Below are 56,362 nucleotides of genomic sequence, written 5' to 3'. Positions count from 1 at the left end.
CCCTCCATGCTGATCACGCCGTGGAACTTCCCCATGGCCATGGGCACGCGCAAGATCGGCCCGGCCATCGCCGCGGGCTGCACCATGGTCCTCAAGCCCGCACAGCAGACCCCGCTGTCCGCGCTCGCGCTGGCCGACATCCTGCGCGAGGCCGGGCTGCCCGAGGGCGTGCTCAGCGTGCTGCCCACCTCCGACGCGGGCGGGGTCACCGAGCCGCTGCTGCGCGACGGGCGCATCCGCAAGGTCTCCTTCACCGGCTCCACGGGCGTCGGCCGCAAGCTGCTGGAGCAGAGCGCCGACCAGGTATTGCGCACGTCCATGGAGCTCGGCGGCAACGCCCCGTTCCTGGTCTTCGACGACGCCGACCTCGACGCCGCCGTCGAGGGCGCCATGCAGGCCAAGATGCGCAACATCGGCGAGGCGTGCACCGCGGCCAACCGCCTCTACGTGCAGTCCGGCGTCGCCACCGAGTTCGCCCGCAAGCTCAGCGAGCGCATGGGCGCCCTCAAGCTCGGCCGCGGCACCGAAGACGGCGTCCAGGTCGGCCCGCTGATCGACGCCAAGGCCCGGGAGAAGGTGCAGAGCCTCGTCGACGACGCCGTGGGCCGCGGTGCCCGCGTGCTCGTGGGGGGCTCCGCCGGCGACGGCGACGGCTACTTCTACCGCCCCACGGTGCTGGCCGACGTACCGCAGTCGAGTGAGCTCTCCACCACGGAGATCTTCGGCCCGGTGGCCCCGATCATCTCGTTCGACACCGAGGACGAGGCGCTGGCCGCCGCCAACGACACCGAGTACGGCCTGGTCAGCTACCTGTACACGCGCGACCTCAACCGCGCCCTGCGGGTATCGGAGGCCCTGGAGACCGGCATGGTGGGGCTGAACCAGGGCATCGTCTCCAACCCTGCCGCGCCCTTCGGCGGCGTCAAGCACTCCGGCCTCGGCCGCGAGGGCGGCACCGTGGGCATCGAGGAGTTCCTGGAGACCAAGTACATCGGGGTCGGCGGCGTGTAGCCGCCGAGCCGGAGCGGTCCGGAGCCGGAGACAGAGCCGGAGACGGCGAGGGGGCGTCCGCAGCGTCGGGCGCCCTTTTCACTGCTCCTCGGCCGCCAGGCGGTCGAGTTCGGCGTGCAGCTCGCGGGCGAGCCGGCGCGCCCGCACCAGGCGCGCGGGGCGCCCGGTGTGCTCCGGTTCCTCCGCGCTCTGCGGCGGGTCCGGCGCGCTGTCGTGGGCCGCGCTGTCGGCACCCGCGGCGCCTGCGGTCCCGACGAAGGCGCTGTCCGGCGCGCTTTCGGCGAAGGCGGTGCCCGGATGCAGCCGCAGCTGCTCGGCCGACTCGTCGGCCTCGATATCGAACACCACTCGGTCCGAGCGGTGCCAGCTCTCGAACCACTCCAGCGGCGCGCCCTCGCGGTCGAAGGTGCTGCCTTCCAGCAGCAGCAGCGGCGCATCGGCGTGCACGCGCAGCGCGTCGGCGATGGCGGGGTCGGCCGGTACCGCGCGGACCTGGCGCCGCCCGGTGACGGGCCGTGCGCCGAAGCGGGACTCCAGCAGTCGGTGCAGCGACGCGTCGGTCAGCATGTCCGCGTCCAGCCCCGGCACCCGATCGGTCGGCAGCCACGTGCGCACGTACGACAGCGGGTCGCCCTCGACCGAGCGGACGCGCTCCAGCCGCAGCACCGCCCGCGTGCCCAGGTGGCGCGCGACGTGGGCGGGCGGGATGGCCGCCTCCTCCAGCCGGACGACCCGGGTGGCCAGGTCCAGTCCGCTGCGGGAGAACTGGTCGAACATCCCGGTGACGCGCTGCACCAGGCGCCGGTGCTCCACCTGGCCCATGGCCACCGCCGCGCGACCGGGGTCGCGGCGGATGGAGCCCTCCTCCTCCAGCGTGCCCAGCGCCTGGCGGACGACGCTGCGCGAGACGCCGAAGCGCTCCTGCAGGGCGGCCTCGCTGGGCAGGGTGTCGCCGGGCGAGATCGCCCGGTCGCGGATCTCGGCGCGCAGCTCCGCCGCGATCTGCGCGTACAGCGGGCGGGGATCGGACCGGTCGACGGACATGGTCGGCATTGTAGGGCTCAGGCGGCGGCCTGGGCGGTCTGCCAGATGTGGCCCCATCCCGGCGCCAGCTCCGCTGCGCGGCCGATGGCCAGCACCAGGCTGGACTCGCGGGCGATGCCCCGGCCGGCGATGTCGAAGGCGGTGCCGTGGTCGACCGAGACCCGCACCACCGGGAGGCCGACGGTGATGTTCACGCCGTCGTCCCCGTAGACCGCCTTGAACGGGGCGTGCCCCTGGTCGTGGTAGCAGACGGTGACCAGCTTCCACCTGCCCTGCACCGCCTGCGGGATGAGCGCGTCGGCCGGCAGGGGCCCGGACGCGTTGATTCCCGCCTCACGCGCCCGCTGGACCGCCGGCGCCAGCACATCGGCGTCCTCATCGCCGAACAGCCGGTTCTCTCCGGCGTGCGGGTTGAGCCCGGCCAGTCCGATGGGCTCGTCGGGGCGGCCCAGCGCCGCCGCGAACGCGCCCGCCAGGCGCAGCACCGCGTCGGTGCGCGCGGGGGTGACGAGCCGGATCGCCTCGGCCAGCGACACGTGGGTGGTCAGGTGGAAGAAGTACAGGTCTCCGGCCGACAGCACGAGGCTGAAGTTCTCGACACCGAACTCGTGGGCCAGCAGTTCGGTGTGGCCCGGCCAGGCGTGCCCGCCCAGGTGCATGGCCGCCTTGTTCAGCGGCGGGGTGACGATGCCGTCGACCTCCCCGCGCCGGGCGAGGTCGCAGGCCGCCATCACGTAGCGCGCGGCCCCGTCGCCGGCCTCGCCGCTCAGCTCGCCGTAGGGCAGGTGCCCCAGAGAGGGGCCGACCTGGACGACGTCGATGCGCTCGGGGTCGGCGCCGGCCCGCTCCGCAGACGCGACCGCGCGGACCCGCTCCGGGTCGCCGCCGGCCAGTCGGACGCCGGTCCGCAGCGAGTCGGCGTCGCCCACGACGACCGGGCGGCAGACCTCGCGGACCTCCGGATGGTTCAGCAGCGACTTCGCGGTGATCTCCGGACCGATCCCGGCGACGTCGCCGAGGGTGATCGCCAGGGTGGGTCGGGTCATGACCGGTACCTCCTGTGTCGGACCGCCGTGACGGCGGTGAGCAGTGCGTCGGGGGCGCCGAACCCCCCGGCCTTGGTGACGATGGGGCGGCCGTGCAGCCTCCCGCCGGAGAGGGTCCCGGCGGGAACGCCCGGGGCCACCTCTCCGGTGAGGGCGATGGCGGTGGCGCCGAGCGCTTCGGCGAGGGCGCGCGCGCCGTCGCCGCCGGTGACCACGAACCCCGACACCGGGTTCCGTACGGCGAGGCCGGCGGCCAGCGCGCCGAACCGGCGGGCGACCTCTGCGGGATCGAGCCCGCCGCCGCGCTCGTCGGGTGCGACGATCGCGAGCGCTTCGCCGGAGTCGGCCAGCAGTTCTTCGGTGGAGGCGCTCCACGCCGTCCACGCGGCGTCTCCGGCCAGGTCCGCGGCGGTACAGTGCCGGACGGGCAGGCTTTCGGAGAGCCGGGCGACCTGCTCGCGCGTCGCCGCGTGCAGGGACGTCACGACGACCAGCACCGGCGCCGGCGTCTCGGCCCTGGCCCAGGCCCGGCCCATCGGCCCGGCGAGGCCGGCCGAGCCGACCGGCACCGCGCGGCGGCCCAGGAGGGCGATCGCGGCGGCGAGGCACTCCAGGTCCGCTTGAGTACCGGCGTCGGCGACCACGATCGGCCCCGCCGCGCCGAGGCGTTCGGCGTCCGCCGCAGGGTCGGCGCCCTCCAGCCGCACGTGCGCGGCGCCGAGCAGGGTGGGGATGTGGCTTTCGCGGACGGGCGTGACGGGGTCGTCGCCGACCGGGGTGCGGGCCGCGGGGGTGCCCTCGACCAGCAGGACGCCGTCGGCGACGGTGCGCCCGGCTTCGGGGAAGGCGGGGCAGACCACGGCGACCGCGTCGGGCGACCACGCGCTGCGCGCGGCCTCCACTTCGGCGGCGAGCTGCCCGCGCAGGGTGGAGTCGACCTTCTTGTAGAGGCGGCGGGCGCCGCTGTGCCGGCGTACCCGCTCCCGGACGGCTGCAGCGGCGTCCTGGGCGGCCATCGCGCGCGAGTCGGTGCTGGCCGCGACCACGTCGGCGCTGCCGGCGCCGGGGCCTCCGCTGAGCAGCAGCTCGGTGGACCAGCCCGCGTGCAGGAAGCGCACGGCCGTGTCGCCGGCGCCGGTCAGGTCGTCGGCGACCATCGCGATGGCGTGGCCCGCATCCTTCTCGTACGTCACGGCTTCAAGGACTCCTTCCCGGCGGTCGCGCCCGGGGCGTCCGCGCTGCCGGCTTCGGCCGCGGCCTCCTCGGCACGGGCGCCGTTCGCTCCGCTGCGCTTGAGTGCCCATGAGGTCAGCATCGGCGCGAACACCGCGGTGACCAGAACGCACCCGGCGACCTGGGAGGCTGCGGCGCCGACGTAGTCCTGGAAGGCGGGGTCGGCCGCGGCGACGATCGCCGGTGTCGCGATGGAGTTGCCCGAGGTGGTCGCGGCAGCGAAACCGATGCCGCTCTCGCCGCCGCGGCGCAGCAGCAGCCGGTAGCCCAGGTAGACCAGCACGCCGGTGACGGGCGTGATCAGCAGGCCCAGGACGACGCCGCTGAGGCCGCCGGAGGCGACCTCGGCGAGGTCGATGCCGGTACCCAGCGCGAAGGAGAAGAACGGGATGACGATCGCGGGCACGGGCTCCAGCGTCCGGCGCCACCCGCCGTCGATGTTGCCGACGACCACGCCCAGGACGAAGGGGACCACGGCGGCGAGCAGGGACGTGAAGGGGATCTCGCCGAGCCCGGATGCGCCGATGAACAGCAGTGCGAAGAACGGGCCGTCGTTGATGGCGCCCGCGATGTAGGCGCCTCGGTCGCGGGCGCGCCCGTACTGGCCGGTCAGCGCCAGCCACAGGCCGCCGTTGGAGTTGGTCGTGGCGGCGAGCAGGGCGAGGATCGACACGCCGAACAGCCCGTCGGGGCCGGTCGCCAAACCCAGCGCGACGATGAGCAGCCCGGGGACGATGCTCTTGCCCAGCAGGACCACACCGATGGTGGCGAGGACGGGCCCGCCGGTGCGCATCGTGACCTGCGTGCCGGTGGCGAAGATGAGGAGCGCGATGAGTGGAAGCGCGCTGTCCTTGAAGAGCGCCGTGGTGAACCCGCCGATCTCCAGGGCGCCGGGGGCGAAGGTGCCCAGCAGCGAGCCCAGGATCAGCGGGATGAGCATGAGCCCTCCGGGCAGCCGGTTCATGGTCCCGAACAGCGGAACAAGCGTGCCATGGCCTTCGCGCACGACCGCTCCTCTCCGGGGCTGGGATGTGGTTGAAGCCCCGATGCTTGCTTCGCGAACGTATTGTACGGACAGATTGTACGTACAATTCTCTGCCGCTGCGACGCGAGGGTCGCGCGGGACGACACCACCGCGCTCCGGCTCCGGGCGTGGCTGTCGGCCGCGGGAGACCCGTGTCCAACCGGCCGGGCCGGGCGCGCCGCCGGGTGCCTCGCGGCGGGTGTGCGCGCGGTGCGGACCGGGGGTGCCTGCATCACGCGTCCGAACGCACGGTCGCGGCGGCCGCGCCCGCCCTGTGCACGGCGAGGCCCCGCGCCGCCCGTTCGGGGAGGGGCGCCGCGGGGCCGCGGGAAGGCACGCGCGGTCGGGGAGCCGGAACCCTACGGCGAGCAAAGCGTGGTGTCCCGCCGGGACCGGGTACCGCAGGGCGCCGACGGGGGCGCCGGAACGATGCCTAGCAAGAGACTTGCGGGGCGCCGGGCTCGGTGCTTCCTGCCAGGCGAGCGAGTGGCGCAGGCGCGGAGTGCCATCGGGTGGCGCTCGGCCGACCGGCGGACGGCTCGCGCGACGCGTCGTCGGCGGCTGCGGTGCGGCGGGCGGGCGCGGCGCCACGTCTCACGCGGTGCGGCGGGCGGGCGTCTGGCGCCCGCCCGCCGCCGGGGAGCGGGCCCCGTCGGCGGTCGGCGGGCCAGGCCGCTCAGCCCCGACTCGCGAGCCGGCGGCTGACCGGTCAGTCGCCGGCCGCCGGGGCACCGCCGATCGCCGATCGGCTGGTCGTCGCGTTGATGCGCTCGACGGTGTCGAGCATGTGCGACTCGATGAGGGAGAGCAGCCGCTTCTCGTCGCCCTCCGTTATGGCGTTCAGCAGCTTCTGGTGCTCGTCGACGAGTTCGGCGGCTTCGGGATAGACGTCCTGCATCACCGTCAGGCACATGCGGGTCTCCACGAGCAGCGTCTGCCCCATGCGCTCCAGCCGCCGGTTGCCCGAGCAGCTCACCAGGGTCTGGTGGAAGGCCTGGTCGGCGTCGCTCATCTCGGTGCGGTCGCCGGTCTCGGCGGCCTCGGCCAGGCGGTCCAGCGAGCCGGTCAGGCGCGCCAGCGCCTCGCCCCGGTTGCCGCGCATGATCAGCTCGCAGGAGGCGCGCTCCACCGCGAGGCGCGCCACGTAGATGTCGCGGACGTCTTCGGCTTCGAGCTCGCGGACGAACAGGCCGCGGTGGCGCTCGCTGCGCAGCAGCCCCTCCTGCACCAGCCGCTGCATCGCTTCGCGGAGGGGGCCCCGGCTCACCCCCAGCTGCGCCGCGAGGTCCGTCTCGCCCAGCTGGTCGCCGGGCGCCAGGTGGCCGTACATGATCGCCGAGCGGAGCTGGTCGGCGATCAGCGCGGCGGTGGACCTCCGCGGCACGGGTTCGAGCCCGCTGTGGGAGTTCATGGCATCCGTACTCCTCTCGTCCTCACGTTCCGTCGTTCGCCGGGTGCCCGCCGCAGCGCCGCGGCGGGCACCCGGGGGTCAGCGTTCGGCCGCGGCGGCTGCACCGGCCCCTGCGCGGAACAGCGTGCCGAGCCCGTCGCGGGGCGCGGCGGCGCCCGCAAGGCGCAGCCCTTCCCACACGCTGACCTGGTTGGCGGTCAGCACGGTCTTGCCCAGCCGCTCCTCCAGGGCGTCCAGGATCGCCGCGCTGTGCAGCGCGGTGTCGGGCACCAGGACGGCCTCGGCCTCGGGGTGGTCGCCCGCCGCGACCCACTCCAGCACGTCGTCGGCCTCCAGAGTGCCGACCTCGGCGGCGGTGACGATACCCCGACCCGCCCACGCGACGACGTCGATCCCGGCGGTGCCGAGGAACTCCACGAAGCGCTCGGCGACGTCCTCCGGGTAGCTGGCGGCGATCGCGACGCGGCCGATCCCCAGCGTCTTCAGCGCGTTGACGAACGCGAACGACGTGCTGGAGGCCGGTGCGCCCGCCTCGTCGCCCACAGCCTCGGCCTGGGCGCGGGCGCCCTCCCGGCCGAAGACGAAGCTCCCGCTGGTGCAGGCCCACACGGCGGCGTCGACCCCGCGCGCCCGCAGCTCGCGGGCGCCCTCGCCGAGGACGTCGGAGCCGCCCACGTCCAGCAGCGCGTCGACCCGGTGGGCGTCCTCGCGCATCAGGGTGTGCACGAGGTGCAGTCGGACGTCGCCGCCCAGCAGCTCCTCGAACACCGGGTAGTCGTCTTCGGCGCTGTAGCCGGGGTAGAGGAACCCGATACTGGCCATCTGCGTACACCTCCCCTTCCAGGGCTCGCTGTCGTTGGGTCCGGCCTTCATGCGGCGTTGCTGCGGGCGGTGGCGTCGACGAGGTGCTGGCCGTGGGCCACCGGCTGCCGGCCCACGGCCTGCAGCGCGGCCCACATGGTCACCTGGTTGGCGGCGATCACCGGCTTGCCGAGCATGCGCTCCAGCGGCGCGATGATGTCGTAGGTGAGCACGTTCGTGCAGCTGATGAACACGGCTTCGGCGTCGGGCCGGTCGGCGTCGCGCACCGCCTGCACGACTTCGGAGTAGGTGGTCTTCCAGATGTGGCCCAGCAGGCCCAGGCCGACGCTGGAGGTGGACTCGATCCCGTGCTCGGACAGGTAGTTGAGCAGCCGCTCGGTGACGCTGTCGACGTAGGGCGTCACTACCGCGATGCGGTGCACGTCCAGTGCCTCCAGCGCTTGGATCGTCGCCCCGGAGGTGGTGACCGCGGCGGGCGCGCCCGCGTCCAGGATGCTCTGGCGCAGGCGCTGCTGCCCCTCGGCGCCGTGCACGAAGCTGCCCGACGCGCACGCGTAGCCGACCACCAGCGGTTCGGGGGCCAGCAGGTTGCGGGTCGCCCGCGACACGTCGTCGCCGTCGCACAGCGCCGAGGCCTGGTCGACGGTCACCGGCACCGGGACGAACGGCAGCCGCGTGACGTAGAGCGAGACGTCGTCGGGCGCCCAGCGCCACAGTTCGCGGTCCAGCGCGAAGTCGTAGGGGGCGACGATGCCCACGCCCGACTGCCACGGGGTCTCGGCCAGGGCGGAGAGCTCCACCACGTCGGCGGAGCCCGCAGGCGTGGACCCGTTCGCGTCCGTGCCGGGGTCGGGGGCGGTCTCAGGGTGCTTGAGGAGGACCCGCTCTTCCTGTTCGCCGCCGTTCACCGGGTCTCCGGCGGTCCGATCGGTCCGCATTGGTCACTCACCTCCTTCTCTGCGTGTTATCGGTTTCGGGGCCGCGGGTGCGCGGCCCCCGGGGGAGGCGCCGGAGCGCTGTCAGCTAGTCCTCCAAACGCCGGTAGGTGAGGCGTTCTCCGATCGCGCCGGAGCGCCAGACGTCGTGGCAGGCCTCGGCCATGGGGCCCAGGCCCTCGACGATGCTGGCGTAGACGTTGCCCGGCACCCAGCCGACGTCGCCGTTGAGCAGCAGGTTGTTGCGGCCGTAGAAGATGGCGAGGTCGATGACGCCCGGCAGGTGGTCGATGCCCTTCTCCTCCTTGAAGCGGCGGTCGAGCATGCCGCCGGGGAAGGAGAAGTAGACGACGTCGCCGGGGATGGGGGTGACCGTGGGGTTCTCCTGGCCGGGCTCCTCGGGGGCGAACCGGGGGACCATGGCGTAGACCTCGTTGCGGGCGTACTTGGCGTGGTAGATGTCGCTGCCCTGGGGGAGCGCCTCCCACACCGCGTCGCAGGTGCGCGGGGCGTCCTTCTCGAGCAGTTCGGCCACGCAGGAGACGCCGCGCTTCTCCAGGCTGATGGTCATGTACCTGGGCATCGTCGGTTGGGCCTTTCTAACTGGGCACCGTGACGCACCGCCGAGGACACGGGTCGGGCGTTCCCGGGCGGGAGGTGGGACGGGGCTGGGGCCGGCCGGCTCGGGAGGTCGGGTGCGGATCCGCCGCGGCGGGGCGCGGCGGGCGGTCGGCCGATCATAGGACTTATCGTGGTTCTCAAGCGGTGAGGCTCTGTCCCGCAGCCGCCCGTGGCGGGCGCCGCCGGTTTGTCGAGTCGTGTCAACTTGTCAACGCGCAGTCCCCGATCCCCGGCGACGCGACGCGATGCGGGGCATCAGGTTCGACGGTGCTGATTGTCGACAATCATACGATCGTAAAGCCCGACAGGGCAACGTTCGGGCGGGTTGGCGTGTTACGTCGCCGCGCCTTCGCGGTGCCGCGCCGGTGCCGCTCCCTGTGGCAGCGGGGCGGCGTCCCGGAGCTTTCCGTCGGGCCGGCGAGGGTGCGCGGCGCCCGCAGATCGACCCTGCTCACCACCGCCCCGTCAACTTCCCGCATATTGTTGACAATCCTACGGGCTCTGCCTAGCGTTTCAACCGCATCGCGGTCCCCGGCCATTGGACGGCGGTGATCGCGGGTAGGCAGAGCAGCGAAACCGCTTGGCCGACCACGTCTGTTGAACCCGGAGCCGCTCGCAGTGACACCCCTCAACAAGCCGCAGACCCACCTCGCCGTCCTGCACGGCGGTGAGCTGCCCCCAGGCAGCGCGCGCCTCGACGACCACCCCGGGCTCGCGTCCGTGCGCTACGCCACCGCCGACCACCTCGGCGAGGTCCTGCCCGGCGCCGACGCCCTGTTCGTCTGGGACCTGTTCTCCGAGGCGCTGGAAGCCGCCTGGCCCAAGGCCGACAGCCTGCGCTGGGTGCACGCCGCCACCGCCGGAGTCGACAACCTGATGTTCGACGGCCTCGTCGGAAGCGACGTGGTCGTGACGAACTCCCGCGGCGTCTTCGACGAGCCGATGGCCGAATACGTTCTCGGCCTGGTGATCGCCTTCGCCAAGGACCTGCCCGCCACGCTCGGCCACCAGAGCCGCCGCGAGTGGCGCCACCGCGAGACGGAACGCGTCGGCGGCAAGCACGCCCTGGTGATCGGTACCGGGCCCATCGGCCGCGCCATCGCCCGCCGGCTGCGCGCCGTCGGCATGACCGTCGAGGGCGCCGGCCGCACCGCGCGGCCCGAGGATCCCGACTTCGGTACCGTCGTCGAAGCCTCCCTGGACACCGCCGCCCCCGGACTGGCCGAGGCGCTGCCGCGCGCCGACTACGTCGTACTGGCCGCGCCGCTCACCGACGCCACCCGCGACCTCGCCGGCGCCGCCTTCCTCGCGCGCATGCGGTCCGGCGCCCGGCTGATCAACGTCGGCCGCGGCCAGCTGGTCGACGAGGACGCGCTCGTGCGCGCCCTGCACGCCGGCTCGATCGCCGGGGCCGCGCTCGACGTCGCACGCACCGAGCCGCTGCCCGCGGCATCCCCGCTGTGGGACGCCCCTGGCGCCCTTGTGTCACCGCACATGTCCGGCGACGTCGTGGGCTGGCTGGACGAGCTTGTCGGCCTCTTCACCGACAACCTGGACCGCTTCCTCGGCGGAAGCCCGCTACGCAACGTCGTCGACAAGCGGCGCGGGTACGTCTCCGGTCCCTGACACCGCCCTGGACCCGCCGGGGTCCGCGCTCCGCCCACCACGTGCCGACGTCAGGAAGGACTGAGATTGAGTACCAAGTTCGAGGGGCTGGACCAGGGCGACGCTGAGGCGCCGCGCGACGAGGAGGGCGCCGCCTCCGCGCAGGCCGACTCGCCCGCCTGGATGCCGGCCACCGAGCTGCTCGGGGCCTACGCCCGCGGCGAGCTGTCACCGGTGGAGGCCACCGAGGCCGTTCTGGAGGCCGTCGAGCGCGGCAACCCCGCGCTGAACGCCTTCTGCCTGGTCGACGCCGAGGCCGCGCGCGAGGCCGCGCGCGGGTCCGAGGAGCGCTGGCGCAGCGGCGAGCCGCTCGGCCGCCTCGACGGCGTGCCGACGTCGATCAAGGACATCATGCTGACCCGCGGTTGGCCCACCCTGCGCGGATCGCTCAACACCGACCCGGACCAGACCTGGGCGGAGGACTCCCCGGTGGTGGCGCGGCTGCGTGAGGAAGGCGCGGTCTTCGTCGGCAAGACCACCACACCCGAGATCGCCTGGAAGGGCGTCACCGACAGCCCGCTGTACGGCGTGACCCGCAACCCCTGGGACCTCGACAAGACCCCCGGCGGCTCCAGCGGCGGCGCTGCGGCCGCCGTGGCCGCGGGCATGGGCCCCCTGGCGACGGGCACCGACGGCGGCGGGTCGGTGCGCATCCCGGCCAGCTTCTCCGGCATCTTCGCGATCAAGCCCACCTGGGGCCTGGTTCCGCACTACCCGGCCAGCGCCTTCGGCAGCCTTGCCCACTCCGGACCGATGACCCGCACCGTCGCCGACGCGGCGCTCATGCTCGACGTCATCGCCCGGCCCGACTACCGCGACTGGGCCCGGCTGCCCTCGCCCGCCTACTCCTTCGCCGAGTCGCTGGAGACCCCCGTGCGCGGGCTGCGCATCGCCTACAGCCCGGCGCTGGGCCACCTGTCGGTCGACCCGGAGGTCGCCCGCATCGTCGCCGACGCGGCCGCGGCGTTCGAGGAGCTCGGTGCGGTGGTCGAGCAGGCGGATCCCCCGATCCCCGAGTCGCTCGAACACTTCCAGATCCTCTGGTACACCGGCGCCGCCAAGGCCACCGAGGCCCTCGGCGACGCCCAGCGGGAGCGGCTCGACCCCGGCCTGCGGGAGATCGTCGAGGAGGGCCTGACCTACTCCGCGCAGGACTACCTGACCGCCATGGCCACGCGGATGTCCATGGGCGAGGCGATGGGGCGGTTCCACCGGGAGTACGACCTGCTGCTGACCCCTGCCATGCCCGTCCCCGCCTTCGAAGCGGGCCTGGAGGCGCCCTCCGGCTGGGGCGAGCGCCGCTGGACCTCCTGGGCCGGCTTCAGCTACCCGTTCAACATGACCCAGCAGCCGGCAGCGAGCGTGCCGTGCGGCTTCACCGGGTCCGGCCTGCCGGTGGGCCTGCAGGTCGTCGGCCCGCGCCACGGCGATCCGCTGGTCATGGCGGCCTGCCGCGCGTTCGAGACCGCGCGGCCCTGGGCGCACCTGCGTCCCTGACCTGGGCGCACCTGCGCCCCTGAGGGGGAGGAGTTCAGCGCCCGGTGCGCCCGCCCGCGCACCGGGACTTTCGTCCCGGACGTTTCATGGCTTTCGGCGGTGCTTGTCCTTCGGTCGGCGGCTACCGTCGTACACGGGCAGGAACAGCGAGCGAAACGAGGCGTCGATGACGACCGCAGGTGCGCGGGGCGCGGAATCCGGGCCCGACTCCATCCGCGTCTTCCTGGTCGACGACCACGAGGTGGTCCGGCGCGGAGTGGCCGCCATGCTGGAGAGCGAGCCGGACATGGAGGTCGTCGGCGAGGCGGGCACCGCCGAGCAGGCGCTCGCCCGCATTCCGCTCGCCGCACCCGACGTCGCGATCCTGGACGTGCGGCTGCCCGGCGGGTCCGGTGTCGGCGTCTGCCGCGAGGTCCGCTCCGACCACCCCGCCATCGCCTGCCTGATGCTGACGTCCTTCGCCGACGACGACGCGCTCTACGACGCGGTGATGGCCGGCGCCGCGGGCTACGTCCTCAAGCAGATCCACGGCGCCGACCTCGTCGGCGCCGTGCGCACCGTCGCCGCCGGAGGGTCGCTGCTGGACCCGGCCAGCGCCGGGCGCATGCTGGACCGGCTGCGCGAAGGGCCGCCCGAGCCCGACCCGCTGGCCGAGCTCAGCCCGCAGGAGCGCCAGATCCTCGACCTGATCGGCGAGGGGATGACCAACCGGCAGATCGGTGAGCGGCTGTACCTGGCGGAGAAGACGGTCAAGAACTACGTGTCCAGCCTGCTGTCCAAGCTGGACCTCAAGCGCCGTACGCAGGCGGCGATCCTCGTCGCGGAGCTGCGCAGCAAGCGCCGCTGAGGCCGGCCGCTCGCGACCAGCGTTGATCTTGTAGCTATCGCAAATGGCAATCGCTTTCCTTAACGATAGCTACAAGATCAACGGGGTTCGGTGCGCTTGCTCAGGCGGGCACTCGGGCGCTGCCTTGGCGGCGGCTGTGCAACGGGACGCTCCAGCGCAGCGTGGTCCCCTTGCCGGGCAGCGGATCGACGGTGAACTCACCGCCCAGCGACAGCGCCCGCTCGGCCAGGTTGCGGAGCCCGCTGCGCCGGCCGTCCTCGGGGATGCCGCGCCCGTCGTCGTCGACCTGCAGGGTCAACCGCTCATCGGCCTGGACCGACACGTGCACCTCGGAGGCGCCGGCGTGCCGCGCGACGTTGGACAGCGCCTCGCCCAGCACGGCCAGCAGTTGCTCGCCGACCTCCTCGGGCACCGACGTGTCGATCGATCCCTCCAGCCGCACGCCGGGTTGGCAGCCCAGCGAGCGCGCGCTGCCCTCGGCGGCGGTCAGGATCCGGTCGCGCAGCGACGTGTGCTGGGGCTGCGACGGCAGCTGCAGCGCGAAGACGGTCGAGCGGATCTCGCGGATGGTCTCGTCCAGATCGTCGATGGTGCGCTGAACGCGGTCCCCGGCCTCGGCGTCGCCGATCAGCCGGACCGTGCTCATCAGCGTCATCGCCGAGGCGAACAGCCGCTGGATCACCACGTCGTGCAGGTCCTTGGCGATGCGGTCGCGCTCCTCCAGCACCACCAGCCGCTCGGCGTCGCGGCGGGCCTCCGCCAACTCGAGCGCCACCGCCGCCTGCGCGGAGAAGGCGTCGATCATCCGCTGCGTGGCTTCGTTGAAGGGGGAGCGGGCGCTCATCTTGCCCAGCAGCAGCACGCCGCGGGTGTGCTCGGGGGTGCCGATCGGCACCAGCAGACCGGGGCCGAAGCCGCGGTGGGTCAGCATGGGGCACTTGGCCTGGCGCAGGTCGGAGATGGTGGCCGGCGCGCCGTTGCGGTAGACCCAGCCGCACTTGGTGTCCTCCATCGTGACCGGGCTGCCGATGACCTGCTCGGCGACCGGGCCGTCGGCGATCTCGGCCACGAGGTCGCGCTCGCGCGAGTCGGGCAGTAGCACGATCGCGACGTCGGCGTCGGACATCTCGCGCGACTGCTGTGCGAGGTAGCCGAGCACCTCGTCGCTGTCGGCGCCGGAGAGCAGCCGCGTGGTGACCTCGGTCGACGAGGCCAGCCAGCGCTCGCGCAGCCGGGTCTCCTCGTACAGCCGGGCGTTCTCGATCGCCACGCCGGCCGCGGTGGCCAGCGCGGTCACGATGGCCTCGTCCTCCTCGTCGAACTCCCCGCCGTTGCGCTTCTCAGTGAGGTAGAGGTTGCCGAACACCTCCTCGCGCACCTGGACGGGGACGCCGAGGAAGGACCGCATCTCCGGGTGGCCCTCGGGCATGCCGCGGTACTCGGGGTGGTCGGTGAGGTCGCGCAGGCGCAAGGCGGAGCGGTCCCGGGTGGGTACGGAGAGGATGCCCATCCCCAAGGGGAAGACGTGCATGCCGTCGGTCTGGTCGGTGCTCAGGCCGACGGGGATGAACTCGGCGAAGTTGCCGGCCTCGTCCAGCACGCCCAGCCCCGCGTAGCGGGCGTCGACCAGGGTGGCGGCGGCCTCGGTCAGCCGGCGCAGCACGGTCGCGAGGTCGAGGTCGCTGCCGATGGACAGGACGGCTTCCAGCAGGGAGTGGACGCGGTCGCGCGTGGACAGCGCCGATTCCAGTCGGACGTGGAGTTCGGAGATGAGCTCGTCCAGACGCATCTTGGGAAGCAGCGAGCGTTCCGGGATGTCAGACATCGGATGCACACCTCCGGGTGCATACGTTATCGCGGAGTGCGATCGTCGTCGCCGGAAACGGCGGATTCCAGGGACGCGCCAGCGGGAGGCGGCTGAGGCGGCAACCGGCGAACAGACGTGACTAGGAGTCGGGGGTCGCAGGACAACGCGTGGACGGCGCGGAGGACGACGGGCCGAGGGCCCCGTCCCCGTCACGCATCCGGGCGACGCTCGAGCGGGGGCCTCGGCGTGCCGAAGATCCGGACGCCCGGTAGTCGGCAGGATACGGCACGCGCCGCGGAGAATCATTCGCAAACGGTCGGCAGCCGCGGCCCGGGATGCGTACGGGCGGCGGCCGGGCCCGGTGCCGCGGCCGGTGCCGACGCGGTACCGCCCGCCTCTCGGTGCGCTGCGCGGTCGGTCCGCTGTTCAGGAGCCCGTCCTCGCGGGTGTTCCGGCGCCCGCCGGCTCGGTCGGGGACTTGATCGGCCAGGGGTACAGATCCGGGAATGACGACGGGCGACGGGCGAGAAAATTCCTCGGTTCGACGGTTGCTTCCTGTAGTGATCATGCTACGGTCGCGTTCAGTTGAGGCCGAGCCCACGTTTCGGGCTATCGGCCGGTCCGGGTTGCCGTGGCCGAATTCGCGGGATAGCCACTATGCTTTCCGCGCCCCACGTTCCGCGACGACGACAGCTACCGAAGGGGAACCCCTATGCCGCGCACAGGCCGCTCGCGACGCGGAGCACGCGTCGCCGCGGAGGTGCGCGCAGCGCGGGTTGCCTCGGGGTTGTGGCCGTCGGCGCGCCGGTGGCTGGTCGTCGCCGGGCTGCTTTCGGGCGCCTGGCTCGCCGGTGCCGCGTGCGCGGCGGCCGACGAGTCGCCCGTCGCCGGGCTGGCCGGCTCCGCGGCCTCCAAGCAGGCTTCCCAGCAGGGAGAGTCGGCGGTGGAGGCCGTGCAGGACCTCGACCCGGCCGCCTCTGACCGGGCTGCCGACGTCGACTCCGGCAGCAGCGACGCCGGTGCCGGGGAAGAGGCCGCTTCGGACGGCGGGGGTACCCAGGAGGTCGCAGACGGCGTGGACACGCTGCCGTCGGCCTCCGTCGGCGACGCCGAAGGCGCGTCCGGCTCCGATGCCTCCTCCGACTCCGACCCCGGTACCCGTGCCGACCGCAGCGGCCCGCAGTCCGGCTCCGGGGACGCCGCCCAGAGCGGCTCCGCGACCGGGCGGCTCACCGGAGCGGTGGCCGGCGTCGGCGAGGTCGGCCGCGACGCCGGGCACACGGTGCCCGCCTCCGTCGCCGCCACCAGCGGCTCCGGCCCGACCGCGGCGGTTTCCGCGGCCGCGGCGGGCGACGCCGCGGCTGCCCCCCACGGGCTGCCGGGCATCGGCGTGGCGGACCTCCGTCCCGCCGGGTTCGACAAGGCCGGCGTCATCCCCGGTCTCGGGCTCGGTGGAAGCTCCGGCCCCGGCGCCGGCTCCGCCGCCGAGCGCACTCCCGACTCCGGTCCCCGACTGGCGGCCGACGGCACCGGGCCGGCCCCCGCCGACCAGGGGAGCGTCCCCGCAGGCACAGGGTCCGCGGCGACCGTCGCCGACTACGCCGATGCCGCCGTGTACGGCGGCTCCGCCGCCGACGACGGTTCTGAGCAGCACGACGGCGGTGCCGACCACCGGTCCGAGCTGGCCGCCGCGGTCGGCTCCAGCGTGAACACCTCCCAGCCCGGCGGCGGCATGTGCGCGGGGTACCTCCCGGCCGCGGACTCCGCCGTCCCCGCTGCGGGCGCTATCCAGCGCGCCCGCCAGGCGCTCGCCGACGTCCCGCAGGACCTCGGCGAGCAGCCGACTTTCTCTCCCGACTAGGACCTCCCGCCCCGGGACGCGGCGAAGCGCCGCACAATGCGGTGCGCAGTCGCACACCCCTGTCTGGCGCCCGGCTACCGGTCCAGCGGCTTTCGCCCTCTGGGGGCTGACGTGAGCCCCGTGCCCGTGATCGCGAGCGACACTTCTCGCCTCCGCCACGAGGTTCACGTCAGCCCGAGGTCCGCCAGATCCTCAGGTTGATCCCGGCATCCACCGTCCCTGCCAGCCACGCAAGGACGCGGAGCGCCGGGAAGTCCCCGAAGTCATCCCAGAACCGCAGAGCTTGCCCCCGGCCAGGGCAACTGAGCGGAATTACGGACGCGTCATCGTCCATCCCCATAGCAACCGAAATTCCAAAGATCCGGAAGGACGTTCCATGTTCCAGTTCGCTCGCCAGTCCGCCAAGGCCGTTCTCGTGGCGGCCAGTGCCGCAGGTGTCGCCGCTCTCGGCGCGGGTTCCGCCGGAGCCGACGACCTCGGCGCGCTGAGCGCAACTGACTCCCTGCCGCAGACGACCCCGGCCACCGCGGGCCTGCCGGCCGGCCTTGGCGGCGGCACCGAGTCGCTCGTCTCCAAGGTGCAGCAGGCCGACCAGCGCACGGTGCAGCCCGTTCCGAGCACCCCCAACCTGGGCACGCCGGCGGGCGACGTCTCGCACGTCGCACCGCAAGAGCAGGATCAGCTCAACTCCGTCCACGACACCGTCAACGAGGTGCAGCACCAGGCCGGCGCGGTCGACGGCACCGCCACCACGCTGCCCGCCTACGACGCCGTGCCCCAGCAGGGCGACCCGCTGGGCATGCTGCCCACCGGCGACCTGACCGGCCTGCTCGGCGAGGACGCCTTCTCCGTGGTGCCCGGCGGCGCGCCCGAGACCCTGCCGCTGAGCAACGAGCTGCCCGCCCCGACCTCCGTCCAGGGCCAGCCCGCCGAGATCGCGGGCGAGGCCGTCGGCTCGGCGGGCGAGCAGACTGCCGGCACGGTCCTGCCCAACACCACCGACGAGGTCGACAACCTCGCTGCCGAGCTGCCCGAGCCCTCCACCGGGAGCGTCGAGGACCGGCTGTCCGAGACCCCGGACTCCGTGGAGGGGGCCGACACGGAGGCCGTCGAGTCCACTGTTCCCGCCACCGAGCAGGTGCAGGACGCCGCTGACACCGTCACCGAGGAAGCCCCGTCGGTCGGCGAGGCGACCGAGCAGGTCGACACCAGCGAGGCTGCGGGCGACGTCGTCGAGGGCGTCGGCACGCCGGCGCTGTAACCCCTGGGGCGCTCCGAACCGGAGCGCTCCGCACCGGTCCATATGACCGTGCACCGCGGCCGATTCCGTCGGGGCCGCGGTGCACGCCGGCCCCGGGTGACGGGACTGCCGGCCGGACGCACCGCCCTGGGAACTGTGGGGGTTCCCAGGCCGGATTCCCGGCCAGGCACCGTCGCCCGGGGCCTCTTCACGTTTCGTCGCCGCACCAGCCCCGGCCGATACCGCGACCCGGTCGCGAACCGCCCGGGACGCGGGCGGCCGCGGGGTCGCGGTTCGCCCGGCGGGCGATCCCACTCGCCGCATCAATCGGCGACCATCGGACGCGCCGCCCCGCCCCCGTCCATCGGGCCGCCGTGCACGGCCCTAGATGTGATGTCCCGGCACGTTGGTAACAGCCGACACCGGCACGGCCGCGGGTTCGTGTCACCGGGGCGCCGGACATCCGGCGGTGCCTTCGGTGCCGGGCCCCGCCCCGCGCGGGCCCTCCGCCGCCGCTGGGCCTCGCCGCCGGTCCATACGAGGACCGGCGGGCCGTCGGTGTCGACGGCCCGCCGGTCGCGGGGTGCGGTATGCCTCTGTACCGCCGGGGAGCATCGCCCGCAGGGGACGCGGAATCCGCAGCCGTCCCCCCGGCGCGAGCGTGCCCGGGCGACGGCGCCCGGGCACGCTCGCCGCCTTACGCCTCGCGGTGCGGGGAGCCGGGCGTGCCGGCCTCGGAGGTGTCGTCGGCCTCGCCCGTCGCACTCTGGGAGATCCACTCGTCGGCGGAGCGCTGCCAGTAGCCCCAGCCGTTGTCGACCTCAAGCTCGCGGTCGGTGCCGGTGACGTCGACCGGGTCGCCGCGCAGGCTCTCCTCGTAGAACCACTGGGAGTCCGAGACGCTCATGTTGACGCAGCCGTGGCTGGTGTTGGCCTCGCCGAGCTGGTAGTTCCAGTCGGCCGTGTGCAGGAACTCGCCGGAGTTGGAGATGCGGACGGCGTAGGCGACGAACTCCTCGTAGTAGGAGGGGTCGTCCTTGGAGACGCCGAGCGTGTCGTTGCTCATCCGGTAGTCGGTGTGGAAGGCCATGGTCAGGTGAGTGCCGGAGGTGGTGGTGTACTTGCGCTGGGTGGCCATGCCCAGGCTGACCGGGAACTCCTTGATCGTCTCGCCATCGCGCTCGACGACCATCTGGTGGGAGTCCTCGTCGATCGACGAAATCTGCGAGCGGCCGACCTCGAACTCCAACTGGCGGTTCTCGACGCCGAGTACGCCTTCGGACGCCGAAACACCGGCGAGGTTCAGGTTCACCGTGACCTTCTGGTGCGGCTCCCAGTACTCCTTGGGGCGGAAGACCGCCTGCTTGTCGCCGAACCAGTTCCAGGCGCCCTCGGCGGGCTTCTCGGAGCGGACCTCCATGGCTGCCTCGACTTGGGCCTTGTTCTCGACCGGCATGTCGAAGCCGACGATGACCGGCATCCCCACGCCGACGGTGCTGCCGGGCTCGACGTTGATGCTCTTGACCTCGAGCCGCTGCCCCTCGACCGCTTCCGTTGTGGAGAACTCGCTGATGAACTCGGTGCTCTCGCCCTCGCTGTTCTCCGCGACGGCGGTGACGACGACGTCACTTCCGGGGTGCATCGTCCAGTCGCTGACCCACTCGGTCTTGCCCTCGTTGTAGGCGCCGGTCATGCTGTCGTCGCTCTCCTCCCCGGAGAGCTTCTGCTCGACCTGCACGTCGGTGATCTTGCCCTTGTCGGCGCTCACCACGATGGGGGAGTCGGTGCGGACCTCGGAGCCGCCGTCCTCGGGGGTGATCGCCACGTCGGCCGCGGCGGCCGTGGGCTCTTCGTTGGCCAGGTCGCCCTCGCCGGTGCTGCAGGCCGACGCCGCCATCAGGACGGCGGCGGCAGCGGCGCACAGCGCGGCGGTGGTCCGGCGTGGAAAGCGGGTTGTCACTTCGAGGGTCCTCCAGGTCGTCGGTTGGCGGGCACGGTCCCGAACGTGGCAGGGAGGGAGGTAGTGCCACCGCGACTCGGCGGTGCGGCGTATCCGCCACTGTGCGGTGCGGGGACGGTGGTACCCGGTTGTTCTGACGCGCGAACCCCGGTGTCTGGTTCGCACAAATCACAGATTTCCTCGCAAAACCTGTGGCCGAGAGCCCGGCCCGCCCCGGCCGCGGGTGCCGGATCGGCGCAGCATACGGCCGATCCGATCACAGTTGCGGCTCCGTTGACTCCTCGGCGCTCTCCGTGCCCTGCCCCAATCCGTTCGAGCAGGGGTCGGAGGTCGCGTCGCGGCCCTCGATGGGCGCGGACGAAGCGTCCGCGCCGGGGGACGCGCTCGCCCCGGCGCCCTCGTTGTGAGGCTCCTGCCGGCCCCCCGGCTTGTCCGCGTCCTCCGCGCCGGCGTCTCCGGTGGCCTGCTCGCCGGTGACGAGCCGGCGGTCCTCGACCGGGCGGTCGTGCCGGACGGCGGAGAACAGGCGTGCGGCGGCGTCCTCGTCCCAGACCACGCGGTTGGGATCGTGGGGGGCGCGCGACCACGGCACCGTGTAGAAGGCGATGTCGGACAGGTCGGTGCCGGCGAGTGTGGAGGCGATGGACACCATCGTCGGCAGCGTGAAGTCGTCGTCGGTGCCGGTGTGCTCCGACAGCGCCTGGAGCATCCCGGTGGCCCGGCTCGGCTGTGTGAGCAGGTGGGTGCCGTCGACTTCGTCCGCCAGAGCGCCCAGGAACATCTGCTGGCGGTCGATGCGTCCGATGTCGCCGCCGTTGCCGATCTCGTAGCGGGCGCGGACGAAGGACAGCGCCTCCTCACCGTTCAGCAGCTGCTCTCCGGCGTCCAGGTCGAGCTGGGCGCGCTCGTCGTGCATGGGCTCGGGGATGCACATGTGCACACCGCCGATCGAGTCGATCATCTCGCGGAAGCCGACGAAGCTGACGTGCGCGAAGTGGTCGATCCGGATACCGCTGAGCGACTCGATCGTCTTGACGACGCACGGCGGGCCGCCGTGGAAAAGCGCCGCGTTGATCATGCCGTGGTAGCCGGCGGTGCCTTCGGTCTCGCCGTAGGCGTCGCACTCGGGAATCCGGACCAGCGAGTCGCGCGGGAAATTTACCACGGTGACCCGGCCGTCCGTGGAGACGTGGGCGAGCATCAGCGCGTCGGAGCGCTCGCCGACGAAGTCCCGCCCGCCGTAGGCGGCGTTGCCGCCCTCGCGGCCGTCGGAGCCGATGAACAGGATGTTCAGGTCGTCGCCGATCCTTTCCGGGCGGTCCTCCTCGTTCAGTGCCGTATCGAGGTCGTGGCGGACGATGTTCCCCTGTAGCGACCGGAAGTACCCGTAGGCGGTGCCGGCGCCGCCTACCAGCACGATCACGACGGCCGCCGCTATCAGGGCCGCGAGGCGCGACGGCCTGCGGCGCCGCGCGGCGGCGGCGGGGGTCTGCTCAGCTGAGGAGGCGGCGGAAGCGCCGCTCCGCGCGCTGTCCCCGGTGCCGCCGGAGTCCGGGGCCGCGCCGGGTTCCGCGCCCGCGCGGTCTCCCTCTTCCCCGGCGGCCTCTGCCGCTGCGGGATCGCCGGAGGCGCCGGTGCCGCGGGGTTCTCCGGTCGGCCCGGCTTTGTCGGGTCGTCCGGCCTCGCCGGCTTCGCCGGTCTTCTCGGAGGGGCGGTCCCGCTCCGCGTCGCCGGCGGGCGCGGGGGAGGACCCCTCATCGTCGGAATCGCGCGGGCCGGAGTCCTGGGGGCGGTCGGATCCGGCGCCGGAGTCGGCGTCGGGAGCGTCGTCGGGCATGCGAATCTCTTCGTGGGCAGGGGGCGGTGGTGCGCCGGGAGACCGGGCACGCAGTTTCGGACCCGCTGGGCCGGAGACCGACGAGGGCGGTGAGAGTGGGGGGTCCGGCCGCGGTGCACAGGACGGCCGCAGCAGTGCAAGGAGATCCTACGAGATGCCTTGGGCGACCGCGTCGGCGGATTGCGGATGTTCGTCACCTATGCCGGGATCGCGGGGATAATTTCTCCCACACCGATTTCCCGTGAACGCCGGGTCCGAATCCCAGACGCACGATCCGAGGGGCCTCCTGCCTTCGCCCTGCCGGCGCCATTCGGGCTCGGTCCTGGCGGGCAAGGCGTGCGGACACGTGCGGTTGCGCGTAGGGCAGGGCGGGAGCGTACGGGGCCGAGGCGCGCGTCCCCGGCCCGCCGGCCCGCGATTCGCCCGCACCGCTCGCTTCGGCGGCGGTCGCCGCTGCGTCCGCGGACGGCCGCGTGGTCCGGGCGCCCCGCGGGTTGTAGGTCAGCTGCCCTTGCGGCTGCGCATGCTCGAGACGAGGCCCACGCCGACGACCGCCAGGACCAGCTGGGTGATCAGCTCCCACCAGTCGATGCCGGGGGTGTGCGCGTATCCGGCGAAGGCGGCGACGCCGGTGCCGATGAGAGCGGCCGCGATGCCCACCACGACTGTCAGCCACACCTGGATGTTCTGCCTGCCGGGCAGGATGACCCGCGCGAGTACGCCGATGATGAGGCCGATGATGATCGCGGTGAAGATGCCGGTGATCTCCATGACGGTCCCCCTTTGCGATTCGGTAGTCCGTCACTGTGGTTCTTTCCCGAACGGGCCGTCGGATGCGTACCGAGCGTGGTCGCGGCGTCGGAGCCGGGGGGCCGGGTGCGGCGGTCGGCGGACGGTGCCGCGCTCGGCGCCCGAGAAGCCCGGCGACCTGCTTTCCCTCGCACACCCCGGATCCGAGGCGGAGTTCGGCCGGCCGTGAGCGGAACCCCGTTTGTCCGGCGCACCCCCCGGTTCCGAGCCGGGGCGTCTCGCCCGGAGTCGCAGCCGTTCTCTTCCGTCTCGATAGCCGGGCAAATTTTGGCCGAATCCGGCCAAGATCGTCCCTTGTGTCCGCGATAGTGAGTGTTCTGGCAGTCATTTCGTATTTGTGAAATCCGACGTCAGGCGAGCCGCAGGGGGCGGCCGGTCTGTTCCCCGGCCCGCCGGGACCGCGCGGCGGGGTGGGTCTGCCGTTCCGTATCGGGGCTGTCGCGCGCCGTGAACTTCACTTATCGTTTCGTCTCATTCACCGAACGTCGGTGGATACGGCGGATGGGCTCACGAGGTCCAGCCCGCCGGGGATTCGCGTCCGGTCCCGAGCCGGGCGCAGTTGCCCTTTTCTCATCCCCGCTCAAGGAGTAAGGCACGTGCGAAAATCCCCCCACTTCATGGCACTCGGCGGCATCGCCCTGTCCGCAGGGCTGATCGCGGCGGCCACCACCGCCGCGGCGGCGGAACCCGCTCCGACGCTGGCGCCGGAACAGCTCCAGGCGATGCAGCGCGACCTCGGGCTCACCCCCTCGGAGGCCGAGCAGCTGATCGAGGACGAAAACCGGGCCCGCTCCCTGGAGAAGGAGCTCCGCGGCGACCTCGGCGGCAAGTTCGGCGGTGCCGTCTTCGACAGCGACACCGGCGAGCTGACCGTTTCGGTCACCGACTCCGACGCGGTCGAGACCGTTGAGGACGCCGGAGCCGAGGCGGAGGTCGTGACCTACGGTCAGGACAACCTCGACGAGATCGTCGACGACCTCAACTCCAGCGCCGAGGAGGCCGGCTCCGGCGTGACCGGCTGGTACTCCGACGTCGAGGCCGACACCGTGGTCATGACCGTCGAGAAGGGCGCTGCCGCGACCGGCAAGGAGTTCCTCGCCGACGCCGGCGTCGACAAGGACGCCGTCAAGGTCCGGCAGAGCGCCGAGAACCCGAAGACCTACGCCGACATCGTGGGCGGCAACGCCTACTACATCAACGGCAGCTCCCGGTGCTCCGTCGGCTTCGCCGTCACGACCGGGTTCGTAACCGCCGGCCACTGCGGCAGCCCGGGTGACTCGGTCCAGGGCGCCGACGGCGGCAGCGGCAGCTTCTCCGGCTCCGTGTTCCCCAGCCGGGACATGGGCTATGTCAGTACCAGCGGGTGGACCCCCACCTCGCAGGTCAACGACTACTCCGGCGGCACCGTCACCGTGAACGGCTCCAGCCAGGCCGCGGTGGGCTCGTCCATCTGCCGCTCCGGCTCGACCACGGGCTGGCACTGCGGCACCATCCAGGCCCGCAACCAGACGGTCCGCTACCCCCAGGGTGTGGTCTACGGGCTGACGCGCACGAACGTCTGCGCCGAGCCCGGCGACTCCGGCGGCTCGTGGGTCAGCGGCGACCAGGCGCAGGGCGTCACCTCCGGCGGGTCGGGCAACTGCTCGTCCGGCGGCACCACCTACTACCAGGAGGTCAACCCGATCCTGAACCAGTGGGGCCTGACGCTGGCCTGACCCGGCCGCGGAGCCGCTCCCGCTGAGGGAGCCTCCCTGCCCCGGCTTCCGACAGACGAATGAGGGCGGCCCCGGTGCACCTGCCTGCGCCGGGACCGCCCGTTCGTGTGCCGGGGGGGAGGAGGCCGAGTGTCAGGCCTCGTCGTTCCAGAAGGCGCTGTGCGAGTCGTCGTCGGCGCCCTGGCCGGCCTTGGAGCGGCGCGACTGCTTGGCGGGCTCCTCGTCCGCGGACTGCTTGCGGCGGATGCGGCCGCGCGGTGCCGGGGCCTCCGCGTCGGAGGCCGCCGGCGAAGAGCCCTTGGCGGCCTGTGCGGATCCCTTGGCGGTGGACGACGAGCCCTTGCCCGAGCCGCCGCCGGAGGAGGCGGTCGAGCCGGAGGAACCCGGGCCCGCGGTCTTGTCCGCGGTCTTGACGGCGGACGCGACGCTGCGCGGGGCTCCGCCGGCATGGATGCTCAGCGCTTCGTCCTCGACGTCGAGCATCTTCTGCACGTTCTGCGGCACGGCGGGCAGCCGTTCGTTGCGGAAGTGCGCGCCCAGCACCTCCAAGGCGTGGTCGCACAGCAGCGGGCGCATGACCGCCGGCTTGGCGCCGCTGAGCTCCTGAAGCTCGGGGAGCCACAGCTCGCGCAGCAACCGGATGATCGCACGCATCCGTTCGCGCGTGCGGCGGTCGGAGATCGCCACCGACATCATCTCCGCTTCTGCCAGAGCCGGTGTCGGTTCGGCGCCGTCCGATTCGGCGGCGCCTTGGCGTTCGGCGATGAACAGGCCGGTCAGCTGGCGCGTCGACTCGCGGGCGGCGACGCGGTTCTCGCCCTTGCGGACCTGCCGGCCCTGCGCCCAGGTCACAACGACGCTGGTCACCAGGCTTATGGCCGCGCCCGTCAGGACGAGCAGCATGTCGTACACGGAAGACCTCCGAGGGGGAATGCGGGGCGGGCCGTTCTTCACGGCCTCGCGTGATTCGTGAGGATTCGCGAACGCGGTACGGATTGTCAAGTTCGCGTGGATGCGTCGAGGAGCCGCCCGGGTTCGGACTCGGAGGTGGCGGCGGTTCTGCTTCGATACGGAATCGCGGCCCCGACCAGCCTTGACACATCGACGGCCGCGAATATGAACTTGCAGCGGCGTGCCTCCGGAGAACACCCGTGATCGGCCGGAGGGGACGACCGGCCGGGGCGGCCGCCGATGAGGGGAGGGCGTGCCGCGCTCCGGTCGCGTGGCCGGTCCCGGGCCTCCTCGGTCCGGGACCGGTACCCGGGCGCCGCGCGAACCCCGCCGCGCTGGGGTGCCGCGCGTGAGCGGCGGAGCGGCGCCGGGCTACCGCAGTTCGCGCTTGAGGATCTTGCCCGTGGCGTTCATCGGCAGCGACTCGCGGAGCTCCACCGAGCGCGGGTACTTGAACGCGGCCAGCCGGTCGCGGCACCACGCGACCAGCTCCTCCTCGGTCGGCTCGGTGCCGGCCTCGGGCACGACGAACGCCGTGACCTCCTCGCCGTGGGTGTCGTGGGGCGCGCCCACCACCGCTGCCAGCGAGACCGCCTCGTGGGCGATCAGCACCTCCTCCACCTCCCGCGGATAGACGTTGAAGCCGCCGCGGATGATCATGTCTTTGGCGCGGTCGACGATGAAGTAGTAGCCGTCCTCGTCGCGCCGCGCGATGTCGCCGGTGCGGAACCACCCGTCGCGCATCGCTTCGGCCGTGGCCTCCGGGCGCTTGTAGTAGCCCTTCATGACGTTGTGGCCGCGGATGGCGACCTCGCCGGGGCCCTCGCCCTCCACGGTCTTCCCGTCGCCGTCGACCAGCTTCATCTGCACGCCCCACACCGGGAAGCCGATCGAACCGGGCTTGGTGGGCCGGGACAGCTGGTTGAAGCTGGCGGTGGGCGCGGTCTCGGAGAGTCCGTAGCCCTCCAGGATCTGCACGCCGAAGACTTCGCGGAAGTCCTTGAGGACCTCCAGCGGCAGCGCCGCCCCGCCCGAGACCGCCGACTCCAGGGCGGGAACCTCCAAGCCGCCCGCGCGCACCGCCGACAGCAGCGCCCAGTACATGGTGGGTACGCCCGCGAAAAGGGTGACCCGCTCCTCGCGCATCAGCGACAGCGCCTCGACCGGATCGAACCGGGGCATCAGCACCAGCTTCGCGCCGCGGCGCAGTCCGGCGTTCATGATCGAGGACTGGCCGAAGGAGTGGAACAGCGGCAGCACCGCCAGCGTGGAGTCCTCGCCCGGTCGGCCGGTCACCAGCTCGTCATTGATCATCGCGTTCATCAGCATGTTCTGGTGGGTGAGCTCGGCGCCCTTGGGATGGCCGGTGGTGCCGCTGGTGTAGAGGATGACGGCGGTGTCGTCGGCGGAGGTCTGCACCGACTCGAAGCGGTCGCAGGCCCCCTGCAGCGCGCCCCACAGTGTCTCCGCACCCTCGATCGAGGACTCGGTGGCCGGCGCCGCGGCCGGGAGGACGATGAAGTGCTCGGTGCCGGGGACGGCGTCGAAGGCCTCCTTGCCGCGCTGTCCCAGCGGCAGGTCGGGCGTGCCCTCGAAGCAGAAGAGCGCCTTGGCGTCGGAGTCCTCCAGGAAATAGGAGAGCTCGCGCGCCTGGGAGAGCACGTTGAGCGGGACGACGACCGCGCCCGCCTTCAGGGCGCCGAAGTAGACCAGCGGGAAGTAGGGGAGGTTGGGGCAGGCGAGCGCCACCTTGTCCCCGGGCCCGATCCCGCGCGCGACCAGCAGGTCGGCCACCTGGTTGGCGAGCGCGTCGACCATGGAGTAGGGCATGCGCACGTCCCCCTGGACCAGGGCGGTGCGATCGGGGTGCTTCTGGGCGCTGTCCTCCAGCACGATCGCCAGGTTGAGCATGGGTCCTCCTTGCGAGCGGGGCACCGGTGTGTCCTGTGCCATAGTCGCAGAGGAGAATACCGACTGGTAGGTATGAAGCGGTCGGACCCTCCCCGGAAACGGTCGATCGGCCGGCGGACCCGGCGGGCGGTGCGACCGGGCGGCTCGCCGTCCGGGACGTCGATGAGCCCGGTCGGCACCGGACTGCGCGGGTAGGTAGGGGCCATGACCGATCGCGATGTTCCCGGCGTCGAGTTCCACTGGCGTCCGGGGTGCCCCTTCTGCTTCATGCTTCGCCTGAGATTGCGCCGGCGCGGGATACCGCTCGCCGAGACCGACATCTGGAAGGACCCGGCCGCCGCGGCCCGCGTGCGCGCGGCGACCGGCGGCGACGAGACCGTGCCGACCGTCTTCGTCGGTCCGGCGGCCATGGTCAACCCGCATCCCGACGAGGTCGTCCGAGCGGTACGCGCCCATGCGCCGCACCTGCTCCGACCTGACGGCGTGGACCCGGGCTGAACCGGCCCCGCCGAGGTGTCCGGCGCGGCCGAAGCCGCTTGACCTCGATTGCGCTTGAGGTAGCAGAGTAGGGCGTACGCCGGAGGAGCGAGGGGGGCGCGACTGGACGGCGGTCCCCCTGGCGGGCCGCGCGAGCCCGGCGCGGTCGGCCCTTCGCGTCCTCCGATCCCTTCGAGCCCGTCAGAGGAGCAGGCCATGGCGACGACGTCGGCGTCCCTTTTCGATTCCGCGTATGAGAGCGATTCCGCACCCTGGGTGATCGGCGAGCCGCAGCCGGAGGTGCTGGCGCTGGAGCGGGACGGCCGGATCGGCGGCGCGGTGCTCGACCCCGGCTGCGGCACCGGCGAGCACACCATCCACCTCGCGCGCCTGGGCTACGACGTGCGGGGGATCGACTTCTCGCCGCGCGCCGTCGAGAAGGCGCGCACCAACGCCGCCGAGCAGGGCGTCGACGCGGAGTTCGAGGTCGCCGACGCGTTCGCGCTCGGCGAGGCGGAGCGCCGCTACGACACGGTCCTCGACAGCGCCCTGTTCCACGTCTTCGAGGGGGAGCACCGCGCCGCCTACGTCGCGTCGCTGCACGCCGCCTGCCGCCCCGGCGGTGTGGTGCACGTCCTCGCCCTCTCCGATGCCGAGCCCGGATTCGGGCCGCGGATCGGCGACAGCGAGATCCGCGAGGCCTTCGGCGCCGGCTGGGAGCTGGAGGAGCTGAGGCCCGCGCGCTACCGCTGCGTCGTGGTCGGCGACGACACGGCCGCACACCTGGGCGTCGAACCGGACACCAGGGTCGACCAGGCCGCCTGGCTCGCCCGCGTGCGCCGCCTCTGACGGTCGGGCCGAGTACGGCGTGGACGCCGCGCCGCAGGCGCCGGGGCGGCGGTTGGCAGGGGAGCCCCGCCGGCCGCGCGGGACGGGCGCGGTTCCGGTCGTCGAACCCGCTTGGCGCAGTCGGCGGCCCCGGTCGCGTTCAGGCCCGCGCACCGGTCGGCGCCCGCCCGCGCCGGGCGGCCTCTCCTGCCGCCGGCTCCGAGCCGGGCGGCGCCGCGGCCGCACGGCGTGGCCGGGGCCGCTTCAGCGGTACCAGGGCGATTACCCCCGGCACGCTCGCGACCAGTGCCAGGACCCCGTAGACCACCGCCGCGCGCAAGCCGAGCTCTGCGCCGAGGCCGACGGCGGCGAAGCCCAGCGCGGCGGCGGACTCCCGTGGTCCCCAGCCGCCCACCCCGATCGGCAGACTCATCGCCAGCAGGGCGAGCAGCAGGGGCGGAAGCAGCTCGGCGACCGGCGCGTCCGTGCCGGCGATCCGCGCGGCGACGACGAACAAAGACAGGTGCCCGGCGAGCGCGGCCGCAGACAGTCCCGCGACCGCCGGCCACTGACCGCGGTGGAGCAGCGCCGCGCGCGCCTCGGCCGCCCACGCCCGCGCGCGGCGCAGCAGGCGCCGACCGCGTTCGGACCGCAGCAGCCAGACCGCGCATGCACCGCCCGCCGCCAGGACGAGCCCGGCGGAGGCGACCGCCGACGGAGCCGAGGGCAGCGTCCGGGCGGCGGCGGCTAGCAGATCCGGCCGCAGGACCAGCACGGCCGCCGCGACCGATATCAGCACCGCCTGCCCGGCGGCGCGCTCCAGCACCACCGCGCGCACCGCCCGGCCGGCGCCGCCCGCGCGCTCGGCGGCCGAGGTGCGGCCGTGCTCGTAGGCGCGGTGCACGTCGCCGAGGACGCCTGCCGGGAGGACCGCGTTGAGCACCAGCGCCCGGTAGTAGTCGGCGACGGCGCGCACCGCATCGAGCCGCAGCCCCATCCCGCGCGCCACGACCATCCAGCGCCCGGCCGCGGCCAGGGTCGTGACTGCGCCGATCCCCAGCGCGGCGGCCAGAGCGGGCGCGCCGATCATCCCGACCGCGCGCACGAACGGCTCGGCGCCCAGGGTCCGCACCAGCAGCGCGAGCACGGCGGCGCCCAGCAGCACCCGCAGCCAGGGCCAGAACGCGCGCATCGCCACCCCCCCGGTCGAGAACCCGGACCGCTGCGCGGCCCGCGACCGCGGCCGCCGCAAGCGGATCCACTGTCCGTCCTACCCCCTCCTTCTGCCCGCCGCCCCCGGGCCCGTCCGAAAGCGCGACCGCACGGCGTCCGTTAGTCGGCCGCAGCCGGACCGGAGGCGGGCCGCGGCACACCACCGCCGATCTTGTAGCCATCGTGAAGGAAAGCGATTTCCCTTTGCGATGGCTACGAGATCGGCGGGGTTCGGCCTCCGGGGGAGGCATGCGTCAGGGCGCGGGGCGCGGCAGCGCGAGCAGGTCGCGGTGGCCGACCAAGGCGCGCAGGCGGCCGGCGGCGCACTGCTCCAGGCGCTGGTCGAGATAGCCGGCCGCCGCGGAGGACAGGGCGGGGCGCTGTTCTACGGCGGCGGCGACCCGGCCGCGCAGCCATTCGGCGGCCAGAGCGCTGTCGTCGGCACCCAGGCGCCACGGGCTGGGTCGCTCGCGCACGCGTGCGCCGAGGCCGTCGAACGCGGCGGCCGCCGCGGCCGGAGCGCCCGGGCCGAGCAGCCGCCGGCCGGCCACCGGGCGGCGCTGGTGGGCGTTGAAGGCGTCGGCGAACGGCCGGTCGAGCGGGTGCGGGGGGTCCAGCTCCACTCGCCCGTCGACGGAGAGGGTCAACAGCGCGGGGCGGTCGGCCGCCGCGCAGGCGCGCGCCAACCGGGCGCACTCCTCGGCCGTCAGCAGGTCGAGCAGCGCCGAAGCGGTGACCAGCGCCGCGCCGGACAGATCCGCGCCCTCCAGCCGGGTCAACTCGGCCGGCCGGGTCTCCGCGGTGACGGGCTTGCCGTCGGCCGACCGCGCGGGCAGCCCGTCGCGGGCGCGGGCGAGCAGTCCGGGGTCGCGGTCGAAGAGGACCCAGTGCTGGGCGCCGCTCAGCAGCGGCGCGAGCCAGCGCCCCATCGACCCCGTGCCGCAGCCGAGGTCGGCGACGACCAGCGCGCCGTCCGCGGTCCGCGGAGGGAGAGCGGCGCGCAGCGGTTCGAGGAGCTCGGTGGAGCGGGACGCCGCGTCGGCTCCCTCCCGCAGTTCCAGCCAGTCGGGCGTGAACTCGCCGTCCCCCGGCGCGGCGCTCACCGCGGCTCCCCTTCCACCTGCCGCAGGACGGCCTCCATGCGCGCGGCGACCGCTGTCCACGGTGTGAGCGTCGCGCGGCGGCGCTGCGCCAATCCGCGCAGCCTCGCGCGGAGCGTCTCCGACCCCAGCCACTCCCGCAGCGCGGCCGCCAGCGCGGACGCGTCGCCCGCGGGAACCACCATGCCGGGCGCGGTGCCGTCCGGAATGGTGCCGAGCGTGTGCGGAAGTGCGCCGCCGTCGGTTGTCAGCACCGGGACGCCGCGTGCCAGGGACTCGGTGACGGCCATGCCGTAGGTCTCCCAGTGCGACGGCAGCACCGCCAGGTCGGCGGAGGCGTAGGCACGCTCCAGCTCCGCGCCGCCGAGCGGCCCTGCCAGGCGGACCCGGTCGGCGATGCCGCGGCGGTCGAGCGAGCGACGCAGCGCGGCGGCATGCTCGGGGTCGCGGTCGGCGGACCCGGCGCACACGCAGGTCCATTCCAGATCGGCGACGGCGGCCAGTGCCTCGGCCAGCACGTCGTGGCCCTTGCGCGGTGTCAGGGAGGCGACGCAGAGCAGCCGGGTCGCACCGTCGGTGCCGTCCGCGAGGGGAGCGGGGTCGACTCCCGGCTCCACCGCGTGGGTGCGCCCGCCGGCCAGGCCGTGGTGGTCGGCCAGCCACCGTGCCGCCCACGCGCTGGTGGCGACGACAGCGGCGCAGGCTCGCAGGGTCGCGCGCTCCCGTGCGTCGAGGTCCGCGGCGAGCCCGGAGGGCAGGCCCGTTTCGGCCGCCAGGGGCAGGTGGACGAGGGCGGCGAGACGCAGGCGGCGGGCGTGTTCGGCGGCGATCTCGGGAACTCCGCAGCACACCAGGCCGTCGGCGAGCACGAGGGAGCCGTCCGGCAGCGCGGCCAGGGCGTCGGCCAGCCGCGCGCGGGCGGCGGCGCCGGGCCGCGGCCAGGAGCCCGGTACGGCGATCTCGGCCACCGGCCTGCCCGTGTCCGCGAGTGCGCGGCACAGGCGCCGGTCGTAGACGTTGCCTCCGCTGGGGGAGGCGGGGTCGTCGATTCCGCCGGGCAGGAGGGCGTGCACCGTGGCCGGGCGCCGGGCGCCCGCACCGCCCGGCGCGGCACGGCTCACAGCGGGCGCTCGTAGGAGGCCGCGGCGATGTGCGACTCGTGCAGCGTCACCGCGATCCGCTCCAGGCCGCGGGCGCCTTCGCCGAGGCGCCCGCCTGCTACGCGTTCGCCGAGCCGGTCGGCGACCACCTTGGCGAGGTACTCGGTGGTGGTGTTGACCCCGGCGAATGCGGGCTCGTCGTCGAGGTTGCGATAGTTCAGCTCCCCGAGGACCGCCCCCAGCTCCTGCGATGCCAGACCGATGTCGACGACGACGTTGTCCGCGTCCAGCTCCGACCTGAGGAACGAGGCGTCGACGGTGAACGTGGCGCCGTGCAGGGCTTGCGCGGGCCCGAACACCTCGCCGCGGAAACTGTGGGCGACCATGAAGTGGTCGCGGACGGTCACACTGAACACGGCTGCTCTCCTCCCCGCCCAAGCCCTCCGGTATGCGCCCGGAGAGGCGCCTCGCATGTTCGGATCGCGCCGCCGACCGCCTCAGTCGCCGACTGCGGGGTAGGCGATGCGGTGGCACAGGGGCGGCAGGTCGCCGCCGGCCAGGCGGGCGAGCACCCCCGGGAGGTCGGCGAAGGGGCTCTCGCCGGTGATCAGCGCGTCGAACCGGGCGTCGGCGAGCAGGCGCAACGCCAGGTCCATCCGCTCGGCGTAGCCCCGGCCGCCGCGTGCGGCGGCGGGAGAGACGGTGCCGACCTGACTGGAGCGGATGGTCAGCCGGCGGGGGTGGAAGTGCTCGCCGAGCGGCAGGCCGACCCGGCGGTCGCCGTACCAGCTGAGTTCCACCACGGTGCCCTCCGGCGCCAGCAGCTCCAGCGAGCGGGACAGTCCTTCCTCGCTCGCGCTGGCGTGCACCACCACGTCGCAGCCCTCCGCCGCCTCCTCCGGAGCGGCGAAGTCCACTCCGAGCGCCTCCGCGGTGCCGGCGCGGGCGGGGTCGGTGTCCACCAGTTGCACGCGCGCGCCGGGCAGGTCCGCCAGCACACCGGCCGCCGCGCAGCCGACCATTCCGCCGCCCACCACCGCGATCCTGTCGCCGACCAGCGGCGCGGCGTCCCAGACGGCGTTGACAGCGGTCTCCACGGTGCCCGCCAGCACCGCTCGGCGTGCCGGAACGCCGTCCGGCAGGGGGGTGACCGCACCGGCGGGGACGACGTAGCGCGTCTGGTGCGGGTACAGGCAGAAGACGGTGCGCCCCAGTAGGCGCGGAGGTCCGGCCTCCACGCGGCCGACGTTGAGGTACCCGTACTTCACGGGCCCCGGGAAGTCGCCGTCCTGGAAGGGGGCCCGCATCGCCGCCGACTGGCTCTCGGGCACGCCGCCGCGGAAGACCAGCTCCTCGGTGCCGCGGCTGACCGCCGAGTAGAGCGTGCGCACCTCGACGTCGCCGGGTCCGCGCTCGGGCAGTTCGGCCCGGCGGAGCTCCCCCCGGCCGGGCCGGCTGATCCAGAACGCCGATGCGGAGCGCGTCACGGTTCCTCCCGGCGGGTGGCGGGCGACGCTGGGTACGATACCCGGTACGCGAGTGCACGACCCGGCGATGAAGCGCGGGCGTCCGGCGGGGAGGCTGCGCTGATGCGGGCTGCGAATGCAGAGCCGAAAGCCGAACGGCGACGACACCGCCGGTGCGGCCGCGCAGCCTCCCGGACGGCCGTGGCGCCGACCGGCCGCGCACGCGGCGGACGCGCGGCCCCGCCTTTGCTGCGGGCCCAGACCGTCGCCGCGCTGGCGGCGTTCCTCCTCTTGGCCGGACTCTCCTGGGCGACGGGACTGGGCGCGGCGGGCTGGACCGCGGGGTCGCTGTGCATCGTCGGCACGTGGACCGCCTACACCGCGGCCCAGCGGCGCCGGCGCGCGGGCCCCGCCGGACCAGCGGACGCGGTGACCCTCGCGCGGGTCGGACTGATCGCAGGCGTGGCCGCACTCGTCGGCGACGGGCTGTTCGGCGGCGATGTTCCGAACGTCCTGCTGGCCGGCCTCGCCGCGGTGGCGCTGGTGCTGGACGCCGTGGACGGCGCGGTGGCCCGGCGCACGCGGACGGCGTCGGCCCTGGGCGCGCGGTTCGACATGGAGGCAGACGCGCTCCTGCTGCTGGTGCTCAGCGTGCACGCGGCCCTGTCGGTGCTGGGCGCGTGGGTGCTGGCGATCGGCGCGATGCGCTACGCGTTCGCCGCGGCGGGCCGCCTGGTCCCGCGTCTGCGCGAGCCCCTTCCGCCGTCCGACGCCCGCCGGGCCGTCGCCGCGCTGCAGGGGATCGCGCTGGTGGCTGCGGCGCCGGATCTGCTGCCGGTGCCGGCGGTCACGGCCGCGACGGGGGGCGCGCTGGCGCTGCTGGTGTGGTCCTTCGGCCGGGACACCCTCCGCCTGCTGCGCACCGGTCGGTCGGAGGCCCCGGTCGGCCAGGCCGGCCGAGCCGGCGAGGTGCACGACGCGGAACCGTCGAAGGCGCCGACGTCGGGTGCCGCGGGCGCGCGCAGCCGCGGGGTCGGCGCACGGCTCGACCGGACGCTTGGCCACCCCGAGCGCCCGTGTCGGCTCAGTCCGGGCCGCCGCCGGGGCTGAGCTCTTTGCCGTCCGCGTCCCGGTAGGTCACCTCGGCGGCGATGGATGCCGGCCGTGGTCACCGGCCGCAGGGATCCCTCCGCCGCCGGGGGCCTCGTCGGGATCGCGCACGCGCCCTCCGGCCCGCGCGCGTTCCCGCGCGCGCTCCGGGCGGTGCGGACGCCGGCCTGCCGCAGGCCCGAGCGCGGCGCCGGCGGCGGCCACCAGCGCGGCGGACGCGAATGCGGCGCCGGGGCCGAAGGCGTCGCTGAGCGCGCCGACCGCGGGCGAGGCGGCGGCCTGGCCCGCCGCGATCGCCAGGAACGCCGCGCCGACGCCGTACGCGGGCGATTCGGTGTAGACGCGCGTGCCCCATAGCAGCAGCACGGCGGTCAGCGCGATGTAGACGGCCCCGAAGAGGCCGCCCGCGATCTGGATGCCCGGCGTGCTGCCCGCCGCGAGCACGAGCCCCGCCGTCGCGGCGGCGAGCGCGACCATCCCGCCGAACCATGCGCGGCGCAGCCCGGCGCGGGCGGCGATGTCCCCGGTCAGCGCTCCGAAGAGGCCGGCCGCGCCCAGAACGATCCACATGCCTGTGGAGGCGGGCTCGCTCGCCCCCTGCGCGACGGCCACGTCGCGGCCGAAGGTCCACACGGCGGAGCTGGCGGCGCCCATCACACCCGCCGCGGCGAGCAGCCGCGGCGCACCGGCGGGCAGCCCCCGCGCGGCGGGCGTGCGCGCCGGCCGGCCCCGGTGCCCGGGCGCGGAGGAGCCCGCTCCAATGCCCCTGCCGCCGCCCGATCGGGCGGCGGACGCGAGTCGCCCTCGGTGGGGCGGGACCACGGCGGCAGTCCACAGCGTCGCCGCCGTCGCGGCGCACGCGAACACCGCCCAGGGCAGCCGCCACTCCTCGGCGAACAGCAGGGCGACGGGTCCCGAGACCATGACGCCGAGCCCGGTTCCGGCGTTCACGACGCTCTGCACGCGGTCCGCGTGCCGGGGCCGCACCCACCTCGCCACCGCGCCGGCCAGCGGCGGGGAGACCGCTCCGCTGCTGGCACCGGTGAGCACCACTCCGGCGGCGAGCACCGCGGCGCCGGGCGCGGCCGCGATCAGCCCGGTCCCCGACGCCGCCGCGGCACCCGCCGCGACGGCTACCGCGCGCGGCCCCCATCGGGGAGTCGCGGCCGAGGCCGCGACGACGGCGGCGCAGTAGCCCGCGTAGCTCGCCGAGGCGATGGCGCCGGCTGCCGCGGCGCTGAGGCCGAATTCGGCGCTGAGCACCGGAACGAACAGCCCGTACGCGAAGCGCGCGAGCCCGTAGCAGGCCGCGATGAGCGTGATCCCCGCCGCGGCGAGCCGCAGCGCGGGCACGGCCCCGGGCGCGCTCTCCTGCGCCGGTGCGGTGGAGCCGCCGCCGTCTGCACCTTGCCCCGTCATGCCTCACCCTCCCGTTGAATATACCGATCGGTATACATTCCAGGGTGGGCGGTGTGCAGGGTTGAGTCAACCCACCGGTGGGTATAGTTAGCGGCATGGCGACACCAGCGGACACGACACCGGCCGGACAGCGCATCCTCGACGCTGCGGGCGGCCTGTTCTACCGCGACGGCATCAACGCGGTCGGGGTGGCGCTGGTGGCCGACACCGCCGGTGTGACGAAGAAGACCCTCTACGACCGCTTCGGCTCGAAGGACGAGCTGGTGGTGCGCTATCTGCGTCGGCGCCATGAGGACTGGTGGGCCTACCTGGAGGAGGGCCTGGCCGCCGCCGCGTCCCCGCGCACCCTGGCGCTGGTCGACGCATACATCTGGCACCCCCGGCTGGACGTCGAGCGCGGCTGCGCCTTCATCAACGCCGCCGCCGAGCTTCCCCCCGGCCACGCGGGCCGGGCCGTCATCAGGGAGCACAAGCGCTCCGTGCGCGCACGCCTCGCCGACCTCATCGCCGAGGACGCGCCGGGCGCCGACGCCGACGACCTCGCCGAGCACGTGTTCCTCCTCCTGGAAGGCGCCATCGCGCACTGCGGCATCGACGGCGGCGAGGCCAGGATGCGGACGGTCCGCGACCTCACGGCCCGCCTCCTCCACCCGTCCGCCGACGGCGCAGCCGAGTAGGCCCCGCTGCTCAGCCACGGCATGCCGCGACGGGATCGCGCAGGTCGGCCGCGACGCCCGGGCAGGCCGCGGCCCTCGGCGCGGAGCGGCCGCCGGGGCGGTTATCGGGTTCGCGGCCCTTCGGCGCGGGGTGACCGGTTATCGTCGTTGCACGGTGGAACGTGTCCGGGCGGACGACCGCACCGAGTACGGGTCATGGCGCGATCCTCGAAGGAGTGACCAGTGACGCACCTGGCAGTGGGCGAGCACGCCGCCCGCGTCATGCAGCGCGAAGCCGACCGGCGCGGGATCGCGCTGGAGCCGGAGACGGACGGCGGTCTGCCCGAGGAGATGCCCGCCGAACTGGCCCCTTGGGCGTGCAAGGTCGCCGGAAAGGGCTGGTGCGTCTTCGCGGCGCTCGATCCCGTTAGCGAGATCACCACCCCGGCGGAGCGCGATTTCCTGCCGCTCGCCCGGGTGCTCGCGAACTCTTGGCAGATCATCGACGGCACCGGTTCCGTCCGGGTCACCAAGGTCCCCGGGTAAGCCGATCGGCACACCGCATCGGTCGGCCCGATCGCCTCGCCGGTTCCCGGCAGGTCGCCCGCCTTCGCGGGACATCGGCCCCGTCCCGGTCGTACCCGGTATGGACTTCGGTGTCGACACGTTGGCGGCGGTCGGCGACCCGGTGTTCCGGCCTCTCGGGATCGGACGGGCCGGGAAGCCGCTTGAGGCTGAAGTGATCCCCGCATGCCGGTAGGCGTAGGGCTGTGCTTGGGTGGGCGAGGCTTGCACGACGGCGACAGGAACCCCCATGAGTGACACACCTTCCACCTTGGCCCCCATCGGGGAGTACATCAGCACCCGCTACTGGCATGTGGCCACGATCGCCGTGCTGGCATGGGGGGCGGCTGCCTGCCTGCTCCTCGGACCGGTGCCCGTGTTCGGGGAAGGCTACGGTGACTGCGGCTTCCTCTGGGAGGCCGGGACCCGCTTTCCCGAAGGGCGGTGCGCCGAGACCGAAACCGATCAGGTGGTGTACGCGGGCATCGCGATCCTCGTCGCCGGCCCGACGACGGCCTCGTGGCTTTGGAGGGCGGTGCTCCAGGAGATCAGAAGCCGCCTCACGCGGGACTGAACCGCTTGACGCTCAGTCGACGGGGCGCTTGAGGACCGCGCGGATCTTCGGCCCTCGCCGCTCGTCGGGCGGCGCGCCGATCAGGGCGGGGGAAACAGGAGTGTCCGCCGGGTCATGAACGGGTAAAAGCACCCCGTGATCATCATCGGTCCGACCGCGGCCGTCCTCCTGTTGATCGTCCTCGGGTGGCTCTTCCGCGAAAGCGGCTGCCTGGAGTTCCTCGGCTGCTACGCCCTCGTCCTCCTGCTGATCGGAGCGGCCTACCTCGGCGAACACCTCGGCTGGTGGGGTCCCGTCTTCTGACCGGGGATGCGACCCGCAACACGGCGAAGGGGTCTGCCGCTGTGCGACAGACCCCTTCTGACCTGCGGAGGCTCGGGGATTTGAACCCCGGAAGGGCGTGAACCCTAACCGCATTAGCAGTGCGGCGCCATAGACCGGACTAGGCGAAGCCTCCTGGCCGGAACAACACTACCGAGCGCCCGGTGCTCGGCGCAAAACGAATGACCGGGAGCGCGGCCGCCGAGCCCCGATCAGGTCGTCGCACGGTCGATGGTGAGGTCCGCGTCCTGGCGGAGCTTGTTCACCGCGCGGGAGAGGGTGCTCTTGACGGTGCCGAGGGTGACGCCCAGCCGGTCGGCGATCTGGACCTCGGTCATGTCCTGGTAGTAGCGCAGTACGACCATGGTCCGCTGCCGGTCGGGTAGCCGGCTGATGGCGCGGTGGACGGAGTCGGCGAGGTCGGTCTTCCAGGTGGGGTCTTCGATGCGCTGGTCGGGGATGTCACCGGTGGGATAGATCGACATGTGCTGCCGGCGCCATTCCGAGATCTGGGTGTTGACCATGGCGCGGCGGACGTAGCCGTCGCGGGCGTTGGGGCTGGCGATCCTGTCCCAGGCGAAGAAGGTCTTGATCAGGGCGGCCTGCAGCAGGTCCTCGGCCTCGGAGCTGTTGTTGGCCAGGGAGCGCGCCATGCGCAGCAGCGCAGGACCGCGATCGCTGACGTAAGCGGAGAACTCCTCGTACCTCGACTTGTGTGCTGTTCCCGTCACGCGATCACCGCCCCGGAGTCGGTAGGTGCGCACCCGGACCGCGGCCCGGAACGCATCCCCGGCTCACATCGCCATCGTGATTTCACTGTGTCACGGCGGGAGTAATCGGTAGCTCTCATCGGCCTCATCTCTGCACAAACGGGACGTTCGATGCCCTGTTGTGGGGGGGGGGGGGGGTGCGAGTCGTCCCAGGTCACGCTCGCCCGGGCGGTTCGCCTTCGGCCTCCCGAGCTGAGCGGCCACCGCGCCGCGTGACGCTCGGTCATCGGAGGGTGCGGAGGGGTCCGCCGCAGCCGCGGCCGCGCCCGCCGCGGCGCGTCCGCCCCGCCCGGTACCGGTACGGCCGCGAAATGCGGCGACTCCGGCGTGTGGAGCCGCTCCCGAGCCGCCCGCGGCGACAATGGGCCAGGACCACCGAAGGAGGCGCCATGCCCGTCGACGTGCGCCCGCGGAGACGGCACCGTCTACGCGTCGGTGCCGGCGACCACCCAGCCGCCGTTCGCGGTGTGGGACGCGGCTCCGCCGAAGGAGCCCGCTGCGGGCGGAGGCCGCGTTCGGGGCACGGTCTCCTGGTACGACCCCGCCGTCGGCGACCCGGCCCAGGGCGATGTGCGCGGGGCCGCCTATCCGGCTCTCGCTCGGCACGACCGTCGGGGTGCGCAACGAGTGCGCGGATCGCTCGGCCGTGCTGCCGCTGGTCGACTGCGCCGCCGTCTCCTCCCGCTTCTGCGACCGATGCGCCGACTGCGGCACCGGCGCCGAGGGCGCATCTCTACGCCTATCTAGCGCTCTATAAAATATGCGCTAGATCCATCTAGAGACTTCTAGCGATGCGGCGCCTCGGTGCCTCTTGCCCTGTCTAGCGTGATCTAGCAAAAATCCGAGAAACGCCGATACAACCCGACATACGTCACACGCCGCACGCGCCCGCCCTGCCTCAGTCCGGCTGGCGGCGGAGGAAGCGGCCGAAGTGCGGGACGGTGAACGCGATGGTGCCGCGCTCGGCGCTGTAGATGAGGCCCTTCTTGATCAGGCTGTCGCGGGCGGGCGAGAGGCTGGAGGGCCGGCGGCCTAGGGAGGTGGCGACCTCGGTGGTCTGCACCGGCTCGTCGCCCAGCGACGCCATCGCCCGCATGTAGTCGCGCTCGGCCGGGGTGGCGCGTTCGTAGCGGCTGCCGAAGAAGCCGACCGCGAGCTCCTCCTCGGCCTCGGGCGCCGCGATCTCGACGTCCTCGGCGGTGATCGGGGTGTCCAGCGCGTGGTCCCAGGTGACCTTGCCGTAGGCCTGCACGAAGTAGGGGTAGCCGTCGGAGACCTCGTAGAGCGCTGCGAGCGCCCCGGAGTCGAAGGCGACCGCCTCGGTGTCGGCCGGTGCGGTGAGCGCGTAGTCGGCCGCGTCGCGGCTGAGCCGGTCGATGCGGGTGTAGCGGAAGAGGCGCTCGGAGTAGCTCTTGCTCGCCGACAGCACCGCGGGCAGGTGCGGCAGCCCGGCGCCGACGACGATCAGCGGCCCGCCGTTCTGGGAGAGCTCGTGGCAGGCCGTGCACAGGGCGGAGACGTCGTCGGGGGTGATGTCCTGCATCTCGTCGATGAACAGGGCGATGCCCACACCCAGGTCGGTGGCCACGGACGCGGCGTCGAGGAACAGTTCGACCAGGTCGATTTCGAGGTCGCCGGAGTCGGCCCGGCCGCGAACCGCCGGGACGTCGATGCCCGGCTGCCAGCGCGGACCGCCCTTGGCGGCCTTGGCGCCGGCCTTGCCGGATGCGGCTTCGTCCTCCTTGGCCTGGGCGAACGCCTTCAGAACGCCCAGCACGTGCTCGATGCGGTCGGGCGCGCGGTGGCGCGGCGCGAGCTCGCGCAGGGCCATGTGCAGGGCGGCCGCCACCGGGCGGCGGATCGACTGGTCGGGGCGGGCTTCGATCTTGCCGGTTCCCCACAGGCGCTGGATGGCCATCGACCGGAAGGTGTTGAGCAGCACGGTCTTGCCGACGCCGCGCAGCCCGGTGAGCACCGTGCTGCGCTCCGGCCGTCCCCGGGACACCCGCTCGAGTACGACCTCGAACTGGCGCAGCTCGCGCTCGCGCCCGGCGAGCTCGGGGGGACGCTGGCCGGCGCCCGGAGCATAGGGATTGCGCACGGGGTCCATGCCATCGGACTCTATACGCGGCTCTAGTGCTGCCTCTAGAGAGCGGTAGAAAGCAGCAGACGACGGCGCGTCCCAGTCGACCCGGCGCAGTGCCCGGCGGTCGTCGAACGGGGAGTGGGGGGCGCGCCCGACCCCGGTGGGTCCGGGCGCGGTCCGACCCCTGACGTGCGCTGCCGTGGTCATGCCCCCCACTCCCCTATCTCGAACGTGTGTTCGATCACTGAGGACTTTAGTGGATGAGAGGCCGGTGCGCCACCCGCCGAAACCCGTCGATCTTGTGGCTATCGTGAAAGAAAGTGACTTCCATTCGCGATGGCTACAAGATCGACGGTGGTGTACCCGGTTGCAGCCGCGTCGCCGGCCGGTCGCCCGACGACCTCTCAGGCCAGCAGCTTGTCCTCGCGCTCCACGGCCGCGCGGCTGAAGGCGGAGACGGTCTCGCGGTAGTCCTTCTCGGAGTCGGGCCCGAGCACAGCGGTGGTGCCCAGGTATCCGCCGTTGCGGTACACGAGGCGGTACAGCCACACCTTCTCGCCGCCGATCGCGGTCTCCACGGCGAACGCGCGCGACCCGTCGGCGATCTCCTCCACCTCGACCTCCTGGAGCCGGTAGGAGGTCGTCGACCCGTCCTTAATGGTCGCCTTGTAGCTGTCGCAGCCCTCGGGCGGCGAGGCGGAGACGACCTCCTCGGCCGTCTCCTCCGGCACCTCGATCAGGGTGTGGGTGATCGTGTCGTCGCCGCGTGCGAAGGTGGCCAGCGACGTGGGCGCCTTGCGCACCTCGGGCAGGTCCGCCCACTGGTTGGTGGCGTCCATGCACTGCGGCTTGTCCAGCTCGGCGGTCTTGCGCAGCTTGTCGGTCTGCTTGGTGGTCGACAGCTCCGCGTAAGTGCCCGCCTCGCTTCGCTGGGGCACCACCTTGGCCTCCTCGAACTGCACCAGCTGGGCTTTGTGCAGCCGCTGGGCCTCGTCGGCGCGGGGGTCGCCGCTGTCGCTGTCGTCCCCTTGGGCGCCGCCGCAGGCGGTTGCGGCGGCGAGGGCGACCGCGGCGAGTGCTGCGGCCGTCGCCCTTCGTGCTGGCAGGGGGTGCTCCATGGTGCTGTTTCCTCTTCTGTGCGATATTGCCGCTGAGGTCCGCAGGCGCTTCTCCCTGGCGGTGATCGCCGAAAGTAGCCTGGGCAGTGCACAGAGTATCGAGGAAGGACAACGGTGTCGGAGCCGAATTCGCCATATCTCCGGGACGCGCTCGAAACCATCCCCGCCTACAAGCCCGGGCGCACGGTGGTCTCGCCGGGCGGCCGGTCGGTCAAGCTCTCCTCGAACGAAAGCCCGTACGGACCGCTGCCCTCCGTGCGCGAGGCGGTGGCCGCCGCGGCGGCGGACCTCAACCGCTATCCCGACGCCGCGTCCGCCGAGCTCACCGCGGCGCTGGCCCACCGGTTCGGCGTCGACGAAGAGCGGATCGCCCTGGGCGCGGGCTCGGTCGGCCTGCTGCAGCAGATCCTGGCTGCGACCGCCGACCCCGGCGCCGAGATCGTCTATGCGTGGCGCTCGTTCGAGGCCTATCCGCTCCTGGTGGAGCTGTCGGGCGCCGCGCCGGTGACCGTCCCGCTGCGCGGCGAGGCCCACGACCTCGACGCCATGGCCGAGGCCGTCACCGACCGCACGCGCGTCGTCTTCGTGTGCAACCCGAACAACCCCACCGGTACCGCTGTGCGCGAGTCCGAGCTGGCCGCGTTCCTCGACCGGGTGCCCGAGCACGTGCTGGTGGTGCTCGACGAGGCCTACCGCGAGTACGTCCGCGACCCGCAGGTCCCCGACGGCGTCGCGAGCTTCGGCGACCGCCCCAACGTCGCGGTCCTGCGCACGTTCTCCAAGGCCTACGGCCTCGCCGCGCTGCGGGCCGGCTTCATGATCGCGCCGCCGCGAATCGCCACCGCCGTCCGCAAGACGCTGGTCCCGTTCGCGGTCAACCACGTCGCCCAGGCCGCCGCCGTGGCGTCGCTGGCCGCCGAAAAGGAGCTGCTGGAGCGCGTGGATGCCACGGTCAAGGAGCGTGAGCGGGTGCGCGACGCGCTGCTGGCCGACGGCTGGGAGGTACCGACGACCGAGGCGAACTTCGTCTGGCTGCGGCTGGGCGAGCACACCGGCGACTTCGCCGCCGCGGCCGCTGCCGAGGGTGTGGCGGTGCGCGCGTTCCCGGGCGAGGGCGCGCGGGTGAGCATCGGCGCAGCGGAGGACAACGACGCCTTCCTCGACGTCGCCCGCGAGTTCCCGCACCGCAACCGCGACTGACCCGGCCGGGTCCCGTCGGCCGCACCGCTGCGCGCGCCCGCGCCTCCCGCCGCGCAGGCGACAGGCCCCCGCTCCCGCGGAACGCGATCGGGGGCCGGCGCCGCCGACAGCGGCACCGGCCCCCGATGCGTCGGGCACATGCCGGAAGCGGCTACTTGCCCGCCTTGTCCTTGTCCAGCTTCTCCAGGATGAGCCGGTAGAGCTGGCGCGGTCGCCCCGGCTGCAGCGTGCGGTTGGGCGGCAGCGGCCAGGCGAGCCCCTCCTCGACCAGCGTGCGCAGCAGCCGCCGGGCCGTGCGCGGGGTCACGCCCAGCATGCGCCCGGCGTTCTCGGCGTCGACCACGAGGGGGCCGTCCTCCTCGGCGATCTTCTCCGAGAGCCGCAGCAGGGTCTCGCGCCCCTTGGTCCGCAGCGGTTCGGTCGTCTGGCGCTGAGGCGCACGCTGCGCGGGCACCAGCGACCGGCCTTCCCGGTCGACCGCGAAGCTCTGCCGGGTCGCCTGCGCCCGGCTCAGCGCGGCGCGGGCGTGGGTCTCGGCGTCCTGCGTGGTGCGGCCCATGCCGATGCCCACCTCGATCGCGATGCCGAGCTCGGCCTTGATGCGCTCCACGAACGGCGGCTGGCGGAACCCTTCGGTCGCGCTGACGAGCGAACCGCGGGTGGCGGTCACCATGAACGTGTGGTCGTCCACCGGGTGCGCCGTGGCGTTGATCCGGTGCGCCTCCTGCAGCAGCAGGCGCTGCAGCGACAGGCGCAGCTCGTCGCGCCAGTAGCGGGGCGTCGAGCGGCGCGAGGAGTCGCGCAGCGTCGGGACGTCGACGATGACGACACCGAGCTGCGCCTCCTCCAGCCGGTGGTGGGCGCCCAGCAGCCCGGCGGTCTGCAGCGCGCTGCGCACCCCCGCGTTGGTGGGCCGCAGGCGCATCACCGGAACGCCCATGGACTCCAGCCGCTCGGCGACGCCGCGCACGCATGTGATCGCCATGCGGGTGGACTTGCGCCGCCACAGGCCCTCGTGGAACGAGGTCAGCTGGGCCGTGCTGGTGAGCTCCTCGTGCACGTGGATGCCGTCGACGGGCAGGTCGACCTCGGAATAGGCCTCGACGACGTCGGTGCGGCTGAGGACGTCGAGGCTGGCCCGCGTGGGATCGAGCCGTTCGTCCAGGGTGGCCCGCAGCAGGGCCTCGTGCAGGCTGGCTCCGCCCAGAGGCACGTAGGTGGCGGGCATGGTCAGCACGCCCGCCTTCCGTGCGAACTCGTAGGGGACGGGGCTGGCGAACAGATACGCGTCGATCGCCGACCCCAGGCGCAGCACCTTGTCGGTCGCCTCTTGCTCATCTCGATACGCGGCGGCGATGAGTCTGGCGTTGAGCGGTCCCGTGGACCCCGGTCCCATGAGCATCACCCGCTCGACCACTTCATGGGGACCGATGACACCAATCGTCAGATCGCCAGTTCGCTGCGCACTCACCTCGGGCTGCTCCCCGCTACCATTCCACGCTCTTCACTATGTGCGCCCACTGGTTTTCCCGAACCTGTTCCCTGTCACGGCATGGTTGCCGAGATCGTACCCATTGTGCGGGGCCAATGAAGATCGTTTCACACAGAACGCCGAAAGCCCGGGTGGGAGCCGGTCGCCCCCACCCCGGCCTAATCTGCGAATTCAGTGACTATTCGGAGCCTTCACGCACAACGTCGGCACCCAATGCGACCAGCCGCTTTTCGAACTGAGCGTGACCGCGGTCGACCAGATAACCGGGTGCGACCACCGTCTCGCCTTCGGCGACCAGCCCCGCGAGTACCAGAGCGGCGCCCGTGCGCAGGTCGTGGGCGACCACCGGGGTACCGCGAAGCGCCGTGTGGCCGTGGACGATTGCGCGGGTGCCGTCGACCTCTATCTTCGCACCCATCTTGGTCAGCTCGTCGGTCAGCGCGAACCGGCCGTCGTAGATCGCCTCGTGCAGGTAGCTCTCGCCCTCGGCCATGGTGGCCAGCGCCATCAGCGGCGACTGCAGGTCGGTGGCGAACCCGGGGTAGGGCGAGGTGACGGCGTTGATGGGACGCAGCGGGGCGCCGGCGTCGCGGCGCACGTGCAGCACCGCGCCCTGCTGGGCGAACTCCACGCCCATCTGCTCCAGCTTCCAGCGGGCGACGCCCAGGTGCTCCAGGTGGGCGCCGACGAGGCTGACCTCGCCGCCGGTGGCCGCGGCCATCATCGCGAAGACGCCGGCGTCGATGCGGTCCGACATTATGGTGTGCTCGACCGCGGTGAGCTCGTCGACGCCCTCGACCGTGATGAAGCCGGTGCCGCCGCCGCTGATCTTGGCGCCCATGCGGGTCAGGAACTCGATGACGTCGATCACCTCGGGTTCGAGGGCCGCGTGCTCGATGACCGTGGTTCCCGGGGCCAGTACCGCGGCCATGATGAGGTTCTCGGTGCCGGTGTGGGAAGGCGTGTCGAGGTAGAGGTGGCCGCCCCGCAGGTTGCCGGCCTCGATGTTGATGTGGTTCCGCGCGTCGTCCTCGGTGACCTCGGCGCCGAGTCGGGCGAAGCCCCGGTAGTGGAAGTCCAGTTTGCGGCTGCCGAGGTTGCATCCCCCGACACCCTCGATGCGGGCGTGGCCCATACGGTGCATCAGCGCCGGTACGAACAGCACGGACCCGCGGAACCGGGACGCGATGTCGGCGGGCAGAACGGCGCGCTCGGGGTCGTTGAGCTGGGAGGCGTCGATCACCACCGTGCGCTCGGCCTCATGGAACTCCACCTTGGCCCCGATGTGCTCGGCGAGCTCCAGCGCGCGGTGGACGTCCTCGATGAGGGGGACGTTGCGCAGCACCGTGCGCCCCTTGGCCGCGAGCAGGGCGGCGCCGATCATCGGCAGCACGGCGTTCTTCGCGCCCTGGATGAACGCCGTCCCGTTCAGGGGACGGCCGCCGCGGACGCGGTAACGAACCTCCTGGCCCATGCTCATGTGCTCCTTCGTGAGGCTGTTTAGGTGTAGGGGTCGTTCTCGTCGGACTCGGTGCGTTCTCAGACGCGGATGTCAGGTGGAGCGTTCCGACGAGGCGGGCTCAACCTGATAGCCATCGGCGAGTGTCCGGGCTCGGTGTTGGGCGCTGACTGGCACTACGAGTCGTGTGCCCGCTGAGGCGGACCTCATGCCGACCGCGGCAGGCAAGGCGTACTTCGGGCGTAATACCAGGTGGCGCGCCGATCCCGGAGATGGCGGGTTGTTGGGGCGCCCTTTGCGGGGTGCTGGGCTTCCCGGCGTCCGGGCAAAGGGCGGCTTCCACTGTATGTCCTGCGCGTTCCCTTCGCAGACATCGTGCTTCGGATCACCGGCGCACCGTCCGCGGAGGAGGGCCGCCGGGGACGCCGCCGTTCCCGTGACCGGCCTCGACGTGCGCCGGAGCCGCCGAGGGCGGTGCGTTCCGCGCGCCGAGGTGTGTGCGGGACCGCACGCGAGCACCGGGCGTGTCGCGGCCGCGCCCGGTCAAGACGGCTCCAAGGTTCGCCATCCGGGCCACTGCGGCCGCCCGGCGCGGGGCGCGCGGGCTGGCCGGACGAGGGGTGCGGCAGCAGGCGCCGAGCGGCGTGTGCGCCCCCACGGGGTGCTGGAGCGCCCGCTGAGCGCGCCCGCGGGCGGGCACCCGCACGGGCCCGGCGTCGTGTGCGCGCCTAGCTCAGCTTCGCCAGGCGCTCGAAGAGGCCGTCCAGCCGCCGCACGAAGCGCTCGGGGCGGCAGACCTCGTCCAGCCGCTCCTCGTCGAGTGCGACCCCGCGCTCGGCGGCCTCTGCGCGCAGCGTCTCGCGGAAGGGCGTGCCCGAGTCCCAGGTGCCCATCGCGGCGGCCTGCACCAGCGCGTAGACGTCCTCGCGCGAGGCCCCGGTCTCGATCAGCTCGGACACGACGGTGGAGGAGTAGATCAGCCCGCCGGTGGAGTCGAGGTTGGCGCGCATCCGGTCGGTGTCGACGACCAGTCCGCTCACCAGCCGCGTCGTCACGTGGAGCAGGTAGTCGGCGGCGATCGCCGCGTCGGGCAGCGAGATGCGCTCGGTCGAGGAGTGCGAGATGTCCCGCTCGTGCCACAGCGGGATGCCCTCCATCACCGGCACGATCTGCGCGCGCACGTTGCGCGCCATGCCGCAGATCCGCTCGGAGAGGATCGGGTTCCTCTTATGGGGCATGGCGCTGGAGCCCTTCTGGCCCTTGCCGAAGGGCTCCCACAGCTCCCGCACCTCGGTGCGCTGTCCGTGCCGGACCTCCAGGGCGACCGCCTCGCACACGGTGGCCGTGATGGCCAGGCACGAGACCCACTCGGAGATGCCGTCGCGCAGCACCACCTGGGTGGACACGTCGGCAGGACGCAGGCCCATGCGCTCGGCGACGTAGGCCTCGACGCGCGGGTCGATGTTGGAGTAGGTGCCCACCGGGCCCGAGACGGCCATCACGCCGACCGCCTCGCGGGCGCGGCGCAGCCGGTCCCGCGAGCGCGCCAGCCCGAACGCGAAGTCGGCGACGCGGTGGCCCCACACGTCGGGCTCGCCGTGGATGCCGTGCGTGCGGCCGACGCGCAGGGTGCCGCGGTGCGCCAGGGCGTGGTCGCGCAGGGCGGCGACCAGGGTGTCGGCCTTGGCCAGCAGGATGTCGGTGGCCTCGACCAGCTGGGCGGCCAGCGCGGTGTCCAGCAGGTCCGAGGAGGTCATCCCGAAGTGCACCCAGGCGGCGGCCTCGCGCGGCTCGGTGTTGTCGGCCCAGGCGGTGAGGAAGGCGATCACGTCGTGCTGGGTGACCGCCTCGATTTCGGCGACCCGCTCGGGGGTGGGGGGCGGTGCGGCGCGCACCGGTTCCACCGCGTCGGCGGGCACGGTCCCGTCGTCCGCGTGGGCCTCCAGCACCAGCGTCTCGACCTGGCACCAGAGCTCGTACTTGTGGGCGTCTGAGAAGACCCGCCCCATCTCCGGAAGGGTATAGCGCTCGATCACCCGCCCATTTTCGCAGGTGCTCCGGGTGCCGGGGCCGTCGGCTCAGGCGGTACCGGCCGCCGCGCGCTCGGCGATGTCGGTGCGGTAGAAGCTGCCGCGCAGGTCGATGAGCTCGGCGGCCTGGTAGGCGCGCTCGCGGGCGCGGGCGAGGGTGTCGCCGGTGCCGACCACGTCGAGCACCCGGCCGCCCGCCGAGGTGAGATCGCGCACGCCGCTCCAGGCGGTGCCTGCGTGCAGCACGTAGGCACCGTCGAGCGCCGAGGCGGCGTCGATCCCGGTGACCGGGTCGCCCTTGGCGGGGTCGGCGGGGTAGTTCTCGGCGGCGATGACGACGGTCACCGCAGCTCCGCCGCGCCACTCCAGCTTGGTGTTGGAGCTGAGCCCGCCGATGTCGGCGGCCTGCAGCAGCCCGCCGATGGGCGTGGCCAGGCGGTCCAGCAGCACCTGGCACTCGGGGTCGCCGAAGCGGGCGTTGAACTCCACCACCCGCGGTCCCTGCGAGGTCAGCGCCAGGCCCACGTAGAGCAGCCCCTGGTAGCGGATGCCGCGCCGCGCCATCTCGGTGAGGGTGGGGCCGACCACGGTCTCCATGACGTCGTCCACCAGGCCCTCGGGTGCCCAGGCGAGCGGGGCGTAGGCGCCCATGCCCCCGGTGTTGGGCCCGCGGTCGCCGTCGTAGGCGCGCTTGAAGTCCTGGGCCGGCAGCATCGGCAGGGCGTGGATGCCGTCGCTGATGACGAACAGCGATACCTCGGGTCCGTCCAGGTACTCTTCGACGACGGCACGGCCGCATTCGCGCGCGTGGCGTTCGGCCTCGGCCCGGTCCTCGGTCACCACGACGCCCTTGCCCGCTGCCAGCCCGTCGTCCTTGACCACGTAGGGCGGCCCGAACGCGTCGAGCGCCTCGGCGGCCTGGGCGGGCGAGCGGCACAGGCGGGAGCGCGCCGTGGGCACCCCGGCGGCCTCCATGACCTCCTTGGCGAAGCCCTTGGAGCCCTCCAGCCGGGCGGCCTGCTGGTCGGGGCCGAAGACCGGGATCCCGCGTTCGCGCAGCGCGTCGGCCACCCCCGCCACGAGCGGCGCCTCGGGGCCGATCACCACCAGCTCGGCGCCGATCCGGGAGGCCAGCTCGGTCACCGCGAGTCCGTCGACGGGGTTGATCACGTGGTTGTCGGCGTGTTCGGAGGTTCCGGGGTTCCCGGGCGCACAGTGCAGATCGGTCACCCCGGAGTCGAGTGACAGGGCGCGGACCAGGGCATGCTCGCGGCCACCGCCGCCGAGGACCAGGGCTTTCACTTCACGGACCCTTTGTTTGTCGTGGATAGCAGGGGACAGGCCGCGGGGGTCAGACCAGGGAGCGCAGTTCGAGGGTCTGGTCGCGCCCCGGACCGACCCCGATCGCGGAAATCGGGGCTCCGGCCATCTCCTCAAGGGTACGCACGTAGGCCTGCGCGGTCTTGGGAAGCTCCTCGAAGCTCCGCGCGTGGGAGATGTCCTCGTTCCAGCCGTCAAGGTACTCGTAGACGGGGACCGCGTGGTGGAAATCCGTCTGGGTCATCGGGATCTCGTCGTGGCGGGTGCCGTTGGCCTCGTAGCCCACGCACACCGGGATGCGCTCCAGGCCCGACAGCACGTCCAGCTTGGTCAGGAAGAAGTCGGTGATGCCGTTGATGCGGGTGGCGTAGCGGGCGATGGGCGCGTCGAACCAGCCGCACCGCCGGTTGCGCCCCGTGGTCACGCCGTACTCGCCGCCTTTCTGGCGCAGCCACTCGCCCCATTCGTCGTGCAGCTCGGTGGGGAAGGGGCCGGAGCCAACGCGGGTGGTGTAGGCCTTGACGATGCCCACGACCTTGGTTATGCGCGTGGGCCCGAGCCCCGCACCGGCGCAGGCCCCGCCGGCGGTCGGCGAGGAGGACGTCACGAACGGGTAGGTGCCGTGGTCGATGTCCAGCAGCGTGCCCTGGGAGCCCTCCAGGTACACGGTCTTGCCGTCGTCCAGCGCCTTGTTGAGCTCCAGGGAGGTGTCGGCGACGAAGGGGCGCAGCTCCTCGGCGTAGCCCATGTACTCGTCGAAGACCTGGTCCAGGTCCACGCCGCGCCGGTTGAAGACCTTGGTAAGCACCTGGTTCTTGTCGTTGAGCGCGAGTTCGAGCTTCTGCCGCAGGATCTTGGGGTCGAACATGTCCTGCACGCGGATGCCCGTGCGCGAGATCTTGTCGGCGTAAGTGGGGCCGATGCCGCGGCCGGTGGTTCCGATGCGGCCCTTGCCCAGGAACCGCTCGGTGACCTTGTCGAGGGCCCGGTGGTAGGGCATGATCATGTGCGCATTGGCCGAGACGAGCAGGCGTTCGGTGCTGACGCCGCGCTCGCGCAGGCCGCGCAGCTCTTCGAACAGCACCGCCGGGTCGATCACGACGCCGTTGGCGATGACCGGAACCACGTCGGGGGAGAGGATGCCCGAGGGCAGCAGGTGCAGGGCGTACTTCTGGTCGCCGATCACCACCGTGTGCCCCGCGTTGTTGCCTCCCTGGTAGCGGACCACGTAGTCGACCCGGTTGCCGACCAGGTCGGTGGCCTTACCCTTGCCCTCGTCTCCCCACTGGGCTCCAACGAGCGTGATCGCCGGCATCCGGGTCTACCTCTTCATTCGTTCGACCGAGCGTGGATGGTCGCGGTGCACAGCACATGAGCAAGCCCCTGACGCAAGCAAGCGACAGGGGCCCTTGCGTATTGAGCGTACATGACCCGCGCGGAGGCGTTAAGGGACGTTCCCCCTGCGGGGCCTACGAGCAGCGGCGCCGGCGCGCCGCCCGGCCGGGGCGTCGGAGGGGCCTTCGCCGCCGCCCGCCGCGACCCGGCCCGGCGCGCTAGGCGTTCAGGGCCTCGGCAGCGGTCGCGCTGCTCTCGCGCAGGAACGTCGAGCAGCGCCGGGCCTCCTCGGCCTCGCCGATGGCCTCGGCCGCGGAGGCGAGCATGTGCAGGGCGCGCAGGAAGCCGCGGTTGGGCTCGTGCTCCCACGGGATGGGGCCGTGGCCCTTCCACCCGGCTCCGCGCAACTGGTCGAGGCCGCGGTGGTATCCGGTGCGCGCGTAGGCGTAGGCGGCCACGTCCTCGCCGGCCTCGAACGCGCGCTCGGCCAGGGCGGCCCATGCCGCCGAGTAGGCGGGGAACCGGGCGGCGACCTCGGCCGGGTCGGTGCCCGCGGTCAGCGCCTCGGCGGCTTCGGTGGTCTCGTGCAGGTGTGTGGCGGGCGGCTCGCCGAGCAGGTTCTGTTGCAGGTCCATGCCTCCATCCTGCCAGCGCCGCCCCGCCTGGTGGCGTGCCCGGCCGCCCGCGTCCGCCCATGGAAGTGGCGACCGGGCACGCGCTGGTCCCCGGTTCGTGGGGAACCAGGGACCGGCTCGGGCGGGCGCTACTTCATCTTGTTGCCCGCGGACTTCAGCTGCCGGCAGCCCTCAACCACGCGCGCGGCCATGCCGGCCTCGGCCGCCTTGCCGTAGGCGCGCGGGTCGTAGGCCTTCTTGTCGCCCACGTCGCCGTCGACCTTCAGCACGCCGTCGTAGTTCTTGAGCATGTGGTCCGCGATGGGCCGGGTGAAGGCGTACTGCGTGTCGGTGTCGAGGTTCATCTTCACGACGCCGTAGTCGATGGCCGCGTGGATCTCCTCAAGGGTAGACCCGGAGCCGCCGTGGAAGACGAAGTCGAAGGGCTTCGCCTTGCCGTACTTCTCGGACACGGCCTCCTGCGCCTCCTTGAGGACCTCGGGACGCAGCTTGACGTGCCCGGGCTTGTAGACGCCGTGCACGTTGCCGAAGGTGAGGGCGGTCATGTAATAGCCCTTGTCGCCGGTGCCCAGCACCTCGGCGGTGCGCAGCGCGTCGCCGGGGGTGGTGTAGAGCTTCTCGTTGATCTCGCCGACGACGCCGTCCTCTTCGCCGCCGACCACGCCGACCTCGATCTCCAGGATGGTCCGCGCGGCGTTGGACGCGGCCAGCAGCTCCTGGGCGATCTCCAGGTTCTCCTCCAGCTCCACGGCCGAACCGTCCCACATGTGCGACTGGAACAGCGGCTGCTGCCCCTTGGCCACGCGCTCGGAGGACGCGCGCAGCAGCGGCCGGACGAAGCCGTCGAGCTTGTCCTTGGGGCAGTGGTCGGTGTGCAGGGCGATGTTGACGGAGTACTTCTCGGCGACGATGCGGGCGTACTCGGCGAAGGCGATCGACCCCGTGACCATGTCCTTGACGGTCGCGCCGGACAGGAACTCCGCGCCGCCGGTGGACACCTGGATGATGCCGTCGCTCTCGGCCTCCGCGAAGCCGCGCAGCGCGGCGTGGAGGGTCTGGCTGGAGGTCACGTTGATGGCCGGGTAGGCGAAGCCCTGCGACTTCGCGCGGCCCAGCATCTCCGTGTAGACCTCGGGGGTAGCGATAGGCATGGTGTTGACTCCCTGGTTGGCCTGGAGTGTCGTACGAGCGGCCCCGGCTGTCTCCGCGGAACCGCCTCTTATGCGGAAATTACCCAGTGGGTTGCCGGGCCAAGTATCGCGAAGTCGGCGTCGGAACGAAAGGTCTAGACCAAACCGGCGGCCGTGCGCCGCAGCGCAGGTGGCCGGGTTCCGGCGGTTCGCGCGTGCATGTGCGCCGACCGTCGCGCTCGGTCACCCTACGTGTTTTCGACGGCTCCAAGGGAGCGCAGAAGCCCGATTCGGACATATATCTCGTGTCCTACCGTCGAATGTCCACGGTGATACACGCTACATTCAGTAGCGTGGGACGACATCGCAACGATCCGCGAGGCATCGCCCAGATGGTGGCCATCGGCGGAGTGATCGTGCTGTTCATCACTCTCGTGATCCTCGGCGGATTCTTCCTGTACAAGTCGCTGCCCTCCGGCAGCGACACCGCCGCCGTACCGGAGGGCGCCGCGGGCACCACCGCCGACCCCCAGGCCGAGGAGATGCCGACCGGCAGCCTGTACATCAGGGCGGTCGGGGAGTCCAGCGAGGTCGTGGTGACCGTGCCCGGCGGAGACGTCCTCGCCGACACCACCCTGAAGACCGACGAGTACCTGAGCTTCACCGAGGAGCGCACCCTCAGCGTGACCATCGGCCGGCCGAGCGAGGTCGAGATCTACGTCCACGGCGAGCGCCAGGACGTCGAGGGCGAGGATCCCGGCTACAGCTTCGCCGTCCAGCCCTGACCCTTCGTCCCACAGCTCCCGCGGGCCGAGCGCTGCCCCTCTGCCGCCCGCGTGCTCAGACGTCCAGCTCCTCCGGGCGGAACGCCGTCCGGTAGTCGAGCCCTTCCGCTTCCACGCGCTCCCGCGCGCCGCGGTCGACGATGACCGCCACTCCCACGACCTCGGCCCCCGCCTCGCGCAGCGCCACGACCGCCGCGAGCACCGAGCCGCCCGTCGTGGAGGTGTCCTCCACCGCCAGCACCCGGCGGCCCGCCACATCCGGCCCCTCGATCCTGCGCTGGAGCCCGTGGGCCTTGCCCTCCTTGCGCACCACGAAGGAGTCCAGCCGCCGCCCGTGCGCGGCCGCGGCGTGCAGCATCGCGGTGCCGACCGGGTCGGCGCCCAGGGTCAGACCGCCCACCGCCTCGTAGTCCAGGTCGGCGGTGGCCTCCAGCATCATCCGGCCCACCAGCGGCGCGCTCTCGCCGTCGAGTGTCACCCGCCGCAGGTCCACGTAGTAGTCGGCCTGCCGGCCGGAGGAGAGCGTGACCCGGCCGTGCACGACGGCTTTATCGTTGATGTGTCGAAGGAGTTCGTCGCGGTCGCTCATGATCACCGAGCCTAGGGTGCGCCGGCCACCGCTCGGAGCGCCCGGGCACCGCCCGCGCCCGCGGCGGGCCGGCAGCCGAGCAGCGGATCGGAGCGAGCGATGTCCGAAGAGCGCGAGCACGCGGGCGCGCACGTGCGCGTCGAGACCACCAGCGACACCCGCGAGTCCGCCGACGACCTCGCGCGCTCGGTGGTCGACCGGCGCCTGGTCGCCTGCGCCCAGGTCGAGGAGCCCATCACCAGCTACTACCGCTGGGAGGGCGAGATCTGCGCGGACCGGGAGTGGCGCGTGGTGATGAAGACCGCACGGGATCGCCTGCCCGACCTCGTCGAGCATCTGCGGTCGGTGCACGGCTACGACGTCCCCGAGATCGTCGCCGTGCCCGTCGAGGGCGGGAACCCCGGCTATCTCGACTGGCTCGTCGAGGAGACCCGGCCCTGAACACCGACACCCCCGGCCTCGTCCTGCTGCACAGCCCGCTGGAGGAGCCCGCCCGGCTGCGGGGCGTGCGCGACGCGCTGCGCGGCCGCGGCGCGCACGCGGACCTGGCCGAGATCACCGACGACGACGGACCGCCCTACGCCGCCCGCTACATCGCCCGAGCGGCGCTGGAGATCCGCAGGCTCGCACCGCCCTCGCCGGTCGTGCTGGCGGCCCGCGGTGCGGCGGGACCGCTGCTGCCGCAGATCGGCGCCGCCCAGCGCGCAGCCCACCGACCGGTGGCCGCGTACCTGATCGCGGACTCCCTCCTACCGCAGCACGGCTCGCACTCCCGCGCCGAGCTGCGCGCCGCCCAGCTCGGCGACGGCGCCGCCGATCCCGGTGCGGCGGGCGCGGAGCGCGAGCGGCCGCCGGGGTTCTACACCGAAGCGCTGCCCATGGCCGCGGACTGGCCCGACGCGCCCTGCGGCTACCTGCTCACCGGCGGCGGGCCGGCCGCATGCGCGCGGCTCGCCGGGCTGCGCGGCTGGCCGGTCCTGGACCGCAGCGATGCAGGCGCGCCCGGCAGCGGCGCCGACGCGGCGCTGGCCGCCGGCCTGCTGGACCTGCTGGCCATGCTCTGAGACAGAGGCCGCTGGCCGATTCCGCCGTTGATCTTGTAGCTATCGTGAAGGAAAGCGATTGCCATTCACGATAGCTACAAGATCAACGGGGTTGGCGGCGCCGTGCGCCGCCAGGGGTCCAGGCCGTCGGGCAGTGCCACGGCGACCAGCCGGTGCGCGGCCGGCCCGTCCGCCGGCGGACGGGCGCCCCGGTACAGCTCGCTGATCCTGGTGCGCAGGTAGGAGGCGGTGGCCAGGCCGGTGAGCGGGTCGCGGCAGTCCTCGCGGGAGCGTCCGTCGTCCACCCATCCCGCCGCCAGGGCGGTGACCAGGGTGAACGGCGGCTGGGAGTCGCCCAGCGCCTCGAAGAGGGCCGCGAGGTCGTCGAGCGCGCCGCCGATGGTCGTGCCTCCGCGCGCCCTGGCCTGTCCGAGCCGCCCGCAGGCCTCGGCGAGTCCCTTCCCTTCGACGACCGCGGTGCAGACGGCGTCGACGGCCGGTGTCCACCAGTCCTCGTGCGGCTCGGCCCGCCGCTCACGGCTTCGCCTGCCCCACAGCTCGCGCAGCCGCCGCCCTGTCGCCGGACCGTCGCACAGCTCGAAGCCGCCGGTGTCGCATCCCCACATCTCTGCTCTGCTCCCGTCGTCCGGTGCACAGCGCCGCAGCGCCTTCACGCTTAATCACGGACTTGGGTGGCGGTCATGACGCGAGTGCGGGAACATTTTTTGCGGAAGGGCTCCTGCGCCCGCGCCATCCCCTCGGATCGCCCCGTCCAGCAGGAGCCCCGCACGACCTGTCAGCCCCGCCGAACACGGCCGAACCAGGGCGGAACCACACATTGCGGACCGCAGAGCGGAAGGGCGGCGCATGACCGAACCCCATGTCGAGGACACGGAGTTGCTCATCGGTGACGGTGAGCTGCTGGCGCGGGTTCGCGACGGCGACAGCGAGGCATTCGAGGAGCTCTACACGCGCCACGTCGGCGCCGCCCGCGGCCTGGCCCGCCAGCTGGTCCGCAGCGAGAGCGAGGTCGACGACGCCGTCGCCGAGACCTTCGCCCGCGTACTCGCGCTGCTGGGGCGCGGCGGAGGACCCGCCGACGGCTTCCGCGCGTACCTGCTGACCGCTGTTCGCCACGTCGCCTACGACCGGTTCCGGGGAGAGAAGAAGCAGGTCGCCACCGACGACATGGACGTCTTCGATTCCGGCGAGCCCTTCGTCGACTCGGCGCTGGCCGGGCTGGAGCGCTCGTTGATCGCCCGCGCCTATCTTTCGCTGCCCGAGCGCTGGCAGGC

Annotated in this window: 51 protein-coding genes and 1 tRNA gene (2 of these 52 only partly in view); 19 read left to right on the top strand and 33 right to left on the bottom strand. The window is 73.0% G+C overall.

Translation table 11 applies throughout. The features are described 5' to 3' along the window. On the top strand, positions 1-1,011 hold the 3' portion of the coding sequence (locus RM446_RS07050) for an NAD-dependent succinate-semialdehyde dehydrogenase (RefSeq protein WP_398694628.1). The gene continues 459 nt to the left of window position 1, outside the view; only the last 1,011 of its 1,470 coding nucleotides appear in the window; its start codon lies beyond the left edge, outside the window; the stop codon is at positions 1,009-1,011. A gap of 78 nt (positions 1,012-1,089) precedes the next feature. Here the strand turns inward: RM446_RS07050 and RM446_RS07045 are convergent, their stop codons facing one another. From RM446_RS07045 to RM446_RS07010, 8 genes are all read right to left on the bottom strand, one after another. After that, the gene (locus tag RM446_RS07045; RefSeq protein WP_311544344.1) at positions 1,090-2,064 is read right to left on the bottom strand and encodes a GntR family transcriptional regulator; all 975 of its coding nucleotides are present in this window, start codon (positions 2,062-2,064) and stop codon (positions 1,090-1,092) included. An 8-nt stretch (positions 2,065-2,072) separates the two neighbouring features. Beyond that, positions 2,073-3,101 carry a 4-hydroxythreonine-4-phosphate dehydrogenase PdxA gene (pdxA, locus tag RM446_RS07040; RefSeq protein WP_311544343.1) on the bottom strand — a complete coding sequence of 343 codons (1,029 nt, stop codon included), beginning with the start codon at positions 3,099-3,101 and terminating at the stop codon, positions 2,073-2,075. Further along, positions 3,098-4,294 (bottom strand): four-carbon acid sugar kinase family protein, encoded by a 1,197-nt coding sequence (locus RM446_RS07035; protein WP_311544342.1) that lies wholly within the window; start codon positions 4,292-4,294, stop codon positions 3,098-3,100. Before RM446_RS07035 ends, pdxA begins: the two co-directional genes overlap by 4 nt. Continuing rightward, complete coding sequence (locus RM446_RS07030) at positions 4,291-5,340, bottom strand: 2-keto-3-deoxygluconate permease (RefSeq protein ID WP_311544341.1); 1,050 nt, start codon at positions 5,338-5,340, stop codon at positions 4,291-4,293. The genes RM446_RS07035 and RM446_RS07030 overlap by 4 nt, the downstream gene beginning before the upstream one ends. A 727-nt stretch (positions 5,341-6,067) precedes the next feature. Then, positions 6,068-6,769, bottom strand: coding sequence for a GntR family transcriptional regulator (locus RM446_RS07025; RefSeq protein WP_311544340.1), 702 nt, complete (start codon positions 6,767-6,769; stop codon positions 6,068-6,070). A 78-nt stretch (positions 6,770-6,847) separates the two neighbouring features. Further along, a complete protein-coding gene (locus RM446_RS07020; RefSeq protein ID WP_311544339.1) occupies positions 6,848-7,591 on the bottom strand; it encodes a maleate cis-trans isomerase family protein in 744 nt (247 codons plus the stop codon). A 47-nt stretch (positions 7,592-7,638) separates the two neighbouring features. Then, positions 7,639-8,529, bottom strand: a complete 891-nt coding sequence (locus RM446_RS07015; RefSeq protein WP_311544337.1) for a maleate cis-trans isomerase family protein — start codon at positions 8,527-8,529, stop codon at positions 7,639-7,641. An 85-nt stretch (positions 8,530-8,614) separates the two neighbouring features. Continuing rightward, on the bottom strand, positions 8,615-9,097 hold the full coding sequence (locus tag RM446_RS07010; RefSeq protein ID WP_311544336.1) for a DUF3830 family protein: 483 nt from the start codon (positions 9,095-9,097) through the stop codon (positions 8,615-8,617). Positions 9,098-9,765: 668 nt separating this feature from the next. Here RM446_RS07010 and RM446_RS07005 point away from each other — a divergent pair. The 3 genes from RM446_RS07005 to RM446_RS06995 all read left to right on the top strand — a co-directional run bounded on the left by RM446_RS07005 (position 9,766) and on the right by RM446_RS06995 (position 13,156). Then, entirely contained in the window at positions 9,766-10,773 is a 1,008-nt protein-coding gene (locus RM446_RS07005; RefSeq protein ID WP_311544335.1) for a D-2-hydroxyacid dehydrogenase, read from the top strand. Positions 10,774-10,839: 66 nt separating this feature from the next. Next, complete coding sequence (locus RM446_RS07000; protein ID WP_311544334.1) at positions 10,840-12,309, top strand: amidase; 1,470 nt, start codon at positions 10,840-10,842, stop codon at positions 12,307-12,309. Positions 12,310-12,475: 166 nt separating this feature from the next. Further along, the gene (locus RM446_RS06995; RefSeq protein WP_311544333.1) at positions 12,476-13,156 is read left to right on the top strand and encodes a response regulator transcription factor; all 681 of its coding nucleotides are present in this window, start codon (positions 12,476-12,478) and stop codon (positions 13,154-13,156) included. Positions 13,157-13,256: 100 nt separating this feature from the next. Here RM446_RS06995 and RM446_RS06990 read toward each other — a convergent pair whose 3' ends face one another. Further along, a complete protein-coding gene (locus tag RM446_RS06990; RefSeq protein WP_311544331.1) occupies positions 13,257-14,981 on the bottom strand; it encodes a sensor histidine kinase in 1,725 nt (574 codons plus the stop codon). A 694-nt stretch (positions 14,982-15,675) separates the two neighbouring features. Here RM446_RS06990 and RM446_RS06985 point away from each other — a divergent pair. Next, positions 15,676-16,824, top strand: a complete 1,149-nt coding sequence (locus tag RM446_RS06985) for a hypothetical protein (RefSeq protein ID WP_311544330.1) — start codon at positions 15,676-15,678, stop codon at positions 16,822-16,824. Between the two features lie 376 nt (positions 16,825-17,200). Further along, complete coding sequence (locus RM446_RS06980) at positions 17,201-18,085, top strand: hypothetical protein (protein WP_311544329.1); 885 nt, start codon at positions 17,201-17,203, stop codon at positions 18,083-18,085. A gap of 676 nt (positions 18,086-18,761) precedes the next feature. On the opposite strand, the gene RM446_RS06975 is transcribed toward RM446_RS06980, so the two are convergent. The 3 genes from RM446_RS06975 to RM446_RS06965 all read right to left on the bottom strand — a co-directional run bounded on the left by RM446_RS06975 (position 18,762) and on the right by RM446_RS06965 (position 22,632). Continuing rightward, a complete protein-coding gene (locus tag RM446_RS06975; protein WP_398694625.1) occupies positions 18,762-20,024 on the bottom strand; it encodes a L,D-transpeptidase in 1,263 nt (420 codons plus the stop codon). Between the two features lie 256 nt (positions 20,025-20,280). After that, positions 20,281-21,861 carry an LCP family protein gene (locus RM446_RS06970; protein ID WP_311544328.1) on the bottom strand — a complete coding sequence of 527 codons (1,581 nt, stop codon included), beginning with the start codon at positions 21,859-21,861 and terminating at the stop codon, positions 20,281-20,283. Between the two features lie 501 nt (positions 21,862-22,362). After that, positions 22,363-22,632 carry a GlsB/YeaQ/YmgE family stress response membrane protein gene (locus RM446_RS06965; RefSeq protein WP_311544327.1) on the bottom strand — a complete coding sequence of 90 codons (270 nt, stop codon included), beginning with the start codon at positions 22,630-22,632 and terminating at the stop codon, positions 22,363-22,365. A gap of 635 nt (positions 22,633-23,267) precedes the next feature. Here RM446_RS06965 and RM446_RS06960 point away from each other — a divergent pair. Continuing rightward, a complete protein-coding gene (locus RM446_RS06960; protein ID WP_311544326.1) occupies positions 23,268-24,386 on the top strand; it encodes a S1 family peptidase in 1,119 nt (372 codons plus the stop codon). A 132-nt stretch (positions 24,387-24,518) separates the two neighbouring features. On the opposite strand, the gene RM446_RS06955 is transcribed toward RM446_RS06960, so the two are convergent. Further along, positions 24,519-25,289, bottom strand: a complete 771-nt coding sequence (locus tag RM446_RS06955; RefSeq protein ID WP_311544478.1) for a hypothetical protein — start codon at positions 25,287-25,289, stop codon at positions 24,519-24,521. A gap of 420 nt (positions 25,290-25,709) precedes the next feature. Further along, positions 25,710-27,248 carry a long-chain-fatty-acid--CoA ligase gene (locus tag RM446_RS06950; protein ID WP_311544325.1) on the bottom strand — a complete coding sequence of 513 codons (1,539 nt, stop codon included), beginning with the start codon at positions 27,246-27,248 and terminating at the stop codon, positions 25,710-25,712. Positions 27,249-27,452: 204 nt separating this feature from the next. On the opposite strand from RM446_RS06950, the gene RM446_RS06945 reads away from it, so the two are divergent. Beyond that, positions 27,453-27,746 carry a glutaredoxin domain-containing protein gene (locus RM446_RS06945; protein ID WP_311544324.1) on the top strand — a complete coding sequence of 98 codons (294 nt, stop codon included), beginning with the start codon at positions 27,453-27,455 and terminating at the stop codon, positions 27,744-27,746. A gap of 195 nt (positions 27,747-27,941) precedes the next feature. Continuing rightward, the gene (locus tag RM446_RS06940) at positions 27,942-28,574 is read left to right on the top strand and encodes a class I SAM-dependent methyltransferase (RefSeq protein ID WP_311544323.1); all 633 of its coding nucleotides are present in this window, start codon (positions 27,942-27,944) and stop codon (positions 28,572-28,574) included. Between the two features lie 139 nt (positions 28,575-28,713). On the opposite strand, the gene RM446_RS06935 is transcribed toward RM446_RS06940, so the two are convergent. The 5 genes from RM446_RS06935 to RM446_RS06915 form a co-directional block, all read right to left on the bottom strand. Continuing rightward, complete coding sequence (locus RM446_RS06935; protein ID WP_311544322.1) at positions 28,714-29,745, bottom strand: lysylphosphatidylglycerol synthase domain-containing protein; 1,032 nt, start codon at positions 29,743-29,745, stop codon at positions 28,714-28,716. A gap of 274 nt (positions 29,746-30,019) precedes the next feature. Continuing rightward, positions 30,020-30,868, bottom strand: a complete 849-nt coding sequence (locus RM446_RS06930) for a class I SAM-dependent methyltransferase (protein WP_311544321.1) — start codon at positions 30,866-30,868, stop codon at positions 30,020-30,022. Beyond that, the gene (locus tag RM446_RS06925; RefSeq protein ID WP_311544320.1) at positions 30,865-31,986 is read right to left on the bottom strand and encodes a glycosyltransferase family 4 protein; all 1,122 of its coding nucleotides are present in this window, start codon (positions 31,984-31,986) and stop codon (positions 30,865-30,867) included. The genes RM446_RS06930 and RM446_RS06925 overlap by 4 nt, the downstream gene beginning before the upstream one ends. After that, positions 31,983-32,381 carry a 6-pyruvoyl trahydropterin synthase family protein gene (locus RM446_RS06920; RefSeq protein WP_311544319.1) on the bottom strand — a complete coding sequence of 133 codons (399 nt, stop codon included), beginning with the start codon at positions 32,379-32,381 and terminating at the stop codon, positions 31,983-31,985. The genes RM446_RS06925 and RM446_RS06920 overlap by 4 nt, the downstream gene beginning before the upstream one ends. Positions 32,382-32,462: 81 nt before the next feature. Then, positions 32,463-33,452 (bottom strand): zinc-dependent alcohol dehydrogenase, encoded by a 990-nt coding sequence (locus RM446_RS06915; protein ID WP_311544317.1) that lies wholly within the window; start codon positions 33,450-33,452, stop codon positions 32,463-32,465. A gap of 180 nt (positions 33,453-33,632) precedes the next feature. Here RM446_RS06915 and RM446_RS06910 point away from each other — a divergent pair, with 180 nt between their 5' ends. After that, entirely contained in the window at positions 33,633-34,541 is a 909-nt protein-coding gene (locus tag RM446_RS06910) for a CDP-alcohol phosphatidyltransferase family protein (RefSeq protein WP_311544316.1), read from the top strand. A 27-nt stretch (positions 34,542-34,568) separates the two neighbouring features. Here the strand turns inward: RM446_RS06910 and RM446_RS06905 are convergent, their stop codons facing one another. Then, positions 34,569-35,960 (bottom strand): MFS transporter, encoded by a 1,392-nt coding sequence (locus RM446_RS06905; RefSeq protein ID WP_311544315.1) that lies wholly within the window; start codon positions 35,958-35,960, stop codon positions 34,569-34,571. A gap of 95 nt (positions 35,961-36,055) precedes the next feature. On the opposite strand from RM446_RS06905, the gene RM446_RS06900 reads away from it, so the two are divergent. From RM446_RS06900 to RM446_RS06885, 4 genes are all read left to right on the top strand, one after another. After that, a complete protein-coding gene (locus RM446_RS06900; RefSeq protein ID WP_311544314.1) occupies positions 36,056-36,637 on the top strand; it encodes a TetR/AcrR family transcriptional regulator in 582 nt (193 codons plus the stop codon). Positions 36,638-36,859: 222 nt separating this feature from the next. Continuing rightward, positions 36,860-37,162, top strand: coding sequence for a hypothetical protein (locus RM446_RS06895; RefSeq protein WP_311544313.1), 303 nt, complete (start codon positions 36,860-36,862; stop codon positions 37,160-37,162). Between the two features lie 268 nt (positions 37,163-37,430). Continuing rightward, positions 37,431-37,754: a hypothetical protein gene (locus RM446_RS06890; RefSeq protein ID WP_311544312.1), complete on the top strand. Its 324-nt coding sequence runs from the start codon at positions 37,431-37,433 to the stop codon at positions 37,752-37,754. Between the two features lie 135 nt (positions 37,755-37,889). After that, on the top strand, positions 37,890-38,057 hold the full coding sequence (locus RM446_RS06885; protein WP_311544311.1) for a hypothetical protein: 168 nt from the start codon (positions 37,890-37,892) through the stop codon (positions 38,055-38,057). Positions 38,058-38,122: 65 nt separating this feature from the next. Here RM446_RS06885 and RM446_RS06880 read toward each other — a convergent pair. From RM446_RS06880 to RM446_RS06865, 4 genes are all read right to left on the bottom strand, one after another. Beyond that, a tRNA-Ser gene (locus tag RM446_RS06880) sits at positions 38,123-38,211 on the bottom strand. A 76-nt stretch (positions 38,212-38,287) separates the two neighbouring features. Beyond that, complete coding sequence (locus RM446_RS06875; RefSeq protein ID WP_311544310.1) at positions 38,288-38,806, bottom strand: SigE family RNA polymerase sigma factor; 519 nt, start codon at positions 38,804-38,806, stop codon at positions 38,288-38,290. Between the two features lie 937 nt (positions 38,807-39,743). After that, entirely contained in the window at positions 39,744-40,955 is a 1,212-nt protein-coding gene (locus RM446_RS06870; RefSeq protein ID WP_311544308.1) for an ATP-binding protein, read from the bottom strand. 380 nt (positions 40,956-41,335) lie between these two features. Then, positions 41,336-42,049, bottom strand: a complete 714-nt coding sequence (locus RM446_RS06865) for a hypothetical protein (RefSeq protein ID WP_311544306.1) — start codon at positions 42,047-42,049, stop codon at positions 41,336-41,338. Between the two features lie 114 nt (positions 42,050-42,163). On the opposite strand from RM446_RS06865, the gene hisC reads away from it, so the two are divergent. Then, positions 42,164-43,249 carry a histidinol-phosphate transaminase gene (gene hisC / locus RM446_RS06860; protein ID WP_311544305.1) on the top strand — a complete coding sequence of 362 codons (1,086 nt, stop codon included), beginning with the start codon at positions 42,164-42,166 and terminating at the stop codon, positions 43,247-43,249. Positions 43,250-43,400: 151 nt separating this feature from the next. On the opposite strand, the gene RM446_RS06855 is transcribed toward hisC, so the two are convergent. The 7 genes from RM446_RS06855 to fbaA all read right to left on the bottom strand — a co-directional run bounded on the left by RM446_RS06855 (position 43,401) and on the right by fbaA (position 52,671). Then, the gene (locus RM446_RS06855) at positions 43,401-44,666 is read right to left on the bottom strand and encodes a transcriptional regulator (RefSeq protein WP_398694677.1); all 1,266 of its coding nucleotides are present in this window, start codon (positions 44,664-44,666) and stop codon (positions 43,401-43,403) included. Positions 44,667-44,919: 253 nt separating this feature from the next. Further along, on the bottom strand, positions 44,920-46,221 hold the full coding sequence (gene murA / locus RM446_RS06850; RefSeq protein WP_311544304.1) for a UDP-N-acetylglucosamine 1-carboxyvinyltransferase: 1,302 nt from the start codon (positions 46,219-46,221) through the stop codon (positions 44,920-44,922). Positions 46,222-46,928: 707 nt separating this feature from the next. Then, entirely contained in the window at positions 46,929-48,236 is a 1,308-nt protein-coding gene (gene purB, locus RM446_RS06845; protein WP_311544303.1) for an adenylosuccinate lyase, read from the bottom strand. Between the two features lie 42 nt (positions 48,237-48,278). Beyond that, entirely contained in the window at positions 48,279-49,532 is a 1,254-nt protein-coding gene (gene purD, locus RM446_RS06840; RefSeq protein ID WP_311544302.1) for a phosphoribosylamine--glycine ligase, read from the bottom strand. A gap of 49 nt (positions 49,533-49,581) precedes the next feature. After that, complete coding sequence (locus RM446_RS06835) at positions 49,582-50,865, bottom strand: adenylosuccinate synthase (protein ID WP_311544301.1); 1,284 nt, start codon at positions 50,863-50,865, stop codon at positions 49,582-49,584. Positions 50,866-51,103: 238 nt separating this feature from the next. Continuing rightward, positions 51,104-51,520 carry a DUF3151 domain-containing protein gene (locus tag RM446_RS06830; RefSeq protein WP_311544299.1) on the bottom strand — a complete coding sequence of 139 codons (417 nt, stop codon included), beginning with the start codon at positions 51,518-51,520 and terminating at the stop codon, positions 51,104-51,106. Between the two features lie 128 nt (positions 51,521-51,648). After that, a complete protein-coding gene (gene fbaA / locus RM446_RS06825; protein ID WP_311544298.1) occupies positions 51,649-52,671 on the bottom strand; it encodes a class II fructose-bisphosphate aldolase in 1,023 nt (340 codons plus the stop codon). 332 nt (positions 52,672-53,003) lie between these two features. On the opposite strand from fbaA, the gene RM446_RS06820 reads away from it, so the two are divergent. Next, complete coding sequence (locus RM446_RS06820) at positions 53,004-53,435, top strand: RodZ domain-containing protein (RefSeq protein ID WP_311544297.1); 432 nt, start codon at positions 53,004-53,006, stop codon at positions 53,433-53,435. A 55-nt stretch (positions 53,436-53,490) separates the two neighbouring features. On the opposite strand, the gene pyrE is transcribed toward RM446_RS06820, so the two are convergent. Then, the gene (pyrE, locus tag RM446_RS06815; RefSeq protein WP_311544295.1) at positions 53,491-54,024 is read right to left on the bottom strand and encodes an orotate phosphoribosyltransferase; all 534 of its coding nucleotides are present in this window, start codon (positions 54,022-54,024) and stop codon (positions 53,491-53,493) included. 99 nt (positions 54,025-54,123) lie between these two features. On the opposite strand from pyrE, the gene cutA reads away from it, so the two are divergent. Together cutA and RM446_RS06805 are read left to right on the top strand one after the other, a co-directional pair. Further along, positions 54,124-54,465, top strand: a complete 342-nt coding sequence (cutA, locus tag RM446_RS06810; RefSeq protein WP_311544294.1) for a divalent-cation tolerance protein CutA — start codon at positions 54,124-54,126, stop codon at positions 54,463-54,465. 65 nt (positions 54,466-54,530) lie between these two features. Beyond that, entirely contained in the window at positions 54,531-55,088 is a 558-nt protein-coding gene (locus tag RM446_RS06805; protein ID WP_311544293.1) for a hypothetical protein, read from the top strand. A 74-nt stretch (positions 55,089-55,162) separates the two neighbouring features. Here the strand turns inward: RM446_RS06805 and RM446_RS06800 are convergent, their stop codons facing one another. After that, positions 55,163-55,693 carry a hypothetical protein gene (locus RM446_RS06800; protein WP_311544292.1) on the bottom strand — a complete coding sequence of 177 codons (531 nt, stop codon included), beginning with the start codon at positions 55,691-55,693 and terminating at the stop codon, positions 55,163-55,165. A 241-nt stretch (positions 55,694-55,934) separates the two neighbouring features. Between RM446_RS06800 and RM446_RS06795 the strand changes: the two genes are divergently transcribed. Further along, positions 55,935-56,362 carry the beginning of a sigma-70 family RNA polymerase sigma factor gene (locus RM446_RS06795; RefSeq protein WP_311544291.1) on the top strand. The gene runs 1,429 nt beyond the window's last position, so 428 of the gene's 1,857 nt are visible here — the first part of the coding sequence; its start codon is at positions 55,935-55,937; its stop codon lies beyond the right edge, outside the window.

Origin of the sequence: Streptomonospora wellingtoniae, from assembly GCF_031845375.1 — a bacterium.
GTDB classification, from domain to species: Bacteria; Actinomycetota; Actinomycetes; order Streptosporangiales; family Streptosporangiaceae; genus Streptomonospora; species Streptomonospora wellingtoniae.
This window is presented reverse-complemented; position numbering and strand designations above follow the sequence as displayed.

Bases quoted from the DNA above. Each gene is read 5' to 3' on its own strand.
- RM446_RS07025 (WP_311544340.1), bottom strand. From the start codon at position 6,769: ATGAACTCCCACAGCGGGCTCGAACCCGTGCCGCGGAGGTCCACCGCC.
- RM446_RS06970 (WP_311544328.1), bottom strand. From the start codon at position 21,861: ATGCCCGACGACGCTCCCGACGCCGACTCCGGCGCCGGATCCGACCGC.
- RM446_RS06865 (WP_311544306.1), bottom strand. From the start codon at position 42,049: ATGGAGCACCCCCTGCCAGCACGAAGGGCGACGGCCGCAGCACTCGCC.
- murA (WP_311544304.1), bottom strand. From the start codon at position 46,221: ATGAGCATGGGCCAGGAGGTTCGTTACCGCGTCCGCGGCGGCCGTCCC.
- RM446_RS06800 (WP_311544292.1), bottom strand. From the start codon at position 55,693: ATGTGGGGATGCGACACCGGCGGCTTCGAGCTGTGCGACGGTCCGGCG.
- RM446_RS06995 (WP_311544333.1), top strand. From the start codon at position 12,476: ATGACGACCGCAGGTGCGCGGGGCGCGGAATCCGGGCCCGACTCCATC.
- RM446_RS06980 (WP_311544329.1), top strand. From the start codon at position 17,201: ATGTTCCAGTTCGCTCGCCAGTCCGCCAAGGCCGTTCTCGTGGCGGCC.
- RM446_RS06945 (WP_311544324.1), top strand. From the start codon at position 27,453: ATGACCGATCGCGATGTTCCCGGCGTCGAGTTCCACTGGCGTCCGGGG.
- RM446_RS06950 (WP_311544325.1), bottom strand. From the start codon at position 27,248: ATGCTCAACCTGGCGATCGTGCTGGAGGACAGCGCCCAGAAGCACCCC.
- pyrE (WP_311544295.1), bottom strand. From the start codon at position 54,024: ATGAGCGACCGCGACGAACTCCTTCGACACATCAACGATAAAGCCGTC.
- pdxA (WP_311544343.1), bottom strand. From the start codon at position 3,101: ATGACCCGACCCACCCTGGCGATCACCCTCGGCGACGTCGCCGGGATC.
- RM446_RS06965 (WP_311544327.1), bottom strand. From the start codon at position 22,632: ATGGAGATCACCGGCATCTTCACCGCGATCATCATCGGCCTCATCATC.
- RM446_RS07020 (WP_311544339.1), bottom strand. From the start codon at position 7,591: ATGGCCAGTATCGGGTTCCTCTACCCCGGCTACAGCGCCGAAGACGAC.
- RM446_RS06990 (WP_311544331.1), bottom strand. From the start codon at position 14,981: ATGTCTGACATCCCGGAACGCTCGCTGCTTCCCAAGATGCGTCTGGAC.
- RM446_RS06905 (WP_311544315.1), bottom strand. From the start codon at position 35,960: ATGACGGGGCAAGGTGCAGACGGCGGCGGCTCCACCGCACCGGCGCAG.
- RM446_RS06935 (WP_311544322.1), bottom strand. From the start codon at position 29,745: ATGCGCGCGTTCTGGCCCTGGCTGCGGGTGCTGCTGGGCGCCGCCGTG.
- cutA (WP_311544294.1), top strand. From the start codon at position 54,124: ATGTCCGAAGAGCGCGAGCACGCGGGCGCGCACGTGCGCGTCGAGACC.
- RM446_RS06890 (WP_311544312.1), top strand. From the start codon at position 37,431: ATGAGTGACACACCTTCCACCTTGGCCCCCATCGGGGAGTACATCAGC.
- fbaA (WP_311544298.1), bottom strand. From the start codon at position 52,671: ATGCCTATCGCTACCCCCGAGGTCTACACGGAGATGCTGGGCCGCGCG.
- RM446_RS06985 (WP_311544330.1), top strand. From the start codon at position 15,676: ATGCCGCGCACAGGCCGCTCGCGACGCGGAGCACGCGTCGCCGCGGAG.
- RM446_RS06955 (WP_311544478.1), bottom strand. From the start codon at position 25,289: ATGCTGCTCGTCCTGACGGGCGCGGCCATAAGCCTGGTGACCAGCGTC.
- RM446_RS06870 (WP_311544308.1), bottom strand. From the start codon at position 40,955: ATGGACCCCGTGCGCAATCCCTATGCTCCGGGCGCCGGCCAGCGTCCC.
- RM446_RS07045 (WP_311544344.1), bottom strand. From the start codon at position 2,064: ATGCCGACCATGTCCGTCGACCGGTCCGATCCCCGCCCGCTGTACGCG.
- RM446_RS06830 (WP_311544299.1), bottom strand. From the start codon at position 51,520: ATGGACCTGCAACAGAACCTGCTCGGCGAGCCGCCCGCCACACACCTG.
- RM446_RS06835 (WP_311544301.1), bottom strand. From the start codon at position 50,865: ATGCCGGCGATCACGCTCGTTGGAGCCCAGTGGGGAGACGAGGGCAAG.
- RM446_RS07015 (WP_311544337.1), bottom strand. From the start codon at position 8,529: ATGCGGACCGATCGGACCGCCGGAGACCCGGTGAACGGCGGCGAACAG.
- RM446_RS06940 (WP_311544323.1), top strand. From the start codon at position 27,942: ATGGCGACGACGTCGGCGTCCCTTTTCGATTCCGCGTATGAGAGCGAT.
- RM446_RS06900 (WP_311544314.1), top strand. From the start codon at position 36,056: ATGGCGACACCAGCGGACACGACACCGGCCGGACAGCGCATCCTCGAC.
- RM446_RS07010 (WP_311544336.1), bottom strand. From the start codon at position 9,097: ATGACCATCAGCCTGGAGAAGCGCGGCGTCTCCTGCGTGGCCGAACTG.